This window comes from Ruegeria halocynthiae, from assembly GCF_900106805.1.
GTDB classification, from domain to species: Bacteria; Pseudomonadota; Alphaproteobacteria; order Rhodobacterales; family Rhodobacteraceae; genus Ruegeria; species Ruegeria halocynthiae.
In genome coordinates this window covers 1,757,754-1,812,840 of the sequence record NZ_FNNP01000001.1, presented here as the reverse complement: position 1 = coordinate 1,812,840, position 55,087 = coordinate 1,757,754, and the positions used below count along the sequence as shown (strand labels likewise).

Here is a 55,087-nt window from a genome sequence, read left to right as displayed (position 1 = left end):
TGAAACTGGCGAAGCTGCCGCGCAACAGCTCGGCAACCCGTCTTCATAACCGCTGTCAGCTGACCGGTCGTCCTCACGCTTACTATCGTAAGCTGAAGGTCAGCCGTATCGCGCTGCGCGAGCTGGGTTCTGCTGGTCAGATCCCCGGCATGGTGAAATCGAGCTGGTAAGGGAGAGAATGATATGAACGATCCTATCGGCGATATGCTCACCCGCATCCGCAACGCGCAAATGCGCGGCAAGTCCACCGTTTCCACCCCGGCTTCTAAGCTGCGCGGTTGGGTTCTGGACGTGCTGGCGGACGAAGGTTACATCCGTGGCTACGAGGCGACGACTGGTGAAAATGGTCATCCGGCCATCGAAATCAGCCTGAAATACTACGAAGGCACCCCTGTTATTCGCGAACTGAAGCGGGTCTCGAAGCCCGGTCGCCGCGTATACATGGGCGTCAGTGACATCCCGCAGGTCCGTCAGGGCCTGGGCGTGTCGATTGTCAGCACTCCGAAAGGTGTGATGTCGGACCAGAACGCACGCTCCAACAATGTTGGCGGCGAAGTGCTCTGCACCGTCTTCTAAGGAGGTCTGTCAATGTCTCGTATTGGTAAACGTCCGGTCGAACTGCCCAGCGGTGTTACCGCCTCGGTTTCCGGCCAGACCATCGAAGTTAAAGGCCCGAAAGGCGCCCGCAGCTTTACCGCGACCGACGACGTTACGCTGTCGGTCGAAGACAACGTGGTTCAAATCAACCCTCGTGGTATGTCCAAGCGCGCGCGCCAGCAGTGGGGCATGAGCCGCACTATGGTCGCAAATTTGGTGACCGGTGTGACCGAAGGCTTTAAGAAAGAGCTGGAGATCCAGGGTGTTGGTTACCGGGCTCAGATGCAGGGCAATACCCTGAAGCTGAACCTGGGCTACAGCCACGACGTTGATTTCGTTGCTCCGGAAGGTGTCACCATAACCGCACCGAAGCAGACCGTGATCATTGTGGAAGGTAACGACCAGCAGCAGGTGGGCGAAGTCGCGGCGAAAATCCGTGAATGGCGCCGTCCCGAGCCCTATAAGGGCAAAGGCATCCGCTACAAGGGCGAGTTCATCTTCCGCAAAGAAGGCAAGAAGAAGTAAGGACGCAAACAATGGCAAACAGCAAAAGAACCCTGTTTCTGAAGCGCCGCCTGCGCGTTCGGAACAAACTTCGCAAGGTCAACGCGGGTCGTCCGCGTCTATCCGTACACCGTTCGAACAAGAACATCTCTGTTCAGTTGATCGACGACGTACGTGGCGTGACTCTGGCCTCGGCCTCGAGCCTGGAAAAAGATCTGGGTATCGTTGGCAAGAACAACGTCGAAGTGGCGTCCAAAGTGGGCGCGGCCATCGCCGAGCGTGCCAAGAAGGCAGGCGTCGAAGAGGCCTATTTCGATCGTGGCGGCTTCCTGTTCCACGGCAAGGTGAAGGCTCTGGCCGACGCTGCGCGTGAAGGTGGTCTGAAGATCTAAGGCTTGCGGGCGGGTTTCGATCCGCCCCGATGATCCGGGGGCCTTGGTACTGCCAGGGCCCACCTGGGTTGAACAAACGACGCCGAGAAGCGTCACCAAAGAAAAGGGATGCCAAAATGGCAGAACGTGATAACCGCCGGGGCCGTGGTCGTGACCGCGACGAAACTCCGGAATTCGCAGATCGTCTGGTTGCGATCAACCGTGTGTCGAAAACCGTAAAAGGTGGTAAGCGCTTTGGCTTCGCCGCTCTGGTGGTCGTAGGCGATCAGAAAGGCCGCGTGGGCTTTGGCAAGGGTAAAGCGAAAGAAGTACCCGAGGCCATCCGTAAGGCGACCGAACAAGCCAAGCGTCAGATGATCCGCGTGCAACTGCGCGAAGGTCGGACCCTGCACCACGATATCGAAGGCCGTCACGGCGCCGGTAAAGTGGTCATGCGCTCGGCACCTGAAGGTACCGGTATCATCGCCGGTGGTCCGATGCGTGCCGTGTTCGAAATGCTGGGCGTAAAGGACGTTGTGTCCAAATCGCTGGGCTCGCAGAACCCGTACAACATGATCCGCGCAACCATCAACGGCCTGACCAAAGAGCAGAGCCCGCGTTCGGTTGCACAGCGTCGTGGCAAAAAGGTTGCTGACATCCTGCCCAAGCGGGACGAAGCACCAGCTGCTGCCCAAGCAGAAGCATAAGGAGAGCGACCCATGGCAAAAACCATCGTCGTCAAGCAGATCGGTTCCCCGATCCGCCGCCCCGCCGAACAGCGCGCGACCCTGATTGGTCTGGGCCTGAACAAGATGCACAGAACTCGCGAGCTGGAAGACACTCCTTCAGTCCGTGGCATGGTCAACAAGATCCCGCATCTGGTTGAGATCATCGAAGAACGCGGTTAAGCGCGCCTTCGACAGAAAATTGGAAACGCCTCCGATTAACTCGGGGGCGTTTTTTTATTTGAGGCTCTTCTTGGTCTTTGCCTGTAGGCAAAGCAGTGTGTGCTCAATCCGCACGCATTCCATCTATTATTTTGCGCATAAAGCCCATGAATTTCGTGCGTTCGGGTTCGCTCAAAACCTGCAGCGCATCGGCATTCACGTTCTGAGCCGCTTCATAGGCGCTGTTTCGAAGCGCGGTTGCCTTCTCGGTTAACCAGATCAATTGAGCTCTGGCATCAGTGAGACTCTTTGTCCTTCTTATCAAGCCATCGCGCTCCATACGATTAAGCGTATTGGCCAGAGTCGCTTGCTCGACATCGATTTTGTCCAGCAGATCCTTTTGCGTCACTCCGTCTTTGAGCCAAAGCTCCAGCAGGATGGGGAATTGTCCAACTACGATACCCAGGGGTGCAATTTGATGCTGCAACTCTTTTGCGAACAATCGCGCCATATGATTGACCAGAAACCCGGCCGAGTTTTCTTTTTCGAAGTTCATGTGTGAGATTTACACTTGCATAGCAAGCTATGCAATATTAAATAGCATGCTATATAAAGAATCGAAGGAAATCGAAATGGCTCACATCGAAGAATTGGACAAAATCGTCACCCTAGCTGATCAGATGCAGGCCGAAGGAGGCCCGGTGGTGTTGATCAATCTGTTCACCGTAGACGCGAAAGATGAACAGGCGCTGCTGAAGGCATGGGCGCATGATGCTGACTTCATGAAATCCCAGCCGGGATATATCTCGACTCAGCTCCATCAGGGCATCGCAGGCAGTTCGACCTTTGTGAACTACGCGATCTGGCAGAACGTATACAGCTTCCGCAACGCATTTACCCATCCCGAGTTCCAGCGTCGGATTGCCGACTATCCGGCAAGTGCAGTGGCACGGCCTCATCTTGTTCGAAAGCTATCAGTTGAAAACCACTGCGTCGCCTGATGCCAAAACCGGAGTAGTGCCATGTTAAGAGCAATCCATCCCATCGCCGGAATAGTCGGATTTCTTACTATCCTCGTGTTCTGGACATCCACTTTGTTCAGCGAGCTGTTTACGCCGCATGCTACTGTCGCCGTGGTCAAATCCATGATCGTCAGTGGGCTCTTTATTCTCGTACCTGCGATGGCAATTGTCGGTGCATCCGGCATGTCACTTGGCCGTCGCCGCAAAGACGCGCCGGCGCTTGCCAAGAAAAAGCGAATGCCGATCATTGCGATCAACGGCCTGTTCATCCTTGTTCCTGCTGCTATCTACCTCAGCGCTAAGGCGAATGCGGGGTCATTTGACACCAGCTTTTATGTTGTGCAGGTCGTTGAGTTGATCGCCGGGGCTACCAACCTGACGCTGATGGGGCTGAGTATTCGTGATGGTCGGGCGATGACGGCCCGCAGAAGAGCTGCGCGAAAGTCGGACCCTGCAGCACGATAAGCGCCTTTATCTTTTGTGACGCGCCACAAGTAATCAATTCTGATGGCCTTCACTCATGCAAAGATGACGCGATCGATGCAGGCCCAACCAAAACCTCGTTTGGGCCTGTACTTCCCTGCGCCAAGGGGATAGGTGCCCCCCCTTGTTGTCTGAGGCCAAGAATTCGGCCTCGGAGACTGTGGCGAACCCAATATGGTCGAGGAACGGTAATGAAGAAAACTCTGGCGGACGCGCTGGAAGGGCGTGGTTATACATCCCTTACGGCGGTGCAGGAGGCAGTGACCGATCCTGAAACCATTGGCAAAGACCTTTTGGTTTCGGCGCAAACCGGTTCTGGCAAAACCCTTGGTTTCGGATTGGCGATTGCACCGGGGCTTTTGGGGGACAACGATCACTTTGATCAGGCTGGGGCACCCCTGGCGCTTGTCATCGCGCCAACGCGGGAACTGGCATTGCAGGTCAAACGTGAATTGGCCTGGCTATTTGAAAAAGCGGGCGCCGTTGTTGCATCGACCGTTGGTGGTATGGACATGCGTGACGAAAGGCGGGCGCTGGCGCGCGGCGCGCATATCGTTGTTGCCACCCCCGGACGCCTGCGCGATCACATCATGCGCGGCTCGATTGACCTGACGGCGCTTAGGGCTGTTGTCCTGGATGAAGCGGACGAGATGTTGGATCTGGGTTTCCGCGAGGATCTTGAATTTATCCTTGATGCCGCCCCGAAAGATCGCCAGACGCTGCTGTTTTCGGCCACGGTACCGTCGGCCATCGCCAAGTTGGCAAAAAGCTATCAACGTGACGCGGTTCGTATCGCAACGACCAGTGGAGCGACCCAACACGCCGATATCGACTATCGGGCATTCCGGGTGGCCCCACGGGACGGTGAAAACGCCATCATCAATGTTCTGCGTTTCTACGAGGCCCCGAACGCCATCGTATTTTGCAACACCCGCGCCATGGTTAACCGTCTGACGACCCGCCTGTCCAACCGCGGATTCTCGGTCGTGGCGCTATCCGGCGAACTGTCACAGACCGAACGAACCCATGCTCTGCAGGCGATGCGGGATGGGCGTGCACGTGTGTGCGTCGCCACCGATGTTGCTGCCCGTGGAATCGATCTGCCAAATCTTGATCTGGTCATCCACGCCGAACTGCCAAGCAATCAGGAAACATTGCTGCACCGATCCGGCCGAACGGGTCGTGCCGGACGCAAGGGTGTTAGCGCCATGATCGTGCCCGGCAATGTTCGCAAAAAGGCTGAGCGGTTGCTGGGTTGGGCCAAACTGACCGCAGATTGGTCAGATGCCCCGAGCGCCGATGCAGTATCTGCGAAAGACGAAGAACGGATGTTGGCCAGCCCCGATTGGTCCGAGCCGGCTTCCGATGCGGATCGTGCACTGATCGACAGGATGATCGACACTTTCACACCTGATCAGATTGCCGCCGCCTATCTGCGGAAGTATCGCGAACAGCACTCAGCCCCTGAGGAGCTGTCAGACATCAATGAGGCCGCCAAACCGCGTGAGGCGTTTGGCCCGAGTGTGTGGTTTTCGCTGGCGGGTGGACGTGCCGTTGGGGCTGAACCCAGGCGCCTGTTGCCGATGGTGTGTAAACTGGGGAAACTTTCCCGCGAGGACATCGGTGCCATCCGTATTCAACCAAACGAATCCCTCATAGAAATACGGGAAGGTTCGGTTTCAGGGTTCTTGGCGGCGATTGGGCCAGCGATGGTAATGGAAGACGGCGCAGCCCTGACACGATTGTCGGGCGCGCCCAAGTTTGACAAGTCGCCGCGTCGTCCTGCTCCGTCTAAGCGCAAAGATAAATCACAGCGTCACTCCGGTACGGATGAACGGGCAGCAGCGTCAAAAGGTGAACGACCCGGAACGACACAGCCTGTTGATTGGAACGATGATCCGGTTCCACGAGTTAAAAAGCCCAAATCTACAAAGCCGAAACACCCAAAACCTACCGCGCCCAACTCCAAGGGCGTGGTTGCAAAAAAGCCCCGTAAATCCCGTCAGGCCGATGATGCAGAGGGAAAGAAGCTGGAAGGCAAAGGTAAGCGTACTCGCGGACCCAAGCCCCCGGTTGGAAAACCCTCCAGCAAAAAGAACCGTGCACGCAAGTTGAAGGCAGGCAAATCAGGCAACTCTGAGTAAATTTCGGGCCAAGACCTATGTCTGAGTGGGTGTATGGGCAGGCACCCTTACTGCAGGTGCCATGGTATGGGGTCTACACTTTCAGGGCGCTGCCGCGTGCGTTCTTCCCCGGGATCCCCAGGTTTTCTGGGTTTCGCCTAACGCTTTCGGTTACGCTCCTGGTCAAATTCGGGCTTTGAACTGCTATTCCCCAAATGCATATCGGCTAGACCATAATTAGCGTTGTTAGCGGTACCGACTGCGCCTATCTCAACCTTGTCCAAGACAGGAACAAACAAGTGACATCGGGGAATACGCCCCGACATTCGAAAGGAATTAAGATATGGCACATACAGCAACACTGACACATGGCGGCTTCAACCTGACCGCACATATTGCGAATTTTATCGAGCGCGTAAAAGAAAACCGCGCCCGGGCGAACGAGTATAACCGCACCTTCACCGAGCTCCAGCGTCTGAGCAATCGCGAGCTGGATGATATCGGTCTGCGCCGCTGCGACATCGCTGATATCGCGCGTGAGCACGCGTACTGTTCGTAACACCCTACCACTCACCAAAAGAGAGGCGCCATTCGGGCGCCTCTTTTCGTTATGGGTTGGGTGCGACAACAAACCTTGCAACTGAATGCGCAACGCTGTACAGCGCTCCGGTGGCAATGCGCCCACGAGAATCAAAACCAAGAAATGCCGTGTCTGACCCATCACGCTTCGGGGTCACTTCCGGCGAAGGAGAAGCGATATGAAACTGAACGAATTGCGCGATAACCCAGGCGCCACACCGAAACGAACCCGCGTTGGCCGTGGTCCCGGTTCCGGCAAAGGTAAAATGGGTGGCCGTGGTATCAAAGGCCAGAAATCCCGTTCGGGTGTGGCGATCAATGGCTACGAAGGTGGCCAGATGCCACTGTACCAGCGCCTGCCCAAGCGTGGCTTCAACAAGCCGAACCGCAAAGCATTTGCCGTTATCAACCTGGGCCTGATCCAGAAATTCGTCGACGCCGGCAAGCTGGACGCCAAAGCAGCGATCACCGAGGATGCACTAGTTGCCTCCGGTCTGGTTCGTCGCAAGCTGGATGGTGTCCGCGTGCTAGCCAAAGGCGAGATTAGCGCCAAAGTGAATCTGGAAGTTACCGGTGCTTCGAAAGCTGCTGTTGAGGCGGTTGAGAAAGCGGGCGGCTCACTTACGGTCACAAAAGCTGCTGCGGCAGAGTAAGCGCTTGTGAGCGGGCCAAGACCCGCTTACATAGACCTCAGAGTTTTCCAAGACGCCGCCCGAGCCGGAAAACGGTTCCGGGCGGTGTTTTCATAAGAGAGACCGATTTATGGTATCAGCAGCAGAACAAATGGCAGCCAACACAAGCTGGGCTGCCCTTGGTAAAGCCACCGATCTGCGCAACCGCATCCTGTTCACGCTTGCATTGCTGATCGTCTATCGCCTGGGCACCTTCATTCCGGTGCCAGGGATTGACGGACAAGCGCTGCGCGAGTTCATGGAGCAGGCGGGGCAGGGCATCGGCGGCATGATTTCGATGTTCACCGGCGGGGCGCTGGGGCGGATGGGTATCTTTGCCCTCGGCATCATGCCCTATATCTCGGCCTCGATCATCGTACAGCTGCTGACATCGATGGTTCCCGCGCTTGAACAGCTCAAGAAAGAGGGCGAGCAGGGGCGCAAGAAGATCAACCAGTACACCCGTTTCGGCACCGTGGCTCTGGCGACTGTTCAGGCCTATGCTCTGGCCGTGTCGTTGGAATCGGGTGATCTGGCGACTGATCCTGGCTTGTACTTCCGCATGTCGACCATGATCACGCTGGTTGGCGGCACCATGTTCCTGATGTGGCTGGGTGAGCAGATCACCGCACGCGGCATTGGCAACGGCATCTCGCTGATCATTTTCGTTGGTATCATTGCCGAGGTTCCGGCCGCTATGGCTCAGTTTTTTGCCAGCGGACGCAGCGGCGCGATCAGCCCTGCCGTGATCGTTGGTGTGATTGCCATGGTCATCGCCGTGATCACCTTCGTGGTGTTCATGGAACGTGCCCTGCGCAAGATCCATATTCAGTATCCGCGCCGTCAGGCCGGTATGAAAGTCTACGAAGGCGGCTCTAGTCATCTTCCGGTTAAGGTGAACCCGGCGGGCGTGATCCCGGCGATCTTTGCCAGCTCATTGCTGTTGCTGCCGGTGACGATCTCGACCTTCTCGTCGGGCGCGACCAACGGGCCGGTTATGTCTTGGCTGCTGGCCAACTTCGGCCCCGGACAGCCGCTCTATCTGCTGTTCTTCGCCTCGATGATCGTGTTCTTTGCCTATTTCTACACGTTCAACGTATCGTTCAAGCCGGACGATGTGGCGGACAACCTGAAAAAGCAAAACGGCTTTGTGCCTGGCATCCGTCCCGGCAAGAAAACCGCCGAGTATCTGGAATACGTGGTCAACCGTGTGCTGGTTCTGGGTTCGGCCTATCTGGCGGCTGTCTGCCTGTTGCCGGAGATCCTGCGCGGTCAGTTTGCCATTCCGTTCTATTTCGGCGGTACCTCGGTTCTGATTATTGTCTCGGTGACCATGGACACGATCCAACAGGTCCAGAGCCATTTGCTGGCGCATCAATACGAAGGGCTGATTGAAAAGTCCCAGCTGCGCGGCAAAAGCAAGAAACGCGGCAGAAAGGGAGCTGCTCGTCGATGAACATCATTCTTCTGGGCCCCCCGGGGGCAGGCAAAGGCACGCAGGCGCGTCACTTGGTTGAAACCCGCGGTATGATCCAGCTGAGCACAGGTGACATGCTGCGCGAAGCGCGGACCAGTGGCACAGAGATGGGCAAGAAGGTTGCGGCCATCATGGACGCGGGCAAGCTTGTCACCGACGAGATCGTAATCGGCCTGATCGAAGAGAAGCTGACCACCGAAAAAGGCGCAGGTTTCATCTTTGACGGCTTCCCCCGCACATTGGCGCAAGCCGATGCTCTGGCGGCCCTGCTGACCAAGCTGGGCCAGTCGCTGCACACCGTGATCGAGATGCGCGTAGACGACGACGCTCTGGTGGATCGGATCACCGCACGCTCGACCTGTTCGGGCTGTGGTGAGGTCTATAACGACAAGACAAAGCCGATCCCCGCCGATGGTGTCTGCACCAATTGCGGCGAGCAGAAAGAATTCACCCGCCGCGCCGACGACAACGAAGACAGCCTGCGCACGCGTCTAATGGAATATTACAAAAAGACCTCCCCGCTAATCGGCTATTACTACGCCAAAGGCGATCTGCGCCCCGTAAACGGGCTGTCAGATATCGGCGAAGTAACAGCGTCGATTGAGGCTGTTCTTGGCTGAGCCTAAAATGGGCTTGACGGCACTGCCAAAAGCCCATATCGACCCCCATCCCTGAAGGGAATCAAGATCGCATGCGGGATTCGTCCCAAATGCCCCGACCACCTCGAATAATACTGGGCCCTCTGGCGTCACTGCCACGGTCAAGTGTTGTGAAAAAAGGTTCCGGAGCTACGGAACCGCAACAAAAAGGAAAGTGACACGTGGCACGTATTGCCGGCGTAAACATCCCGACTGCAAAGCGGGTACCAATCGCCCTCACATATATCACCGGTATAGGAAACACCTCGGCGCAGGCGATCTGCGAAGCCGTAGGCATTGAAGCGCACCGTCGCGTTAATGAGCTGTCCGACGCCGAAGTTCTGGCCATCCGCGAGCACATTGATGCAAACTTCACCGTTGAAGGTGACCTGCGTCGTGAAGTTCAGATGAACGTCAAGCGCCTGATGGATCTGGGCTGCTATCGCGGTCTGCGCCATCGTCGTAACCTGCCCGTTCGCGGTCAACGTACTCACACCAACGCTCGTACTCGCAAAGGCCCCGCAAAGGCCATTGCTGGTAAGAAGAAATAAGGGGGGTCTGACTGATGGCACGCGAAAAGACTCGTACCAAGAAAAAAGAGCGCAAGAATATCGCATCGGGCGTCGCCCATGTGAATTCGACCTTCAACAACACCAAGATCCTGATCTCGGACGTGCAGGGCAACGCCATTGCATGGTCGTCGGCTGGGACCATGGGTTTCAAAGGGTCGCGTAAATCGACACCCTACGCCGCTCAGATGGCTGCAGAAGACGCAGGCAAGAAGGCGCAGGATCACGGCGTCAAGACGCTCGAAGTCGAAGTTCAGGGCCCCGGTTCGGGTCGTGAATCGGCTCTGCGCGCGCTGGCTGCAGTGGGCTTCAACATCACGTCGATCCGCGACGTGACGCCGATCGCTCACAACGGTTGCCGCCCGCCGAAGCGTCGTCGCGTCTAAGCGATATTGAATTGAGCTGGGGCCCGCGTTTTCGCACGGCCCCAGCACGTCATTTTGAACCTCGGGCGTCTGCACCTTGTTGGTCATGGGGCGCGGACAGGAATGGAGGGATTACATGATCCATAAGAATTGGGCAGAATTGATCAAGCCGACCCAACTTGACGGCAAGCCGGGCAACGATCCCGCGCGTCAGGCCACTCTGGTCGCCGAGCCGCTGGAACGTGGCTTTGGTCTGACTCTGGGCAACGCGCTGCGCCGCGTTCTGATGAGCTCGCTGCAAGGCGCGGCCATCACCAGCGTTCAGATCGACAACGTATTGCACGAGTTCAGCTCGGTTGCGGGCGTTCGTGAGGACGTCACCGACATCATCCTGAACCTCAAAGGTGTGTCGCTGCGCATGGAAGTCGAAGGGCCCAAGCGCCTGTCGATCAATGCCAAAGGCCCCGCAGTTGTCACCGCAGGCGACATCAGCGAAAGCGCCGGTATCGAGGTTCTGAACCGCGATCACGTTATCTGTCACCTCGACGATGGCGCCGACCTGTTCATGGAACTGACCGTCAACACCGGCAAGGGTTACGTCTCGGCTGAAAAGAACAAGCCCGAAGATGCGCCCATCGGCCTGATCCCGATCGATGCGATCTATTCGCCGGTCAAAAAGGTTGCCTATGACGTTCAGCCGACCCGTGAAGGTCAGGTTCTGGACTATGACAAACTGACCCTGAAGATCGACACCGACGGTTCGATCACGCCGGAAGACGCGCTGGCCTTCGCCGCACGTATCCTGCAGGATCAGCTGTCGATCTTCGTCAACTTCGACGAGCCGGAATCGGCTGGCCGTCAGGACGAAGACGATGGTCTGGAATTCAACCCGCTGCTGCTGAAGAAAGTGGACGAGCTGGAACTGTCGGTCCGTTCGGCAAATTGCCTGAAGAACGACAACATCGTTTACATCGGCGATCTGATCCAGAAGACCGAAGCCGAGATGCTGCGCACCCCGAACTTCGGCCGCAAGTCGCTGAACGAGATCAAAGAAGTGCTGTCCGGAATGGGTCTGCACCTCGGCATGGATGTCGAGGACTGGCCGCCCGACAATATCGAAGATCTGGCGAAGAAATTCGAAGACGCGTTTTAAGCGCGTCTTCCCCAATGCCCGGGCTGCCGGGGAATGTAAGGGCGATCATGCCCCAAGGAGAGCCGGTGACACGCATCGCTGGCCAGACAAAGCAAAACGCTGAAGAAGGAACTAGAAAATGCGTCACGCACGTGGTTACCGCCGCCTGAACCGTACTCATGAGCACCGTAAAGCTCTGTTTGCGAACATGGCAGGCTCGCTCATCGAACATGAGCAGATCAAAACAACTTTGCCCAAGGCAAAAGAACTGCGCCCGATCATCGAAAAGCTGGTCACTCTGGGCAAGCGCGGCGACCTGCACGCCCGTCGTCAGGCCGCTTCGCAGCTGAAAGAAGACAAAGACGTCGCAAAGCTGTTCGAAATCCTGGGCCCCCGTTATGCCGAGCGTCAGGGCGGTTATGTCCGCATCCTGAAAGCGGGTTTCCGCTATGGCGACATGGCCCCGATGGCGATCATCGAATTCGTTGACCGCGATCTGGACGCCAAAGGCGCGGCTGATAAAGCCCGCGTCGTCGCCGAAGAGGCTGCAGACGAGGAATAAGAAAGCGCCGCTTTCTGATTTTGGCCCCCGCGTCCCGGACGCGGGGGTTTTCTTTTGCGCTCTGTGAAAGACTGGAATGAGTCGGAACCTAGTTGCTTTCGGCTTTCAGAATGCTATCCGTTGACGCACCTGCCGAAAGATTGGCGTCAGAGAAATCCTGTGTCTCCGGCAGCTCCAGATACAGAGATGAAGTGTGATCAATTTTGATCTGCCCGTGGGACAGGACGTAGTCCAGAACATGGCCACCCTTGGTGCGATCCTCTGAGATGAAATGCAGGTGATATCCCGGAACGCCTATGCCTACCGCGTAGTCAGGGCAGCGGAAGCCTAGAATTGTGCCTGTGACATAACCCAGCTCAAACTCGGCCTGCGTCTTTACAACTTCTAACAAGGGTTTGTAGGGCCGATCTTGCCGCAGGACGTTTCGATACTTGATGTACTTGATCAAGCCTGTAAAGCGCACCGCATAGAACAGGTTTTTCGCCTCGGCCATGGCATCCAGTTCATCCTCAAAGGCTTCTTTGTCTACTGGCGCACCCAAGGGCAGGGAAACAGTCGGTTCGAAATTGATGACAGCAGCATAAGGTGTCAGCGCGCTGTCACTTGAAACCGAGGCCTTACCTTCCCCGTCGAGGCGATAAGCAACGCCGTCCAGAACCACCATTTCTCCGTCCAGCGCATTGAATGTACCCAGACCGAAATCTCCGTGTTTCAGTAATTGCCCGATGGAAACGGTCCCATCATAGACACCCTGCATGATCGCGCTCAGTAAGGAGGTCTGGTAATACTCGTGCGCGTGCTCGTCTGGGCTGAAATGCTGCTTCCGATGATGAGAAGCAAGGGCCGTCGCAAAGGTCAGTTCCCGATCCGGATGCATGTTCGTTCTCCTTCGGTGTTTAATACCCTGCATTCAGTATATCCTCATGTGCCTTCAGTAAGTGAATTGGCCAAGGCCCCAAGCCACTTGCATTCCCGCTATCTGCCCCGCATATCCGATGGGCAGTGTTTCCGGAGGGTCGACTATGCTGAGAATTATGTGTTCCATTGTCTTGCTGATGGGCACGGTGCCAGCCGCCGCGGAAACGCATGTTCCGAAAAACCAGGCCGAAATCAGCCTTGGGTTCGCCCCGGTCGTCAAGCAGGCTGCTCCGGCGGTGGTGAACATCTATGCCAAGATCGTTCGGCAAGGGCGGGCCAACCCATTTTTTTCCGACCCATTCTTTCAGGATTTCTTTGGCCGCGGATTTAGTGATCCTCGTCCCCGGGTTCAGAATTCTCTGGGATCCGGCGTCATCCTGTCTGCGGATGGCTATGTGGTCTCAAACTACCATGTTGTTGGATCGGCAACCGAGATCCAGGTGGTGACAACCGACCGGCGGGAGTATTCGGCCACCGTGGTCTTGGGAGACAAGGAAAGCGATATTGCGATCCTGAGGCTCAACGAGGCAAGCGAATTGCCTTTTCTGCGGTTGCGCGATTCTGATCAGGTCGAGGTGGGGGAACTGACCCTTGCCATCGGCAATCCGTTTGGTGTGGGGCAGACGGTATCGTCGGGCATCATCTCGGGGCTTGCGCGGACTGGAACAGCCACGGGCAATGCGCGGGGGTATTTCATTCAGACGGATGCGGCAATCAATCCCGGCAATTCGGGCGGCGCGCTGATTGACGTCAATGGTGATCTGATCGGCATCAACACCTCGATCCTGACACGTTCCGGTGGGTCGAACGGGATCGGCTTCGCTATCCCGGCCAATCTTGTAGCCGAGTTCCTGCGGCAAGCGCAGGCAGGCAATGACAGCTTTATCAGCCCCTGGGCAGGCATGGCCGGACAGCACATGAGCGCGGATATCGCTGAATCTCTGGGTTTGGTTGTCCCACTGGGTGTTGTAATATCCGACCTGCATGTGCTGAGCCCGCTGGCCGAGGCGGGCCTGCGGGTTGGTGATGTGGTCACCCATGTTGATGGGGACGAGGTGAATTCCCCGGCCGAGATGAAGTTTCGCATGGCGATTGCCGGAGTGGGCGGCAAGTCGGTCCTGACCCGGATGCGGGGCGAGGGTCGCGCGGACATCGAGATTGCGCTGATCAAAGCGCCCGAAATACCTGCTGCCGATGAAACCACATTGGGTGAGGATACGGCGCTGCCCGGCATGGTGGTGTCCGGGGTCAATCCAGCGGTCATCGTGCGGCATCGTTTGCCACTGTCCCAGACCGGCGTTGTTGTGATAGATCCCGGCCCATACGGCGCTCGGGCAGGATTGCGCGCAGGTGATGTTTTAGACGGAATCAACGGCGGTACAATCGCCGCTCCCGCTGATGTCGTCCAGGCCCTGACCGACCCTGGGCGCCGGGTCCGAGTCGAGATTGAGCGTGGAGGTCGTTCAATCTCATTGCGATTCAGGCTGTGACCCGTGAGTGATCTGTTCGATACCGGGTCCACCGAGCCAGCGACCGCACCGCACAGGCCGCTGGCGGACCGGCTGCGTCCGCAATCCTTGCCCGAGGTAATCGGGCAAGAGCAGGTGTTGGGGCCGGATGCGCCCTTGGGTGTGATGCTGGCTTCGGGCAGCCTGTCCAGCCTGATCTTTTGGGGTCCGCCCGGCGTTGGAAAAACAACGATTGCCCGATTGCTGGCGCAGGAAACCGATCTGCATTTCGTACAGATCAGCGCGATTTTCACCGGCGTCCCGGATTTAAAGAAGGTGTTTGAGGCTGCCAAAATCCGTCGTCAGAACGGGCAGGGCACCTTGCTGTTCGTTGACGAAATCCATCGTTTCAACAAAGCACAACAGGACGGGTTTCTGCCGCATATGGAAGACGGCACAATCCTGCTGGTTGGTGCAACCACCGAAAACCCGTCATTCGAGCTTAACGCGGCGCTGCTCAGTCGGTCTCAGGTACTGGTTCTTGAACGTCTCAGCCTTGCCGATCTTGAGCGCCTGACTCAGCGCGCCGAGAAAGAGATGGGCCGAGCTTTGCCCCTGATCCCTGCGGCCCGCGAAGCGTTGCAAGAGATGGCAGATGGGGATGGGCGGGCGTTGTTGAATCTGATCGAGCAGGTTGCCGCCTGGAAGGTGGATGCACCTCTGGATTCCGATGCATTGTCGACGCGCCTGATGCGGCGGGCAGCGAAGTACGATAAGTCAGGGGATGAGCACTACAACCTAATTTCGGCACTGCACAAATCCGTGCGTGGGTCAGACCCGGACGCGGCGCTCTATTGGTTTGCGCGAATGCTGACCGGCGGCGAAGACCCGCGTTATCTGGCGCGCAGGATCACACGGATGGCGGTTGAAGATATCGGCTTGGCTGATCCGCAGGCGCAGTCGATCTGTCTGCATAGCTGGGAAACCTACGAAAGGCTGGGCTCGCCCGAGGGTGAATTGGCGCTGGCACAGGCGCTGGTCTATCTGGCGCTCGCTCCGAAATCGAACGGGGCCTATGTGGGGTATAGAGCCGCTATGCGGCTGGCCAAGCAATCGGGCAGCGAACCACCGCCCAAGCATATCCTTAACGCACCGACATCGCTGATGAAAGATCAGGGTTATGGGGCAGGTTACGCCTATGACCACGATGCCGAGGATGGGTTTTCGGGCCAGAACTATTTCCCCGATGATATGGAACGACCGGTTCTCTATCAGCCGGTCGAGCGCGGGTTTGAACGCGAGCTGAAAAAGCGGTTGGAGTATTTTGCCAAACTGCGGTCTCAGCGCAATCCGGGGTAGGCTTGACTCTGCACGCGATGCGCGCGACAGACGCGCATGATTTCTAAGGCAATGAAACAAGCACAATCCGGGCGGATCAGCCGTGCGGAACAAGGGGCAATGGCATGAGCGGCGTACAGGTGATTACCGTAGCAGAGGGCGATGGCGACCAGCGGCTGGATCGTTGGCTGCGCCGTCTGTTTCCCCATGTCAGCCAAGGCCGGATTGAGAAGATGTGCCGCAAAGGAGAGTTGCGCGTCGATGGCGGGCGCGTCAAAGCCTCGGCCCGGCTCGAGGTTGGGCAATCTGTACGGGTACCTCCATTGCCGGATGCCGATCATAAGCCGGCTGTTGTGACACATCGTATCTCGGATGCGGATACAAAGATGATCCAGTCCTGTGTGATTTATAAAGATGACGATGTTCTGGCGCTGAACAAACCGCATGGGCTGCCGGTTCAGGGCGGAAGCGGTCAGTCCCGCCATGTGGACAGCCTGTCCGAGGCATTACGATTTGGGTACGATGAGAACCCGCGCCTTGTGCATCGATTGGATAAGGACACATCCGGCGTTCTGTTGATGGCCCGCACGCGTGAGGCCGCCAAGGGGCTGACTGCAGCCTTCCGGCATCGCAACACCCAAAAAATCTATTGGGGACTCGTTGCTGGGGTTCCGACCCCTTATTTGGGCGAGATCAAGACTGGTCTGGTTAAGGCTCCGGGGCACGGCAAACAGGGTGAAGGCGAGAAGATGATCGCTGTGCATCCGAGCGAAGTGAACGATACGCCCGGCGCAAAACGCGCGCATACGCTCTATGCCACTTTGTACCGGGTCGCGGGACGAGCGGCTTGGGTCGCGATGGAGCCGGTCACCGGGCGCACCCATCAGTTGCGTGCGCATATGGCGGCGATCGGCCACCCGATCATCGGAGATGGAAAATACGGCGGGTCGGGGCAGGAAAATCTCGGCGATGGCTGGGGCGCGCAGTTGGGTGGCGTCATCAGCAAAAAACTGCATCTGCACGCCCGAAGTTTGTCATTTAAACACCCGGCAACTCGAAAACCCATTTCGATCACGGCCACTTTGCCGGAGCATATGAAGCATAGCTGGGAAACTCTGGGCTGGACCGAGGATCTGGCAACTGACGATCCGTTCGAGGAACTGCGATGAGCGCCCCGTTGCGGCTGGTCCTGTTCGATGTGGATGGCACGTTGGTTGATAGTCAGGGCGCCATTATTTCGGCGATGACAGCTTGTTTTCAGGCGCAATCGCTGTCGGTGCCAAGTCGCGACGCAATCCTGTCCATTGTAGGCTTGTCACTGCCCCATGCGATGGCCCGTCTGGCTGCGGATCAGACGGATCGGGTGCAAGATGCGTTGGTTGACGGGTACAAACAGGCCTATCACGCGCAGCGATTGGAGCTCGGCGCCGCAAGTTCACCACTTTATCCCGACGCGCGTCAGGTGATCGAGGTGCTTCATGCCATGCCAGAAGTGCTGTTGGGGGTGGCAACGGGTAAATCTCAGCGCGGTCTGGACGCGCTGCTGGAAGCGCATGAGCTTGAGCAGTATTTCGTGACCCGTCAGGTGGCCGATCATCACCCGTCGAAGCCGCATCCGTCGATGATCGAAACCGCTCTGGCCGAGACAGGCGTTGATGCCGCGCAAGCGGCCATGGTGGGCGATACCAGCTTTGACATGGATATGGCCAAAGCCGCGCAGGTGGCCGGGATCGGGGTCAGCTGGGGATATCATGATCGCTCGGCCTTGAAAGCGGCGCGGCATGTGATCGAGACTTTCGAACAACTGCCAGGCGCACTGGCGAAGATCTGGGGCTGATGAGATGAGCGATTGGAAACCGAAACGTTTCTGGACCTCTGGCGCTGTTGTTGAGGCTGACGGGGGATACACGGTCGAACTGGACGGTCGCCGGGTCAAAACGCCCGCCAAGGCAGCACTGGTCTTGCCCACACGCACCATGGCCGAGGCGATTGCACAGGAATGGGACGCGCAGGACAAAGAAATCGACCCGACCATGATGCCCTTCACCCGATCGGCCAACGCAGCAATCGACAAAGTGCAGCACCAGCATGGTGAGGTTGCCGATATGCTGGCGGATTACGGCGACTCGGATCTGCTGTGTTATCGGGCGACCCATCCCGAAGCTTTGCAAAAGCGGCAATCCGATGCCTGGGACCCGGCGTTGGATTGGGCTGCCGAAATGCTGGGTGCCCGGCTGGTTCCATTTGTGGGCGTGGTGCATCAGTCGCAGGCAACCGAGGTGCTGCAGCAACTGCGCAATCGGGTGCATGGCCTGAACGCCTTCCAACTGGCGGCGTTTCATGACCTCGTGAGCTTGTCCGGGTCGTTGATCCTTGGATTTGCCGCCGCACAGGAGTGGCGCAATCCGGACGAGATTTGGCGCATTTCCCGTTTGGACGAACTGTGGCAGATCGAACAATGGGGCCATGATGATGAAGCGCACGCAGCCGCCGAAATCAAAAAGGTGGCATTCCTGCACGCCAAGCGGTTCTTTGATCTCTCGATCTGAGACCAAATGGTCTCAATTCGTGTTTCTGAGCCCTATTTTGCCCAAATTGACCAATCGTTTTCCCTGATCCGGCCCTTGACGTTTGTTGATGAATACGCCCAAACTCGGGCCACTAAAGGGGAGACACCTTTTGGGTAACCTTTCTGGCGCGCATGTGCTGGATCGAACCATCTCTAAAAGAGGTGGAAAATCAGGAAGAGGTAAAAATGAAAAAATCCGTAATCTTGGGCATGGCAACGATTGCCGGCCTGGCTGCTGGTGCAGCTGCGGCGGGGACTGTTGACGATGTCAAAGCACGCGGCAAGCTGAACTGCGGTGTGACCACCGGTCTGGTCGGCTTTGCTGCACCTGACGCAAATGGCGAGTGGAAAGGCTTTGACGTTTCGCTGTGCCGCGCTGTAGCAGCTGCAGTTCTGGGCGACGCAAGCGCAGTTGAGTTCGTACCCACAACTGGCAAGACGCGCTTTACAGCGCTGGCTTCCGGTGAGATCGACATGCTGGCCCGTAACACCACTTGGACCTTCAGCCGTGATGTCGACCTGAAGTTCGAATTTACCGGCGTGAACTACTACGACGGTCAGGGCTTCATGGTTCCCAAGGCGTTGGGCGTGACTTCGGCCAAGGAACTGGACGGCGCGACTGTTTGCATCCAAACCGGCACCACCACCGAGCTGAACCTGGCGGATTTCTTCCGCTCGAACAACATCAGCTACGAGCCGGTTCCGATCGAAACCAACGCTGAAGCGCAGCAGCAGTATCTGGCTGGCGCATGTGACGTTTACACCACCGACGCATCGGGCCTGGCTGCAACACGCGCCACGTTCGAAGATCCATCGGCGCACGTCCTGCTACCGGAAATCATCTCGAAAGAGCCGCTGGGCCCGCTGGTCCGTCATGGCGATCACGAGTGGGGCGACGTTGTCCGCTGGACTCTGAATGCTCTGGTTTCGGCTGAAGAACTGGGCGTGACCTCGGCCAATATCGACGAGATGTCAGCTGGCACCGACAACCCCGAGGTGAACCGTCTGTTAGGTACCGAAGGTACTCTGGGCGAAATGCTGGGTCTGAACGCTGACTGGGCTGCCAAGGCGATCAAAGCTGGTGGTAACTACGGTGAAATCTTCGCCACCAACATTGGTGAAGAAACCCCGATCGGTCTGGCGCGCGGCCTGAACGCACAGTGGACCGACGGTGGCCTGCTGTACTCACCGCCGTTCCGCTAAGACATCCAAGGGTAAGGGCGCGGGGAAACCTGCGCCCTTTCTCAATAAATAAGAAACACGCCCGGATAGTTTGAGCAGAGATCAACTCTGCCGACATAACGACGGGATGCACGGGGATATACATAGGTCATGACGACTCTCACTGACCCGCCGAAGGAGCACTTCCGGCTGTCCATGCTCCTTTACGATACGCGGTATCGATCTGCGACCATTCAGGTTATCGCTCTGATCGGTTTCATGCTTCTGGCAGCCTGGATCATTTCAAATACAATTCAGAACCTTGAGGCGCTGGGAAAACCCGTTGAGTTCGGTTTTTTCGGAGAGCCCGCAAGCTATGACATCAACCAGCGACTGTTAGAGTATACATCACGCGACAGCCACCTGCGCGCGGCCTTTATCGGGCTGCTGAATACGCTGGTTGTAGCAGTCTTAGGCTGCATCACGGCAACGATTGTTGGTGTTTTTGTCGGCGTCCTGCGTCTGTCGAATAATTGGCTGATTGCACGCATCATGACTGTCTATGTCGAGATGTTCCGCAATGTCCCTGTTCTGCTCTGGATAGTTCTGGCAATGGCCATCCTGATTGAAGGCCTTCCAGCACCGAATGCATTCAGAGGCGACAACCCGACGGCCACGATGGACTTGTTCAATTCTGTCGCCGTCACCAATCGCGGTGTCTACATCCCGGAATTTCTGTTTTCACGCAGTCTTGGCGACATTCACCTGTTCGGAGCATCAAGCATTCGCTTCAATGTCTCGTTGGATCTGATTGCGGTACTCGTTGTTCTTGCAGGTAGCATCTTTTTCATGCGGAAAGTATCGGCCCGGGCTTCTGCCAAGCAGGAAGCGACCGGCGATCGCCCAACCATCTGGCACATCCAGTTGGGTATTCTGTTCGTCCCGATGATCATCCTGCTCAGCCTTCTGGGCTTTCATCTGGGTTACCCAGAACTCAAAGGGTTCAACTTCAAAGGTGGCACCCATATGCGCAACTCGCTGATTGCGCTTTGGTTGGCCTTGTCGCTTTATACGGCGGCATTCATCGCCGAGATCGTGCGCGCTGGTATTCTGGCCGTCTCGCATGGTCAGACCGAGGCCGCATCTGCGCTGGGCCTGCGCCCGGGTCGCACTATGCGGCTGGTTATCCTGCCTCAGGCACTGCGGGTAATCATCCCGCCGATGATCTCGAACTATCTGAACCTGACCAAGAACTCGTCACTGGCGATCGCGGTCGGATATATGGACATCACGGGAACATTGGGTGGCATCACCATGAACCAGACCGGGCGTGAGCTTGAATGTGTTCTGTTGCTGATGTTGGTCTATCTGTGCATCTCGCTGAGCATCTCAGCAGTGATGAACTGGTACAACAATAGTGTCAAATTGGTGGAGCGGTAATATGAGTGATGTTTCATTTGTCCGCACGGAAATGCTGCCGGAACAAGCGCCACCAGCATCCGAAGTAGGCCCTATTGGCTGGATCAGGCACAACCTGTTTTCAGGTTGGTTCAACTCGATACTGACGCTGGTTTCGCTGTATGCGATCTACTATGTGCTTTCCGGCGTTTTGCCATGGACTTTCCAATCCGTCTGGAACGCCGACTCGCTAAACCAGTGCCGCGAGATCATGATGGCCAAGTGGGGTTCGACCCACGGCCATGCTTGTTGGGCGGTGATCAATGATCGATGGCTGCAATTGCTGTTCGGGTTCTACCCGAGCCACTTGTACTGGCGCCCAATACTGGCATTGGTTCTGTTGTTGATTGCTCTGGCTCCAGTTCTGTATTCAGAGCGCGTGCCAACCAAGCTGTTGATCCTTACAGCCGCGTACCCATTCCTGTTGCCCTTCCTGATGTGGGGTGGAACAATTTGGGGACCAATTTCAGCCGCGTTGGGTTTTGTTATTGGCTGGGGTGTCTATACCGTTGCCAGTAAACAAATAAGCGGCCTGATTGGTATCATTCTGGGCGTCGTTGCGTCGATCATCTGGTGGTTGGTTCTATCCAGCTATTTCGTCGGTGCAATGGACTCGATCCTGCCAATCGGTATCGAGGCCGTGCAAAGCCGTCAGTTCGGTGGCTTTATGCTGGCGATCCTGCTGGGTGTTGTGGCCATTGGCGTGTCATTGCCGATCGGTATCGTTTTGGCGCTTGGCCGTCAGTCGGACTTGCTGATCGTCAAATACCTGTGCGTGGGCTTTATCGAGTTCATTCGCGGCGTTCCACTGATCACCTTGTTGTTTGTGGCCTCGCTGTTGCTGAACCTGTTCCTGCCACCGGGCACCAACTTTGACATCATCCTGCGGGTGATGATCATGATGACCCTGTTCTCGGCCGCCTACATGGCTGAGGTTATCCGAGGAGGTCTGGCGGCATTGCCACGGGGTCAGTACGAAGGCGCTGACAGTCTGGGCCTGAACTACTGGCAGGCACAGCGACTGATCATCATGCCGCAAGCCTTGAAAATCTCAATTCCTGGCATTGTGAGCACATTCATCGGGATCTTCAAAGATACGGTTTTGGTGTCGATTATCGGGCTGTTCGACGTAATCGGACTGGCATCCGCCATCCGCGCTGACACCGCCTGGAACGGCATCTACTGGGAACTGTTCGCCTTTATTGGCGCGCTATTCTTCGTCGTCTGCTTCTCTATGTCCCGTTATTCCATGTATCTGGAGCGCAAGCTTCAGACTGGCCACCATTAAGGAGTTCAACATATGTCTGAACTTGCAATTGACCGTCAAATTGACCGCTCGAAGATGCAGGTGAGCGACGAGGTCGCCATCGAAATCAACAACATGAATAAGTGGTACGGGGCCTTTCACGTGCTGCGCGATATTAATCTGACCGTCAATCAAGGCGAGCGGATCGTGATCGCAGGGCCGTCGGGATCGGGCAAATCCACCTTGATCCGCTGTCTGAACGCGCTGGAGGAGCACCAGCAGGGCACGATCATGGTGGATGGGACTGAGCTGTCGAATGACCTCAAGAACATCGACAAGATCCGGTCCGAGGTTGGCATGGTGTTCCAGCACTTCAACCTGTTCCCGCATCTGACCATTCTGGAAAACTGCACGCTGGCCCCGATCTGGGTGCGCAAGACGCCCAGGAAAGAGGCAGAAGAGCGTGCGATGCACTTCCTGGAAAAGGTGAAAATCCCCGAACAGGCGGATAAGTATCCCGGCCAGCTTTCGGGTGGTCAGCAGCAGCGTGTGGCGATTGCGCGAAGCTTGTGCATGATGCCGCGGATCATGTTGTTCGATGAACCGACCTCGGCACTTGACCCCGAGATGATCAAAGAGGTGCTCGACACCATGATCGAACTTGCCGAAGAAGGCATGACCATGCTTTGCGTCACGCACGAGATGGGCTTTGCACGTCAGGTCGCCAACCGTGTGATCTTTATGGATGCCGGCCAGATCGTGGAACAGAATGAACCGGAAGAGTTCTTCAACAATCCGCAGAGTGAACGGACCAAATTGTTCCTGAGTCAGATTCTGGGACACTAAGTCTCAGTCGTAAAACCGGAAACCGGAAAGGCGGGGGCATTCCCCGCCTTTTTCCATTCCAGCAAAGTGCGTGGAGTGGTGAAGCCAAGAACCTCGCCACTGCCCCAACTGAGAGAGGCCCAATCCGCAATTTCAAAGCGGATGACGGTCGTTGCACAGGTCGGATAATCAGAGAACCGAGGATGCACTGGTTGATGGCGCACCAACCTGTTGGCGAACGCCGCAATACCAGGATTATGCCCCAGCATCAGCACGCTGTTACCTGAGGACGCCATCAATTCGGCAAGCATCTCATCAGGGGCAGCCAGATAAAGAGCTGGGCGGAAATCGACTTTGGGGGCACTCAATCCCAGCCGATCCCACGTTTCTCGCGTGCGCAGGGCGTCTGAACTTAGAACCTCATCTGGTTGCCAACCATTGCTTTGCAACCACCCACCGATTGCCGGGGCCGACTTGCGCCCGCGTTTGCTCAGGGGGCGGTCGTGATCCAAGGCAGAGGGATCATCCCAGTTGGACTTGGCATGGCGGATCAGGATCAGAGTACGGGTCATGGCCGGAGAAACGCATCCATGTGATGTGCCGACTGTTCTGGCTGGCGTTCCGCACCCGAGCTGAACGGGCAGGCGCGACGGGCGATGCAGCCTTCGGTCAGGCAGCTTTGCCCCGCCTGGGTTACGAGATAATCCTTACAGGCAGCAACGTCATAGAAGTTGTGGGCATTCAATGCCTCCACCGGACAGGCTGTGGTGCAAGGGGCATGGCAGTCTGTGCAGGGAGAGCCATGCGATGCGAGTGGAATCTCGAACTCATCCGCGAAATGCAAAGCTCCGCGAAAGGAAATCATCATCCCGACAGTATCATGCACCAAAGCCCCGACCGGGCTGCTGAATGTACGTTCGGATTTAAGTGCCCAGTCGATGAAGGGGGCGTAAGGCGGGCCGCCAAACGGATAGTAGGGCGTGGCCTTCATTTCCAGCGCCAGTTGGCCGATCACCCGCTCGGACCAGCGGTCAACGGGATCAGGCTGACCCTCTCGCCATTCACGCGAGTCTTTCAAAACCGGCCAGAACGCCCCGGCTGCCCCCAGCAGGATCAATGTGCCCTCATGTAGTTGCTTGGCGTTACTCAGCCTCGGATGAAGCGCGCCCATCACGATCAGACCAGCACCCCGAGCAGCGTGTTCTACAACAGCGTAGGGTCCGGCGGCTGACGTCTGCGTTTTTGCACTGTGTCCGATCTGCGGTGCCATTACGCCTCCGGCTGGGTTGATTCAGTCGGGTCGGATCAGTGACCCGGCGCCGTGTTCAGTGAATAACTCTAAAAGAACAGCGTTTGGTGCGCGCCCGTCAAGGATGACAACCGCCCGGACGCCGCTATGCAGCGCGCCCAGCGCAGTTTCTGTTTTGGGGATCATACCGCCTGCGATGGTGCCTTCACGTGTCATCTCGCGAATCTGGCCCGCCTTCAGTTCAGTCACGACATCGCCCGCAGCGTTCTTGACGCCCGATACATCCGTCAGCAGCAGCAGGCGGTCCGCCTTGAGGGCCGAGGCAATCGCTCCGGCCGCCGTGTCACCGTTTACGTTGAAGGTTTCACCGCTTTGCCCCGCACCAAGCGGTGCTATCACTGGGATCACATCATGAGAAAACAAATCATGCAGCACCTTGGGATTCATCTCGGACGGCGTGCCGACAAACCCAAGCGAGGCATCTGTCTGCTCGCACATCATAAGATGCGCATCCTTGCCGGACAGGCCCACGGCCATACCGCCCTGCGCATTAATCGCCTGCACAATGCGTTTATTCACGAGGCCGGACAGAACCATTTCAACGACTTCGACAGTAGGTTTATCCGTGACGCGTTTACCGTTCACGAATTCGGACTGGATATCCAGCTTGTCCAACATCGCGTTGATCATCGGACCACCGCCATGCACGACCACCGGGTTCACGCCGACCTGACGCATCAGAACGACGTCTCGTGCGAAACTCTCCATCGCCTCGTCGCTGCCCATGGCGTGCCCGCCCAGTTTTATGACGACAATGGCCCCATCATAGCGCTGCAGGTAAGGCAGGGCGCTATTCAAAGTGGCGGCGGTGGCGATCCAATCCCGGTTCATTTCACGTGTCTTCATGGCTGAGGTCTCTTTGGCATTCCGTGTTAGGACCTTTGGACGACGCTGCCAAGGGCGAAGCTATTCCAGATGCGCGATGATCGTACGCAGTGTCGGAATTCCGTCGCCTTTTTCGGACGAAGTTAGGACAATCTCGGGGAAGGCCGCCGGGTGTTTCGAAAGCGCGCCGCGTACCTGATCCAGCACTTTTTCCCGATCCTTCACTTTGACCTTGTCGGCTTTGGTCAGAACGCATTGAAAGGTGACGGCGCTGGTATCCAGCAGCTTCATGATCTCGGCATCCACGGGCTTCACCCCATGGCGCGAGTCAATCAGGACAAAGGCCCGTCGCAGGGTCTGTCGACCACTCAGATATTGCTTCAGCAGCCGCTGCCACTTTTCGACCACCTTGATCGGTGCATTTGCATAGCCATAGCCGGGAAGGTCGACCAGATAGAGCTCGGGGCCTTGTGTGAAAAAGTTGATCTCTTGCGTTCGGCCGGGCGTGTTTGACGCGCGCGCTAACCCTTTGGTTCCGGTCAGGCCGTTGATCAGGCTTGATTTTCCGACATTTGAACGGCCCGCAAAGCAAACCTCTAACCGATCCGGCGCAGGCAGGCCGTCCATCGCGACCACGCCTTTCACAAACTCGGACGGTCCAGCAAACAGCTTACGCCCGGCCTCTTTCGAGAAATCGTCTGGTTCTTCAGCCAGCGGAAATGGGAGCGTTGTCATAACAGTTTCACCCCGTCACCGACCCGCAGGGCACCGCCCCGGATCACTTCGGCATAGACCCCAAAATCCTGATGATCCCAACTGTTCAATGCGCCCAGCGTGTCGGCGTCACGCTCACCCGTTTCCGGGTTGGCAGTAGTTGCCAGACAGCGTGTGATCCGTTCCCGAATGCCGAACACGGCTTCACCGATCTGGATTTCTCGTCCTAGCCAATCGAATTCACCCCACGCGGGGAGGCCATCAAACCAGACGTTGTTGCGCCACCGGCCGATCGACAGGGATTGTGTCAGTTTCTCTTCGACCGCGCGATGCGAAGCCATGTTGCTCAAGCTGATCGATGGGAAATCACTGTCGGTCATCCCCCGGCCCGGTACGCGGATGATCCGTGCTGAGGCGGCCCGGTCAGCGGGCATCAGCGGTTTGACCCACTCCAGAAACACGCCCTGTTGCGTTTCGGGATCAAAGCTGAGCTGCGGTCGTTCAGGATGGTTGAGCGTCAGTGTATCCCGATCAAGGCGGGCCGAGATTGCGGCGAGTTTTGGCGCCTTGGAGCCGCGACTGAAATTCGCGCAGGGGACCCACTTTGATCCGTCGGCTTTGGAAGCCTCATGGGCAACTGCCCAAACGCGATCCCCGGGCATGGTCTGCCCGGGGATTACTGTTACCTCTTCAAGGGATTCGCGCCCGTGACTTTTGATTGGGTGCCGCCAAAGGCTGGTGACTGATCCGCTCATTTGTCATCCGTCTTGGGTGTGCGTTTGAAACCCGATTTTATGTTTCCGAACACGTCGGGTTTATAACCCTGACTGCGCATGATCAGGTACTGCTGCGTAAAGGTGATCGTGTTGTTCGCAATCCAGTAAACCACCAGACCGCTCGCGAAACTACCCAGCATGAACATGAACACCCAAGGCATCCAGGCAAAGATCATCGCCTGTGTCGCATCGGTTGGTGCCGGGTTCAGCTTTTGCTGCAGCCACATCGAAATTCCCAGCAGCAGCGGCAAAATACCAAGGAAGATGGTCGCCATCAATGTACCGGGCTCGGGACCTGCCCAGGGCATCCAGCCAAAGAAGTTCATGATCGACGTCGGATCAGGTGCGCTGAGGTCGCGGAACGGTCCGAACCAGGGGGCCTGGCGCAGTTCGATTGTGACAAAGATAACTTTGTACAGAGAGAAGAAGATCGGGATCTGCATCAGGATCGGCAGGCAGCCTGCAGCGGGGTTTACCTTTTCCTTCTTGTACAGCTCCATCATGCCCTGCTGCATTTTCTGGCGGTCATCGCCCGCAGCTTCTTTCAGGGCTTCCATCTGCGGCTGCAGTTCCTTCATCTTCGCCATCGAGACATAGGATTTGTAGGCCAGCGGGAACAGGATAGCCTTGATGATCAGAGTCAGGCCGATGATCGACCAGCCCATGTTACCGATCAGGGCATTGATGTTGTGCAGCAGCCAGAAGATTGGCTTGGTCAGGAAGAAGAACCAGCCCCAGTCGATGCTGTCGATGAATTTCTGAACACCTTCGGACTGATATTCACGAATGGCTTCCCATTCCTTGGCCCCCGCAAACAGGCGGGTCGTCACTTCGGCGGTTTCGCCGGGGGCGACAGTCACTGTCGGCAGCACCGTTTCGGTTTGATAGATTTTGCGGCGTGAATCGTATTTTGCGGCGGCTTTGAATGTTGAGCCCGGTTCCGGGATCAACGTGGTCATCCAGTAATGGTCGGTAAAGCCAATCCAGCCGTCTTCCTTGACCTGATAAGTCTCGGCTTGCGCGCGTTCGTTCGGGTCAATGTCAAAGTCGCGCACATCGCCATAGTCGACCTCGGACAATGTGCCATCCGCCATTCCAATCACGCCTTCATGCAGGATGAAGAAGTTTTTCAGACCCGGCAGATCGCCGTCCTCACCAATCCCGTGCCGGGCGAGAATGCCGTACGGTGCCATGCCGACTTCGGATTGCGTCGCATTTTCAACCGATTGGGTTACGGTGAACATATAGTCCTGATCAACCGAAATGATGCGGCGGAACGTCAGGCCATTGCCATTGCTCCAGCTCAAAGTGATGGGGCTGTCCACGCCCAAGGCCTCACCCTCTTCCAATGACCAGAGGGTGTTGGGGCCGGGAACATCCGTACCCGCCAGCCCGGTGCCCGGGGCCCAACCATATAGGGCATAGTATGCCGATTCTGAGCCTACCGGCGAGAGCAGCTCAACAATGGGCGCGCCTTCTTCGATAGAGACCTTGTAGTCTTTCAGAAACAGCTCATCGATCCGTCCGCCTGACAGAGACAGGCTGCCTTTCAGACGGGGTGTATCGATTTCAACGCGCGGCGCCTGTTTTTCGGGCAGAGTTTCCTCGGCGGTGGCGGTTGCCTCACCCACGGTGCTGGAGGCACTGGGGGTTTGCACTTCCTCGCCTTCCAGAGCTGCGATTTCGGCTTGTTCCTGTGTGGTGGTCTGTTCCGGCGGCGGGAACAGTACGAACCAAACTAGGATCACCAGAAAGCTGAGCACGGTTGCGAGGATGAGATTTTTGTTCTGATCGTCCATCGGGGACAGCCACCTTGAGCAGTGAAACACACCCGGTGGGTTCAACAGAGTGCAGCCCCAAAGGTCAAGCGGAATCGCCCCTCAATTCATCACCGGATAGGATTCTACGCAAGGAATCTGATTATTTCAGCCCATTTTGCGACCGATCTTTGGTGTGCCCCTTAGCTTGGCCCGGTGCGCTGTGATCCAATCAAGGGTCTGCTCGAACGGCATTGGCTTGGCGATCCCGAACCCCTGCACATGATCGCTGCCCAATTGCGCCATCAGTGCATGTTCACCTGGGGTTTCAACCCCCTCTGCAAGTGTTTCGAGATTCAGACGTTCAGCCATTGTCAGGATGGCGCTGACAAGCTGCTGCTGACTGGGATCTTTATCGGCCTTAGCCACAAAAGTCCGGTCGATCTTGATACGCGAGACATCAAAGCGCTTGATCGAGGCGATCGAGGCATGGCCAGTACCAAAGTCATCCAGATCAATGCAGCATCCCAACGCAGCCATGCCAGTTACATTTCGGGTGATCACATCGTCGGGTCGGCGCGAGAACACGGTTTCCAGAATCTCTGCCGCCAGTCTGTCCGGGGTGAGTTCGAATTGATCCAGTTCCCATTTCAGACGGTCGATCAGCCCCGGGTTGCGCAACTCTTCTGATGAGAAATTGATGCCGATTCGGGGAATGACGAGATCTGCACGATCCCAGGCCCGCATCGCCTCGAAGGCGTGATGACGCATGACCTGGCCCAGCCTTTCCATCAGTTCGGCCTGCTCGGCGAATGGCAAGAACACCTGAGGATTTAGCACACCCTTGATCGGATGCTCCCACCGCGCCAGAGCCTCGAACCCGGTGATGTTGCCGGTGTCCGTTGATTCCTGAGGCTGAAACCAGGGGCGGATTTCGCCACTGTCCAGCGCCGCCTCGAACTCTTTCCGCAGATTTGCCCGGACTAGTGATCGCCGGCGGGTCGCTGTTGAATAGGCGCGAATTGTCGACGGTCCGCTTCTTTGCGCCTCGGCCAACGCAGCGATCGCGGCACCAACCCAGTCTTCAACCTCGGCCTGAGGCTGGTTCGAGTGCAGACAAAACCCGATGGAGCAGGATTGATAGACGCTCGCTCCATTAAGCAGAAGAGGCTCTTCGACAGCACTCTGGATGCGGCCTGACATTTGTATGCAGGCTTCAAGATCCAACTGCGACGAAGGGTGAAGGCCGATTATGAACCGGTTCTGATCGATTTGGGAAAACAGGTCGCGGCTTCGGATGATGGATAAGATGCGATCGCTGAACTGCTGCTTTATATGATTGGCTGCGGCCTGCCCGTGCAGGTCCTGAAGATCGGCAAAATCATCCAGGGCAATTGCAATGCAGGCGGCATTTTCGCCATTGGCTTTGGCCGCATCGTTCAGAACCTGCATTTCAGATTGGAAAACGTCATGGGTGACCGAACCGCTGGGGCGCATTCCTGAGCTTCTTGCGGTATACGACCGACTGCCCCAAATGCCGGTTGCGGCAAAAACGAGTGGCAAACCCAGTGCTGTGGTGACAAGCGCGCGCTCGCCGCCCAGCCAGAAGGCGGCCAGACAGACGGCCGGGACAAAGGCCAGAATCTGGGGCCCGGTAAGAAGAACCCGCATAGTATCGAGACATCGGTCAACAGAGAGAAATTTCCGCATCGGTGTTACGGCCTTTGGCTTGGGCAATGATCGCGCAGGCCAACCGTAGAAAACCAATCTGAGTCAGTCGTTAACGCAACAGCGGAATTTCTCCTGAATTTTCGTCTTTTTGATTCTGACTGATCGAAAGACCTGCGAAATCAAACAGTTTTGGGTCCAGAAGATGCGATGGTCGCGCATTGGTAAGGGCCCGGAACATTACCTGTCGTCGACCAGGTGCGTTCTTTTCCCACTGATCCAGAATCTGTTTTACTTGCTGGCGTTGCAGTCCGTCCTGGCTTCCGCACAGGTCGCAGGGAATGATGGGGTAGTTCATCGCGTTCGCGAATTTCGCACAATCCGTCTCGGCGACATGGGCGAGGGGGCGAAAGACGAACAGATCGCCCTCTTCGTTCACCAGTTTGGGCGGCATGGTCGCCAGACGGCCACCGTGGAAGAGATTCATAAAGAAGGTTTCGAGGATGTCATCGCGGTGATGTCCAAGAACTACGGCGGAACATCCTTCTGCGCGCGCAATTCGATACAGATTGCCCCGGCGCAGACGTGAACACAGTGCGCAAAAGGTGCGGCCTTGCGGAATCTTGTCCACCACAATGGAGTAGGTGTCCTGATATTCGATGCGATGGGGCACGCCCATACGTTCAAGGAACTCGGGCAGCACCGTGGCGGGGAACCCCGGCTGGCCCTGATCCAGATTGCAGGCCAGCAGATCGACGGGCAGCAACCCGCGCCACTTCAGTTCATAAAGCACCGCCAGAAGCGTATAACTGTCCTTGCCGCCAGACAGGCACACCAGCCAGCGCGGCGGCTTGGCGTCTTTGTCATGGGCGTTTGCGTCGAACATCCCGTATTGCTCGATGGCCTCACGGGTCTGCCGGACGATGCGCTTGCGTAACTTCTTGAACTCGGTAGTCGAGGGCGCACCGGCAAAGAGCGGGTGGATATCGTCAGCTTCGTCGAACATGGGGTGGGCCTATCGCAGTTGTGTGAACCGGGCAAGAGTGGCGGTCATTCGTCATCTGGTACCGGGTCATAGCCATCGCCACCCAACGGATGACACCGCCCGATGCGGCGAGCGGCCAGCCATGTACCCTTGATCGGTCCGTGTTTCTCGAGCGCCTCCAGTGCATAGGCCGAGCAGGTCGGCTGGTAGCGGCAATTGAATCCAACCCAGGGACTGAAGATCAGCCGATAGGCCCGGATTGGCAGTGCGAGGATATGGGCAAGCAGCGTCATTTACCGCCATGCACTTTGCGCAATGCATAGCGCAGATCGTCTTTTAAAGCCTCAAAGGGACGGGCGGCTGTAACCTCGGCGCGGCCGATCAGGACGTAATCCCATCCGTCGCGTCCCTGATTGGGAAGAACAGCGCGCGCAGCCTCGCGCAGGCGGCGTTTGGCGCGATTGCGGGCAACGGCATTGCCAACCTTTTTCGAGCAGGTGAAACCAACGCGAATACCGGTCGCTTCGCCCGCACCACGCTTGCGGGCCTGCACCATCATAGATGAAGTGCCCTGCCGCTTTGCCCGCGCGGCCTTCAGAAAGTCCGAGCGGTTCTGCAGCACGGTCAGAGAATCAGGCACGCAAACGGACGCCGCCGGGGGCTTTACCCTCGGTTGGTTTCTACCATCCTCAGGGGCCTCCGGCGGCGTCATGTTCATAACCTGATCGGTGAGCGGTTTACGCGCTCAGCGATTTGCGGCCACGGGCGCGGCGCGCGTTCAGGATTTTGCGGCCGGCTTTTGTAGCCATGCGCGCGCGGAAACCGTGGCGGCGTTTGCGAACCAGGTTCGAAGGCTGATAGGTGCGTTTCATCGCTCCGTCTCCAATCTATAGCGGTCGGGTGCGGCGCGGATTCGCCTGGCCCTAGTGTTCGAAGCCCGTCCTCTACTGGGTCGCGGGTGCTAAGTCAAACCCCAAGGTGGGGGTTTTGGGGCCTTTTGCAACAATTCTGTAACCGGCACCCGCAAAAGGTTTCAAATACCGGGTTTTTGCACCCAAAACCCTCACATTCATAGCCTTAAACATCAACGCCGCGTGAGGCCTCTGTTGCACGACCCGCAGGCAGCGCATGTTGTAACCAGAATGAAACGCATCAAACCGGACACCACAATGAGTGATACGACTCAGACCGCGCGCAGCGGAGCAGCGCGCCACATTCCTTTGCTGGTGATTCTCGCTGTCGCTGCGGTGGGGTTCTTCACCCTAGGCGATTACCTGACCTTTGAGACCCTGCGCGACAATCGCGAGGCACTTTTGGCGTGGCGGGATGCCAACTACTGGGCCATGGCCGCTGCGTTTATCGCACTTTATATCGTCATCGTAGCCTTCTCACTGCCTGGTGCAGCAGTGGCTTCGATGACCGGAGGGTTCCTGTTCGGTCTGTTCGCCGGGACGGTGTTCAACGTGTTTGCCGCAACGATCGGGGCCTCGGCCATCTTTCTTGCGGCACGTTGGGGGCTGGGCGGGTCGTTGTCGGCGCGGCTGGAATCCTCGGAAGGGACAGTCAAGAAACTAAAGGACGGGCTGCGCGAGAATGAAATCTCGGTCCTGTTCCTTTTGCGTCTGGTTCCCGTGGTGCCGTTCTTTGTGGCCAATCTGGTGCCCGCATTGGTGGGCGTGAAGTTCCGCAACTTTTTGATCACCACAGCGCTGGGCATCATTCCGGGCGGCATCGTCTATACTTGGATCGGCGTCGGTCTGGGCGGTGTCTTCGACCGCGGTGAGACCCCGGATGTGTCTCTGCTGTGGGAACCGTTTGTCATTGGTCCCATCATTGGCTTGAGTGTGCTTGCGGCGTTGCCGATAGTCATCAAATCCCTCCGTGGCCGAAAGGACACCTGATCCATGCAAGAGTTAAAGACTGATATCCTGGTTATTGGCGCCGGGTCGGGTGGGCTGTCCGTGGCCGCCGGGGCCAGTCAGATGGGTGCAGATGTTGTCTTGCTGGAAGGGCATAAGATGGGAGGCGATTGCCTGAACTTTGGCTGCGTTCCGTCCAAGGCTCTGTTGGCCAGCGGTAAGGCCGCTTACGGGCAGGCGCATGTGTCTGCTTATGGCGTGGCGGATGTGGTGCCGCAGATCGACTATGCTGCGGCTAAGGACCACGTTCATGACGTGATTGCTCAGATCGAGCCAATGGACAGTCAGGAGCGGTTCGAGGGCTTTGGCGTCAAGGTGATCCGCGAATACGGCAGCTTTGTCTCGCCTACACAGGTTCAGGCTGGCGATCACCTGATCACCGCCCGCCGTGTTGTTGTCGCGACCGGATCTTCGCCGCTGGTGCCGCCGCTGCCCGGGCTTGATCAGGTGCCGTATTATACCAACGAGACTATATTCGACCTGCGCGACAAGCCCGAGCACCTTCTGATCATCGGAGGAGGCCCCATCGGCATGGAGATGGCACAGGCGCATATCCGTCTGGGCTGTAAGGTGACGGTAATCGAGGGGATGAAGGCGCTGGGCAAGGACGACCCCGAGGCCGCGTCGGTCGTACTGGGCAGCCTGCAGGCCGAAGGCGTTGCGATCCATGAAGATGCCATGGTGGCCCAGATTCGGGGCAACACGGGGGGTGTTGAAGTCGTGACCGAGAACGGAGAGATCTACGCGGGCTCTCACCTGTTGCTGGCGGTTGGGCGCAAGGCAAATATCGACCGGCTGAACCTTGAAGCTGCTGGGATCGACCACACGCGCACCGGCATCAAAGTTAATGAATCACTGCGAACTACAAACCGCAAGGTTTATGCCATCGGAGACGTCGCAGGCGGCCTGCAATTCACCCATGTGGCGGGGTATCAGGCGGGGATCATCATTCGCTCGGCCCTGTTTGGGCTGCTGACCAAGGCAAAAACGGCGCATATCCCTTGGGCGACATATACCGACCCAGAACTGGCGCAGGTGGGCCTGACCGAGACGCAAGCGCGTGCGCGGCACGGGAACGCTCTGGAAATCGCCCGCTTTGATTATCACCACAATGACCGCGCAGTTGCTGACCGGAAAACGAAGGGGTTCATTAAGGTGATGGTCGTAAAAGGCCGCCCCGTCGGTGCGACGATCGTGGGGCATCAGGCGGGCGAATTGATCAACTTGTGGTCGTTGGCGCTGGCGAATAACCTCAAAATGGGCCAGATCGCGGCGATGGTTTCACCTTACCCAACGATCGGAGAGCTTAACAAACGTGTGGCGGGTGCCTATTTCACGCCAAGGCTGTTTGAGAATCAAACGGTTAAACGTGTGGTCAGGTTCGTCCAGCGCTGGATTCCCTGACTCAAGGAGGAGCACAAAGTGAACTCGCTGTCGGGCCGATTCCTGATCCTGACGACGGTCTTCGTCATGTTGGCCGAGGTTCTGATCTTTGTGCCTTCAATTGCGCGCTTTCGTGAGGATTTCCTGCTCAATCGATTGGAGCGTGCCCAGATCGCTTCGCTGGCCCTGCTGGCCGATGACATGCTGGCAGAAGAGCTTGAGGCTGAACTGCTGGCCAATGCTGGCGTCTACAACGTCGTGCTGCGCCGAGATGAAGTGCGCCAGCTGATGCTCTCTTCGCCCATTCCGGATCAGATCACCAAGACCTACGACCTGCGCGACGCCAGCGCCTGGATATTGATCCGCGACGCTACTTCACGTCTATTTACGCCTGAAAACGAAGTCATTCGCGTGATTGGAGCACCGGTAAAAGATGCGGGTCTACTGATCGAGGTTACGATGGACAGTGATCCGTTGCGCATGGCGATGACGGATTACGGGCTTCGTATTCTGGGCTTGTCATTTGTGATTTCCATCATCACCGCCTCATTCCTGTTTCTCGCCGTGCGCGTGGTTCTGGTGCGCCCGATCAAAAGCGTGGTTGGCTACATGCAACGCTATGCCAGCGCGCCTGAAGATGCGCGCGGTATCATCTCACCCAACTCGAAGGTGACTGAACTGCGCGAAGCAGAAGAGGCCTTGCAGATGCTCCAGACCGATCTGACACAAGCCTTGAAGCAACGCGAACGCCTTGCGCAGTTGGGCGGGGCGGTGGCCAAGGTTAGCCACGATTTGCGTAACATTCTGACTTCGGCTCAGCTGTTCACCGACCGGATCGAGGCCAGCAATGATCCGTTGGTGGCTCGCATGGCGCCAAAACTTGTCAACTCGATCACACGCGCCGTCTCACTGTGCGAAAGCACCCTGGCCTTTGGTCGCGCGGAAGAACCCGCCCCGACATTAACCAAGTTGCGCTTGCGGGACATTGCCGAGGATGTTGTCAGCAGCGAAAGGCTTGCGCTTGCGGATGCCTGTGTCGAGATCGTAAATGATGTGCCCGAGGATCTTGTGGTCCGCGCCGACCCCGAGCAGATTTTCAGGGTCATCATGAACCTTGTACGCAATGCACGACAGGCGCTGTCGACGTCCCGAAAACCCGGCCGCATTTCCGTATATGCCTCCGAGCAGGAATCAGACTGGTGTATCGAAATCAGCGATACAGGCCCGGGTCTTCCACCCAAAGCGCAAGAGAATCTGTTTACCCCGTTTCAGGGGGGCGTGCGCAAAGGTGGCTCGGGTCTCGGACTGGCAATCTCACAAGAGCTGGTGCGTGGGCACGGTGGGGAATTGTTCCTGAAAGACACCGGACCCGAGGGAACAACCTTTGAAATAAGGCTCCCACGCGGGGAAATGACTTTTTGAGGTTTTTTTGAAGAATCGACTTGCACGCACTGATCCCCAGGTCTAAATACCGCCTCACCAACGCGGACCGATAGCTCAGCTGGATAGAGTACTTGACTACGAATCAAGGGGTCGGGGGTTCGAATCCTCCTCGGTCCGCCACTTATCTCTTTTGTGAGGCGACACATAGTTCTGCCACCAGCGACAGAACCTTGCCATTTTCGCCTCACTTCCTTCATCCAGCACCTAGACCGATTTCATTGATCCTGACTTCCTTTTGGTAAAATCAGGGCTGATTTGCAGATCAGACGCCGAAGGCGCCTGTTCCTGCTGATCTGCCACGTGGCGAACGCGGATGGGGGCGAGGCAATGCTATTCGACAATAGTGGTGCGGCCCGCAGGCGCAGCCGAGGACACGGTGTTGTCTAATAGGGTTGCCCGAGGGGGAAGGCAGCGTCTTACCCCTGATGGCCAGGGGCATTTGGCTTGTCCAAATCCCGCTGGCCCCAAGGAAAACAGGAGCGGTGGGGCATGCTTTGCCGTCACTATTCTTGAACAAGACGCCTTCATCATGTGAATCTGCGTGAGCGGAAACTGAGCTTAGCCGCGGTAACTTCCTTTTTCAGTGCAGTGGGACAACAGACGTTAAACAAATAGTTGCACCGTTCGGGCACTTTGCTTTGGGTCTGGTTCGCCACAGGTTATTGCGCTACCGTCGGTTGTGCGAGATTATCTCCACCATTACTGAGAAGTGATATTTTGGGTATTGAAGAATTTGTTCCAAAAGCAGGAACTAGTATAGATAATTTGGGTTTCCTTTTTGGAGCAGGGACATCTTTTGAATCAGGCTACCCGCTAGTGTCTGGATTGACGAAAGATGTTGTAGGAGCCTTGTCGACAGACGACAGGGCCGCATTGGAAGAAGCTCTGGCGACCAAAGGCTTCACCTATGATGACGGCAAGGGATTGCCAAACATCGAAGAAATCTCAGACATAGTAATCGAGCATCATACAAACAGTCAGCTTCCGAAGTTCCAGTCCCTAAGAGAAAAGATCCGCGAGCTGGTTCGAGATGCGATACTGGGAGTTTCTCATCCAGATATATCAAATCAAGTTGAATTGTTGGAAAGGCTCAAGAGAAGGGCTTTTGACCGACCTACCAATGTTTGGTTTCTCACGACAAACTATGATCTGTTGCTTGAAGAGGCTTGCGCCGAAGTTGGCTTGAAACTGATAAATGGGTTTTGTGGCGCGACAAAGAGGTTCTTTTCAGAACAGGAGTTTTCGATCGTATCTGGGACAACCTCTGGATCCAGGTTCACCCCCGAGAGTGGTTTGACCATAAGACTAGTCAAGCTTCATGGATCGGTGTCTTGGTATCGCAAAGGTGATCGCGTTTTTGAGGCTGCTCCGAGTGCAATTGTAGAGCAAGATGCAAGATGTATGGTACTCCCGCGGCGAAGCAAGGTATTTGAAACTCTGTCAGGACCATACGACGGCCTCTTTCGCATTTCTAACTCAGTTTTAGGGAGACGCTGTAAACACTTGATAGCTTCCGGTTTCAGCTTCGGTGACAGCCACATTAACGACAGCTTAGTGAAGCCCCACATTTCGTCCGGGGGCATCTCGCTCTGCAACTTCTGTGAAGTCGAGCCTGCAGATCTGAGTGACCTACGTGCACGCCCCAATGTTCTTCATGTTTGCCGAGACAAAAAAGTGATTGGCGGGCGTGAGACTGAAGAGGAAAGCGAAGCCTGGATGTTCAGCAAGTTTGTCGAGCTATTTTAGGAGATACGCGGTGAAGCACCAAATCGGAAAAGTAATTGAGGTTAAAGGCGATACAATTGCCGTATCACTAATTGAATTTGACGAAGAGAAAACTGTTGGTGTGCCTGAAGAGATGGCGGTGGACGTCTCCACTCCAGATGGTCCGGTGAACATTCTAATAGGCCAGCCCGGATCGTTTGTTGAGCTGTCTTTGCCAAACGGCACTTTGCTATGTCTTGTCACAGAAACACGGATGCGAGAAGCAAATGTTGGCGTGACAGAAGCCAAGGAAGCCGTTACTACGGGCGACTTTGTTATCGACCAAGTCTCGCGGCAGCTTGTGACGATTCCGATTGGAACAATAGATTCAGACGGAGACTTCGAACGGGGAACCAATGTCTTACCAACAGTAAACGCCCCCGTTTTCGCCGTCCTCCCTTCAACAATAAATGACATCTACACAAGCTTTGCCGAAGGGAACTTTTCTTTGGGGAAGTTATCCCTTCTGCCTGAGCAAGAAGCAAAACTGAACCTTGATGCATTCCTTGGCCGTCATGCTGCGATACTAGGGCAAACGGGTGGGGGAAAGTCTTGGACGGTTGCCTCTGTCCTCCAGAAGATTGCACAATTCCCACAATCGACCGTCCTCCTGCTTGATCTGCATGGAGAGTATGCTTCGGCATTTGGGGATGAAGCCGAGGTAATCTCTGCCGCCGACATCGAGATGCCCTATTGGTTGATGAACGCAGAGGAAATTCTTTCGCTCATGATTGATCGAGCAGAGTCTAGCGCCCCGAACCAAAACGCCAAGTTTAAAGAGCTGTTGCAATCTGCGAAGGAGAATCACCCCGAGAATGCTGCTCTCGGTCTAGAAAAAATTACTATCGATACGCCGGTCTATTTCGACCTTATGGAGATCGTTGATGAATTTCGGCGTTTGGATGTCGAAATGGTTCAGGGTAGTACGAAAAAAGTTAAGGGGCCACTCCATGGGCAGTTTACCCGCCTTCTAATGAGGCTGGAATCTCGGCTAAACGACCGGCGCTATGACCTGATCTTCAAACCCCAGACATATAACTCCAGTGCCTCAATGGATGACCTGTTTCGCAAGCTCTTGGGAGAGGAGATTTCAAATAGGAAAAAGATAGTCGTTCTTGACCTGAGCCCTGTACCCTTTGACGTCAGAGGTTCGTTGATATCCTTAACTCTCAGGTGTCTGTTTGACTTCTCCTATTGGCATAGCCGCCTCAAGGGGTCGCGCTTTCCCATATCCATTTTCGCCGATGAAGCTCACATCTATCTGAGCGACTCAGGATCTAACCAAGCCCCACGAGAGTCGGCCGAAAGGATCGCAAAAGAAGGTCGAAAGTACGGAATAAGTCTAGCAGTCATTAGTCAGCGACCGAGGGAAATGTCGTCCACGATTTTATCGCAGTGCGGGAGTTTTCTGTGCTTGAGAATTTCAAACCCGGACGACCAGTCGTACGTTCGCAACCTGCTTCCTGATTCCGTTCGAGGGATAACGTCAATGTTCGCTTCGCTAAGGCGTGGTGAAGCCATCTTGATTGGTGATTCAATGATGATGCCTACGCGCATCAAAGTGGATGCACCTGACCCTGCTCCAGATAGCGCCGATGCTTCCTTTACAGCGCTATGGAGCGAAGAACCGGTCGACTTAAATGTCGCTGAAATTTTGGATACTTGGCGCAACCAAAAAGTTCGTAACTAATTTCGGTCCGGAGGAGCAAAGGCACGCTTCGATAGGACAGATGTAGAATTTCATCTAGGGGTTCAGCATGTTGGGTTTCTTTAAAAAGCTATTCAGTTCGGAGAAAACTCTTAAGAGCGGCACCATCCAAGTCGCCACGAAACGGCAAGGGGGGGGCGGTGTTGGAGAGCGGTCTACCCCATTCGCTGAAGAACTGGAGGAATGGGAGCAGCAAAATATAGAGACATTGGAGAGAATGTCTGCTGAGATGCCAGGCGGCGACTACTTTCCCCTGCTCGAAAGCTTGCAAAAATCGATCTCGAAGAAAAGCTACGCAGAGGCTGCTGAAGCGGCCCACAAGAGCATTGCGCCGCTTCGGGATTGGTTGAAAGACCCGAGAGGGGATGGTGCAAGGTTGCAGCTCCGCGTCCCTGCATTGCAGCAAGGTGGAACGATTATGGCCTTAACAGGGGATTTGGAAGGGCTTGAGAAAATTCGCGATCTTGTAACCGAATTCGACCACCTTGAATCTTACAGGCTCGATGCGATGAGACACTTTAAGTCTTATGAGCTTTTTGTGGCCATTCGAAAGCTTGTCTCGTCCAAGCCAGGAGTATTGCAAAACAAGGTAAAGGCCGAGCTCGGGGAAGATGATGGCCGTCATGTGAGCAACTTGATTTCTTGGTTGGAAAAAGCAGGCGAGATCACAAGGGAAAAGAAGGGAAAGACATATGCGCTATACATATCAGAGCCGAGCAATTCCTCGAGTCAAACGCAGCCCGCTGAAACTAGAATGTACATACCGGCCCCAAGAACTTCGAAAGCGGACATCTCACCTGATTTAGAGACTTTTACTGACCGCACATTCCGGTTTGTGGCGGTAGATGTCGAAACAGCTAATCGACAACACAGCAGTATATGCCAAGTAGGGTTGGCTATGGTGTCCCCCAGCGGAGATGTCGAGACGGTTGGGATACTGATCGACCCCGAACAAGATTTCGAACGTTCGAATGCCAACCTACACGGGATTGACGAAACGTCTGTAGCCGGGGCTCCCAATTTCAAGGCAGTTATTCAGTCTTTGCGCCCGTTCCTTGAGCGGCATCTTCTGGTGCAACACAGCAATTTTGACAAACAGGCATTTAAAGCGGCTAGCAAATTTCACGGTGTTCCAGAATTGAGGGCCAACTGGGTCGATAGCGTCAAAATCGCCAGAAGAGCTTGGCCAGAACTGAAAGGTAATGGTGGCCATGGGTTGGCCAATTTAAAGACTTACCTTGGCCTAATATTTGAACACCATGATGCAGAAGAAGATGCACGTGCGGCGGCTGAAGTCGTTCTGGCGGCAGAAGTTGCAACTGGTTCGGATTTCTCCGAACTCGTGAAGTCTAAAAATCAAAACTACCCAACTTCGGTGGCGATATCTGGCAATCAAAGTGGCGCTCTCTACGGGCATGTTGCTTGCTTTACTGGTCAGTTGAGTATGTCTCGCGTGGAAGCGGCGACAATAGCTGCTGGAGCAGGGATAACCGTAAAGACGAGTATTTCGAAGAAAGTAACGCTTTTGGTTGTTGGAGACCAAGATCTGTCAACTTTGGCGGGTCACGAAAAAAGCAGCAAGCACCGCCGCGCGGAAGATCTGCAGAGTGAAGGGCACGAAATCAAGATCCTCGGAGAGTCGGAGTTTCTTTCGTTGATCAAAGCCGAATGATGCCTCGCGTGAGCGATTTACCCAAAGGCGATACAATAACGAAGAATGGAAATTATAAAGTTGACTGGTGAGTCCACCAAGAGAGTGTTTGCTGGGTTGTCAACCGGGGTGAAGCTCGAGCAGTATGCGCGTTCAATTCTGAAACAGGTTTTGTCGATTGAGAACAGCTCTCAGAAGAGTGATGTTCTTGGAGAGCGTTCTCATGTCGGCATTGAGCCTATGCTATTGGCGCTAGCAATGGAGTTCGCACTAAAAGCTTGGTTTGTTTGGGACCATGATCGTCACGACCCAATCAGGATACACAATCTCGCAAAACTCTTCGACGCGTTATCAATATCAAGTAAGGATAGGCTGAACGACGCATTCAAAGAAAAAGTTGCTCCGATTCATCCTTGGAGCGGGTGGATGGAATACACCATCGAAGATGTCCTTGCGCACCACGCAAATGCATTTGTTGAGTGGCGCTATCTGCACGAAAAAAGAGACATGGGCTTGAACTTCGACTTCACAACCTTCGTAGCAACACTCGAATTGGTCCTGGACGAATTCGGAAAGCGCTACGAAACCCGCGAAATCCGGCCACAACGGCCTCTCTCATAGAACTTTTGGGTGTCGCGCGTGATTTCGCCATCAATCTAAGCTTGTTACTAAGACTAATGTCCATTTTTACGATTGCGCTGCGACACAATTCGGGCACAACTGAGGTCCGCTTCCAACCGTTTGACCGTCATTGCTAAGCCTCCAAGCGTTCAACAATGATGGATCCGGTGCTGAGGGGCGCATGAACAAACGGGTCGATCTCACTTCTCAGGGCAACCCTTGCCAGTCTTCAGCCGAACGAGAGTGCAATTGCGCCAAATCTGCTGTCTGGAGTCCTTCCAAATACCCGGTTTCAAAGACGACGCTTTGGCAGTCCAGAAACTGATCCTTGTGAATCTTGTCCCTTGCTTCGGCGATAAAAGGATGCTGAGACGCTAGACAGTTCTTGACCTGACCGATCGTGATGTGTCCCCCCACATCAATTTCAACGGCTTCGAAACGCAGCTTTTGAGATTTCTTATCATCAACTTCAAATACCCTGGGAACAACCAAACCTAATTGGATCAAACGGTTTGCGCCGTACGGGGTCGCACAGCCATGAATGTCCAGATTTACGATTTCGAGCAAATCCTGTGGTTCAACATTCTTGGCGAACGGACCTCTCCTCAGCGCACAACGGGTTTCCGAGAAGATTGTAGCATGGCGATCTAAATCGAAAAACACTCTTCTAATTGCCTTTGCGTCGATCATGCACGCCTGTTGAAGCTGTGTACCATGTACGTCAGGTTTAAGGTGGTTCCGGAGTTTTTGGGAACTTTCTTGTACGGCGTTTATAATTGACGATTAGCTTATCATCTTTGAGCAAAATTAACGCCGTTTCCCACCGAATACCGAACGCTAGAGCCACCCTATTGACCACCTGAGTCTCGACCCAAATACGGCGAAGTTTTTGTTTTGGCACCTTGGGTCTGCGAGGCCCGCGATGCACCACAAAACCACGTTCCCGAAAGAGCCTTGACAGGGTTGCAGGCTTCATCTGGTTTGCTTTGGCGATCTCCGAACACTTCGTTCCCCGTTGATGTTGTCTGTAAAGGCGTTTGACATAGCCGCATGGGGGCTGTGGGTGTTGGCGGCTTTTTGCTGGCAGTGACGATGTTCTTTTTCACTGAACCTTCAACTTTCAGCATGAACACTTGGTTAATCATGGGGGCAATGGGTCTTGTCACCGCCCCGTTTGGCCGGGTTCTATCGATGGTTGCGACCCGCTATGCAACTGCGACAGAAGTGTCGATGACTCTGATGCTGGAAACAGTCTTGGCTCCAATCTGGGCATACATTTTCTTCACCGAAGTTCCAGGTGCCAACAGTCTTGCCGGTGGTGCCATCATCCTCGTCACCATCATCGCCTATACGCTGCATCTCACGAGAGAGGCGGGTTGAAATGGGTATTCAACGAATCTCATCCAAGCTCAGCGTATGTCCACAGATTCTTGTGAAGGATCTGGCGGAAGTTAAGGCCGCCGGATTCATGGGGATCATCTGCAATCGGCCCGACGGTGAGGGCGCAGATCAGCCCAGGTTTGCAGAAATAGAAAAAGCAGCGAACGAAATAGGATTGGCCGCACTCTATGTGCCAGTACAGTCCGGCGCGGCTTCAATGAGAGATGTGGCGGCATTCGGCAAAGCGCTCGAAGATCTCGAAAACCCGGTCTTGGCATACTGCGGATCGGGTATGCGCTCTGCATCGCTGTGGTCGCTGCAGCACACTCGGTAAGCGCTGACGGATCCTCCAACCATCTTCAGAGCCAAGAGGCCCCCATGACAAAATTCGAATTCGTTGGCTACGACTTTTGCCCGTTCTGCCAACCCTCAATTATTACCCTCAAGGAAAAGGGTGCCGAATTCAGTGTGACCTACATAGAACCCGACAACAAACAGGATTGGGTGTACCAGGTATCGCCGCAGGGCATGACGCCATTTCTGTTGGTGAATGGCAAACCGCTGTTTGAGTCTGCTGCCATGAACGAGTTCGTCAATGATGCAACCATCGGCGATCTGCATCCCGAGGATGCGTTCCTGAAAGCACAAAATCGTATGTGGATTAGCCGAAGCTATGATCTATTGGGTCACATCTACGAGTTGAAAACCACCAACGATCAGGATGTGTTTGAGGCTGAAAAAGAAAAGCTGAGAGCCAAACTTCGCTCGATTGATGAAGTGATAGGCCAGAATCCGTTTTTCAACGGGAGCAATTTCTGTCTGGTCGACACGGCTTTTGCACCCGTACTCCGGGCCATCGCGCTGCTGGACGGTCATTTCTCGACAGGCATTCTAGAGGCATTACCCAATGTCGCGCGGTGGTCGAGTAACATATTGAACAGGCCATCTGTTCGAGCGTCTGTTGTCGAGAATTTTGACGCCGTTTCTGTGGCGAAAATCGCGGCCAGCAACGCGTTCGTAGTCCGCCAGCGCGATACTGCAGCAGCGTAAGTACCGGGTGCTCAGGATTTCTTTAAGTCGGTGAATAGCACACGTGTTGCGCTTTCCGCGAGCCGGGCGATCTGTTGGTCGTCCGGCTTGCCTCTTCCAAAGAGAGCATCATCCCGGTAGGCCGAAAGCATCGATGTAAAAAGGAGCATTCCCTCGTCAGGATCGGGAACGGATAGCCTTTCCTTGAAAAAACGCGATAGTGCGGCATTTGTTTCATCAGGGGCGGCTGCAAAGAAGGTCTCAATGATCTCGGGCGAATTGACACTTTCAGCGACCAACAACTTAAAGACTCGCAGTGGTTCCTCTTCGATGTGCCAGCGGATAAATCCCTCTGCAAAGCCAATCAGTGCTTGTTGCGTGTCAGGATGTTCAAGTTGGCGAGTAAAGTCCGCATTGCTTGATTGTCCAAGGAACTTGATAGTTGCTTCAAACAACTCGATCTTGGATGGGAAGTAGCGATAGACGGTCTGCTTTGTAACGTCAGCGAGCGACGCAATCCTGTCCATATTGGCAGCTTCGTAGCCGGTCGAAAGAAATTCTTCCCGTGCTGCGTTCAGGATTGAGAGGCGCTTCGCTTCTCTCTTTTCTTCCATCTTGCCCATATATCTAGAACTCGTCTCCAAATTATCATCCTCAAGAGTATGAATGCATTGACTCTGGTGCAAGCGTAAATTTATCATACTAACAGGTATGACTTTGGAAAGAAGACTATATGCTTGAACTCAACCAAATCGGGCGGATCAAAACGCCCTATGAACATCTTGAAGATTGCCCGAACAACGTCGAGGCTGAAGGTCCTGAATGTGAGGTCGTCTTGGATGTAGAGTTTGCCTCCGGTTTGAAGGGTCTTCGAGAGGGCCAGTCGGTACAGTTACTATACTGGTTTGAAGGTGTTGATCGGTCACTTGTCACGCAAACTCGTGGGCCAAAAGTCAATGGTAGGGAAGTAGGCACCTTTGCAATTCGATCACCGCACAGGCCGAACCCAATAGCCGCCGCGACAGTGCCCATTCAATGGATTGCAGATGGCAAGTTCGGGGTTCGAGGATTGGACTGCCTTTGCGGCACCAAGCTCCTGGATATTACACCAGCAACAAGATGAGCCGGTGGAATTCCGACATGCAGACATTCGTGCAATGGCAGCGAAAGCTAACTTTGTCGGCACAGCAGGCTTTGGGGCCGTTAAAACCGGGTCAATGTCCACTTACTATGTCCGATGGCAGCATAGAGCCCATAGTTAAAGATGCTGCGGCCCAAAACAAATTCTGGCTTTGTAGATTAAAGCGGACGCTGGGGGACGTGGCCGTCAATCAGCGGCAGCGTGGTTTCTCTTCCACCAATCGCGCATTGCATAAAAAACATCCTCCATGTCTTTTGCGAGGGGCGTTGCGCTGTATTCTACGCGTGGCGGAACTTCGGGATAGATCTTGCGCGTAATAAGCTGATCGCTTTCGAGCGCTCTAAGTTGATTGGTTAGCATCGTTTGACTCACACCGTCCAAGCGCCTTTTGAGTTCACCAAACCTTTGGGTTCCGTCGAAAACCAGTATTTGCAGGATGATCAGTTTCCATTTGCCGCCAACGAGTGAAACGATGTCTGGCATCGGACAAGGAAGCTGGCACAGACCCGCTGCAGTCGGCGGTATTGGTTGAAGGCCGTCGGTCATATTTGTTTCCCTAGTCCATTAGTACAGAAAAACGTACTACCCCAAAAAATTGTGCCTACTTGCAGAAAAGTACTTTTCCAATAGCTATTGCGCAACCGTCAAAATCGACGGTCTTCCACATGGAGAGAACAGGTATGACGATGACAACACTCGACTTGAGTGACCGAATTGAACGCATTCTTGCGATATGGGGCACCGACGGCAGCGGCCTGCCCGGTGAAGACGCTTGGAAAGCATTGGCCAAATGCTCGGATATCCAACCCGTCACATTGGTGAATTTCTTCAAGATGCGGGACTTTGCGTCTTATCCGGTGGGCCTTGCTGTGGGTGAGGATGGTATATCAGGCGACGATGCATTCCAGCGCTACGCAGCCGTCAGCATGCCAAGCCTTGAGAAGGTAGGAGGCCGTTTTCTTCTGGTCGCACCTTTCAGCACTACGTTCATCGGGGCCGCTGAAGATTGGGATCTGGTCGCAATCGGGTCATATCCAAACCCCGATGCGCTTCTGTCACTTTTTGAATTGAAGGACTACCGCGAAGCCTACCATCACCGGACTGCGGCTTGCCGAGATCAAAAAGTGTCACTCTGTATTGGTTAGGCCATGAAGAACTAAAATACGGTCGATCCACGCAAGATCAGCCACTTATAAAAACAATGCTTGGACATGATCGACGACAAAAGCTTGCATGAACGGTAGCTAAGATTGGCGAAGCCGGCATTCTGGCAATTGCGTGAAAGTCGGCTCTGTCCGCGATCTGTGAATTAGCATGGCAAACGATCTTGCGAGCGCAGCGAAAGGCCGGTTTGGTGAAGCCGCATTGCGGCGGCGGCCCTTGCGATGAATGTCTCCTTCGGGCCGTTTCTGACACGGCTGCTCAGAGCCAGATTCATAAATGGTCACAAGGATTTGGCCGTGCACACGAAAAGGCAGTCTACTCAACGATTTCTATCAATGTGCCGTCAGGTGAGCGAACGACGGCTTCGTAGTAGCCATCTCCCGTTCGCCGTGGTTCGGACACAAGCAACCCGTCAAGGCGAAATCGATCTGCAATTGCGTCGACCCGTTCATTTGTGCCGACCGAAAACGCGATATGCGCCCACCCGCAAGCTTCGCCGGGATGTGGAGTGACCCAAGGGCCTTCCATGATCTCAATACACGTATCGTTGCCTGGGATCTGTACGAAACGCGAGGCGAAGCCTGACCTGTTGTCGCTGTCGTAGCGCTCAGCGACCTCCGCATCGAAATAGTCTCGCCAGAATGCAGCCGCCTCTTCCAGATCCCTGGTCCAAACGGCCAAATGCGTCAGTTTCATTTCCGATTACCTTATCCAGCTAGCATGTTGACTAAATTAGAGGATCACACTATGCAGTTTTATGCAATCTTTTGCGGGAAATTGCATGGAACTGAATATACCAGACACAAGACAGGCGGAGCTTGCCGCGCGTTTGAGCGATGGTCACCAAATCGTGGCCGCCGACGCAGCGCATGAATACAGGGTATCGGTTGATACGATCCGTCGCGACATTCTCGCGCTAGAGGCAAACGGCAAGGCGCAGCGCGTGCGCGGCGGAGCCATCCCGGTCGCGCCACCCGCAGCGCCCTTGCACACTCGGCTTGCGGAAGGTGCCCCGGTAAATCCGGGCATGATCAAAGCAGCTGTGCGGGAAATTGGTAATGCGCAAACGCTCCTTTTGGACGGGGGGAGCACGGTGTTGGGCGTCGTGGAAAACCTGCCTGCACAGGACCGACGAATGGTGATCACGCCATCGCCGTGGGTCGCTATTGCCTGCCAAAACAATGGGATCGCCGTCTTCTTGCTTGGTGGCACTCTGCGCCCGCAGGGCGGGATCGCAACCGGCGAAAACGCATTGGATCGCGTTGCAGGCGTCTCGGCGGACATCGCCGTTCTGGGAGCCTGCGGACTCGATCGGGAATTTGGCCTGAGTTCCGACGACCATGACGAAGCGCAGATGAAACGCGCGATGCACGATGCCGCCGCCCGTACAATCGTCGTCACAGAAAATACGAAAATCGGGCGACGAGCTCGCCATCACACGCTTGCTCTGGCAGAGATCGACGCGATTGTCTCTGATGCAGCTCCTGATGCTGCCAGCACCTTGCGGCTCACCACTACGAGACTGGTCCTGAATACATGACATCTACAACAGACAGCGGAAATCCGGCAACCCTTCCCGCCACACCGGATTTCTCAGGGACAGCTCCAGCGCGTCTGGCGACACGCCTCGCATTTTTTGCTGCAGGCTTCGCAATGGCCTGCTGTGCACCTTTGTTTCCCTTCTTCAAGGCGAATGTCGGGGCCGACAAGGCGGAGTTTGGGATATTGCTGCTCTGCCTCGGGCTCGGCTCGATTATCGCGATGCCTGCGACCGGCGTGATGGCAGCTTGTCGAGGGGCGCGGCCTTTGATCCTTCTGGGTGGTTTTGGGTTGACCGCTATGCTGCCTCTTTTGGCACTGGCGGGGACACCCTGGGTGCTGGGGGCCGGGCTCTTTGTTTTTGGCGCGTTCCTTGGGACGATCGATGTGGCCATGAATGTCCATGGAGCAGAAGTTGAAGGTCAGGAGAAACGGCCGCTGATGTCGAACTTCCACGCACACTGGAGCATCGGCGGCTTCTTTGGGGCCGGATTGATTACGGTGCTTTTGTCCTTTTCCGTGCCGGCGACCGTCTGCGCGGCATTTGGCGCCGCAACTGCGCTCGTCGCAATTTTGGCTGCCCGACCCAGGTTTCTGAGTGTAGCGGGGAAAGAGCCCGAACCATCTGCCTTTCCTCGGGGCATCGTTCTTCTTTTGGCGGTTCTCGCAGGCATCATTTTTCTGGTCGAAGGCGCGGTACTGGATTGGGGAGCGCTGCTGATCATCGACAGAGACCTCGCCTCCGCAGAAAACGCCGGTGTCGGCTACATCCTTTTTTCAGCTGCGATGCTCGCTGCCCGTCTCACCGGGGATCGTCTGGTCAGCAGGATCGGTGGGTTCGCAACTCTCGTTCTGGGTGGATTGATCACAATGGCGGGGATCACGACCATTTTGGTCGCATCGTTTGTACCAGCCGCTTTTTTTGGATTTGTTCTGATCGGGCTGGGTGCAGCGAACCTTGTGCCAGTACTGTTCAGCGCCGCAGGTCGCCAGAGGGTAATGCCGCCTGGCATCGCCATTGCTGCGGTGACAACAACCGGTTACGCGGGAATTCTCCTGGGGCCTGCCATGATTGGCTTTATTTCGGATGCCTCCTCACTCTCAACCGCATTCTTGTTGCTGGCACTCCTCATTCTGGCAGTACCCATATCAGCATGGTGGGTCGCCCGGGTTCCGTAGTCAATGCGGCTTTCCTGCGTCTGCTTCGAAGAAGCTGCTTTTCGACATTGTCAGAGTGACAAATGGCATCTATGGGCCGTTACTTAATGAGCGAGAGTTGCCGTTAACTGTAAACGCTACACTTTTTGGTCGTTTGGCTATCTGACTGCCGCATTGAGCTTACCATATTGATGCGAAGATTTACACTTTCTTACAAAACATAAGTTATGTTATGGAGGTTCGAAATTGAATTTCAGAGGCATTTGCCATGGCATATCCCATTCTTGCAGCCGGCAGCCTGTCCGCCATCATTACCCTCATCCACGTTTTCATGGGCGGGCCTGAGGTGGCGCGCCCGTTGCTGGCTGCAGGAGATCTGGAAAAGCAGCCCAAATACGTGACGTATTACTGCTGGCATCTTGTCTCGATCAGCCTTGGTTTGATGAGCCTCCTGTTCCTGTGGCCCGCTCTTTGGGACGGAAGCAATGATCTTGCCATTATGGGCAGTATTATGGCCACACTCTTTGCCCTTTGGGGCATAGGTCTGCTGCAGTTTTCGAAGGCTGATCTAACATTCACCGAACTGCCGCAAGGGTGGCTTTTTGTCCCCATTGCGATCTTTGGGTTTTGGGGAAGCCTTTTCTAATGACTGTGCGGTTTTCAAAAGAAGGCTGGCTGAAAGCCGGGCTGGAGCAGCTTGCCCAACTTGGCCCGGATGGAGTGAAACTCGCAAACCTGTGCAAGACACAGGGTCGCACTACAGGGGCGTTCTACTTTCACTTCAAGGATCACGCGGCATTTGTAGCCGATCTGATCGCCTATTGGGAAAAGACACACACAGACGACGTAATGGCCGCGTCCGGGGCGCAGGCCGAGCATCTGAATATACTGGTCATGGATCTGGATCATCGGATCGAAATCGCCATGCGTCTGTTTGGCTACCAGAACCGGATGGTCGGAACCAAGCTTGCAGCGATAGATGAGAAGCGCATTGGCTTTCTAGCCAGCCTTCATGCGCAATCCGCTGCGATGGAGGCAGCAAGCGCGCGGGATCTGGCTGAACTGGAGTATGCAGCGTTTGTCGGGACACAGATGCTCTGGCAGAATGATCTGCCGGCGCAAGGTAAAAAGCTGGGTGTCGCGTTCGACAGTCTCGTGGCAGCATATCTAAAAAGGACGCGGGTCGAGTGAGACAGGTTGAAGAACACAGCATTCCAGAAGGCAGTCTATTGCATCAGTTTGCAAAAAGGCCGGGTTGTCACGCAGATGCATTTGTGGCGCACGTGGGTTTCATTCCATCGCTAAGCGAATACATCGTAGCGATGTTTGACTCACCCGTCTTCCGGATCGAGCGCGCATTGCTGGCACTCGCTGCTTTCAAGCCATCGTTCGCAAAAGACGTCGCCGCCCTGGCGTTGGCGGAAAATGACCAGCTAGCCTGCTGGAAAACCGTGCAGCGTACACAGCAAGAGTTGCTGATGAAGGTGGAAAAGGGACGGGTAAGAACCTGGCTGATGGTTGAGCCGGCTCAGGGCGGGGCATCAAAGCTGTGGTTCGGATCTGCGATTGTCCCGAAGCCCGCGCAAACCGGAAAGGCAGGCGGAATAGGGTTTGTATTTCGCACCCTGATGGGTTTTCACAAACTCTACTCACGTGTTTTGCTGCGCGCCGCGATACGCGGGCTCAAACAGGATTAGCGAATTCCACTGCGTCGCCATTCCATTCTTGCTGCGAGCATGAGCAAAGCTTGAACTATCCGCACTTTCTTCCTCTGTACAGGCCCAGGCCGGGATTGTCCTGTTCCGCCTTTAGTTGGCGGAGCATTCAATGGTTGCTTGGTGCAGTTCTGACAAGCAGTATGATCGTAGTGCTGCGAGATGGTCGATAACTGCATAGGGCTGCATGCCCACTTTGCCTCTGGAAACGCGAGCAGCTTGTTTGTCCCGCTTTGTGTGAATTCGCTCACTCTCAGATTTTTTGCTGCGGTGAACTCTGGACTGGCGAAACTGCGCCGCAGCGCACGTCGAAGTGGCGAAGGCCTGGTCAGGGTCGTGCCGAACTACGAGTTCTTTCAGCAAGATGCCCCATTTCTCCCAATTCGGGTTTGAGCTTTCAAAAACAAAAGAGCGTGCAGTCTGGGGCCATTCTGCCTCAGTTCTGATCCACGAAACACAGTTTTGATTTCCATTGGTAAAACAGCGTTCAATTATAATGTCGGACATTATAGTATATTTTGTCCGACATTATGTGTAGTGTTGGAAGAACATTGATTCGGAGCGGCTACACGTGACAGAAAATTTGCCACCCCAAGAACAGAGCGAAGAGGCAGGCAACTCGCTTAAAGCGTTACCTCCCGGCAGCAACAGCCGAGATGTTCTGGATGCGCTGTCCGCTATGATTGATGCGGAAGGTTTGAGAGTCGGCGACCGTCTGCCGCCGGAAGTGGAAATCGCGCGTCAACTCGGGATCGGACGGGCAAAGGTCCGCGAGGCCCTGACGAGTTGGCAGAACATGGGCATTGTCGTTCGCAACAAGAAGGCCGGGACACGTTTGGCGGCGGAGGTGTCGGCCAATGCGATTCACCTTCCACTGACACTGAAGCTTGAAGCAGAGAGCCTGTTGCGAACCCACTCAGTACGCAGGCCTTTGGAAATCGAAGCGGCGAGGATGGCGGCATTGAATTGCACCGAGGCGCAAGGACGGTTGATTACTGCCCGCGTTGCAGAACTCATAGCCACACATGCCGCTGGTGAAGACTGGCGTCAGGCCGACTATCGGTTCCACTCATCACTGCATGACACCTGCGGAAATCCTCTGTTCGGGCAATTGATCCGTCAGATTCAGCAAGGCTTCAATGAGGTTTACGAAGCGCCGTTCGGTCAGCCGCATCTGGGTCAGGCGACGATCCCAATTCACATCCATCTTGCCGAGGCGGTAGTCTCGGGTAATGCCGACGAAGCCGGGCGGATAGTCGGTGAAATCATGGACATGGTCGAAGCAGAAATTCTCCAGATCATGGAGAACCAGAATGTCTGATCGTAGAGACATCGCGACCCTGCTAGCAGCGGTACTGCCCGACTCTGATGGGGCAGTGACACCTCCGATCGTCCAAACCTCACTGTTTACCTTCGATAGCTATAAAAGTTTCGAAGACAGGATGGCAGGCCGGTCGGATTCTGCAATCTACACCCGCGTGGAAAACCCAACTGTCGCTGCGTTTGAAAAGCTCATGGCTGAAGCCGAGCAAGGCGAAGCCGCAGTCGGTTTTGCTTCTGGGATGGCAGCCATTTCCTCAACGCTATTGGCATTTGTCAAACCCGGAGACCGGATCGCCTGCGTCGAGCATGTCTATCCGGATACATTCCGGTTTCTGGAACGTATGCTGCGCCCGTTTGGCGTGCATATTGAATACCATGCGCCGGAACGTTTTGTAGATGACCCGGAGTTGCTGGCTGATGTGACACTGGCCTATCTGGAAAGCCCTGGATCGTTAGTCTTTGAAGCAATAGACCTGCGTCGTGCCGCCGAACACGCCAAACGTCACAATGTGTTGACGATGGTCGACAATTCCTGGGCCAGTCCGGTGTTCCAACGCCCCCTCACACTGGGCATAGACATCGTCATCCACTCAGCCTCGAAATACATCTCGGGGCACTCGGACACGGTTGCGGGCGTGGTGGTCGCCTCCCTGGACCATATTGCTCGCATCCGTGATCTGACCCTTCCTTTGCTCGGCGCTAAACTGGCGCCCTTTGAGGCGTTCCTGCTGACGCGAGGCCTGCGTACTTTGCATGCGCGCATGATGCAGCATCAGGCGGCGGCCAACATGTTCGTTGATCGCCTGGCCGCAATTCCACAGGTTCGGCAAGTCAATTCACCCGGTGCAAACGACGCTCCCGGATTGACGGGGCGGTCTGGACTTATGTCGATCGAGTTCGATGACAGTGTCGACATCGCAAAGTTCTCCGATGCGTTGAACCTTTTCCGCCTTGGCGTGAGTTGGGGTGGCTTCGAAAGCCTGATCCTGCCGGCGCGTGTCGGACTTGCTCAGGCCGGTGAACAAAACTCGATGCAGAAGTTTGGCGTCTCGCCCAATCTTGTGCGCCTGAATCTTGGACTCGAGTCAGCCGACGATCTCTGGGCCGATTTCACATCAGCACTCGCAAAAAGCACCGCTTAAGAATGCGCCGCCGCGCAGAAATCAAAACCAACTGGAGGAAAACATGAAAAAACTATTAGCAGGAATGACAGCCGCTGCCGTTCTGATGGGCTCGGCCTCGTATGCCGAAACCACACTGAAACTGGTTGAGGTGATCACCAGCCCCGAGCGTACCGAGGTGCTTCAGGGGATTGTCAATGAGTTTGAGGCCAATAATCCTGACGTCGCGGTCGAGATCGTCTCGCTTCCATGGGGTAGCGCATTTGAAAAACTGGCTACAATGGTGGCGGGTGGAGACATCCCGGATGTGGTTGAAATGCCCGACACGTGGCAGGCTCTCTACGCCGGATCCGATCAGTTGGTCAGTCTCAAAGACCATGTAGCCGGATGGGACCATGGAGCAACTCTGACCGACAAGACCGTCGCGATGGGTAGCCAGGCGGGCGATCTTTATATGATCCCGTACGGCTTCTACCTGCGGGCAATGTTCTACAACAAGAAACTGCTGGCCGAAGCGGGTATCGACACCCCACCGACAACGATGGAAGAGTTTAAAGCAGCCTCGGCTGCAGTATCCGAACTTGATGGTAAATACGGGTATTGTTTGCGCGGTGGTCCCGGCGGCACCAATGGCTGGATCATGTTCGCCGCAGCTATGAACGGCACCAACGAGTTCTTCACCGAAGACGGCGTCAGCCGCATCAACGAGCCCGGCTCGGTCGAGGGCATCCAATTCATGATCGACATGTATCAGAACGGATATGCACCTAAAGACAGCGTCAGCTGGGGCTTCAACGAAATCGTGGCCGGTTTCTATTCCGGCACCTGCGCGTTCCTTGACCAGGATCCCGATGCGCTGATCGCGATCGCCGAACGGATGCCGGCAGAGGACTTTGCCGTAATTCCTATGCCGGTTGGACCTTCGGGGAAAGCCTTCCCGACCATTGGTTTTGCAGGCTGGTCAATCTTCAACGCGACCGAGCACGAAGAAGAAGCCTTTGATCTGGTCGCAGCCCTGTCCTCGCCAGAGGCCAATGCTACATGGGCCAAAAGGGTAGGCGTTATTCCAATCCACAAAGGTGCCGATCAGGATCCGCACTTCCAGACCGACCAGTTCAAAGGTTGGTTCGAGGAACTGAATGGTGAACAATACGTGCCGACCACAATGCCAACCAACCTTGAGCAGTGGGGTTATTTTGGCAGCACGCTTCTGCTGGAAACCAGCCAGGAAGCTTTGCTGGGTCAGCGCAGCGCGCAGGATGTAGCGGATGAGTGGGCTGAGTTCCTCACCGACGAGCACGCTAAATGGAAGGCAAACCAGTGATTGATCGCGCTCAAAAAACTGTCAGGCCCGGGGAAACCCGGGCACGACGCTCGCTTTACCTGCAATACATGGTCGAGCCGTTCTTCTATCTGTCACCCGCGATCCTTCTGATCGGTGCGGTGATCATGATCCCGCTGATCATTGGGATCTCCTACTCGTTCCAATCTATCGAGTTGTTGAAGCCTTTTGCCTCCGGCTGGATCGGGTTCGAAAACTATGTCGATCTTTGGAGCGACCGTAAGTTTTGGATTGCGATGGAGAACACGCTGTTTTGGACTTTCTGGTCGATTACGTTCCAATTCCTGCTTGGCCTTGGCCTTGCGATGCTTCTGAACACACAGTTCTTTGGCAAAAAGCTGTTTCAGGCCCTCGTTTTCCTACCATGGGCCGTCCCGACATTTCTGTCGGCCCTGACTTGGGCGTGGCTGTTCAACCCTGTCATCGGTCCGTTGCCGCATTGGCTGGCCGCGCTTGGCATTCTGTCGGAGCCCTACAATATTCTCGGCGATCCCGAGCTTGCCATGTGGGGCCCGATCACTGCTAATATCTGGTTCGGCGTGCCGTTTTTTGCCATCACGCTGCTGGCAGCTTTGCAATCGATACCCGGTGAACTCTACGAAGCAGCAGAAGTGGATGGCGCGACACCGTGGCAGACCTTCACCAAGATTACATTGCCGTTCCTTGCGCCGATGATCGCGATCACGGTTATGCTGCGGACGATCTGGAT

At 55.5% G+C, this 55,087-nt stretch carries 64 protein-coding genes and 1 tRNA gene (2 of these 65 only partly in view); 48 read left to right on the top strand and 17 right to left on the bottom strand.

Translation table 11 applies throughout. The features are described from left to right. From rpsN to rpmD, 6 genes are all read left to right on the top strand, one after another. A protein-coding gene (gene rpsN / locus BLU89_RS09070) for a 30S ribosomal protein S14 (protein ID WP_010437098.1) crosses the window boundary here: on the top strand, window positions 1–170 show its 3' portion. The gene continues 136 nt to the left of window position 1, outside the view; the window shows 170 of its 306 coding nt (coding positions 137–306); its start codon lies beyond the left edge, outside the window; its stop codon occupies window positions 168–170. Window positions 171–183: 13 nt separating this feature from the next. Then, window positions 184–576 (top strand): 30S ribosomal protein S8, encoded by a 393-nt coding sequence (gene rpsH / locus BLU89_RS09065; protein ID WP_074736201.1) that lies wholly within the window; start codon window positions 184–186, stop codon window positions 574–576. A 12-nt stretch (window positions 577–588) separates the two neighbouring features. Beyond that, window positions 589–1,122: a 50S ribosomal protein L6 gene (gene rplF / locus BLU89_RS09060; RefSeq protein ID WP_058272374.1), complete on the top strand. Its 534-nt coding sequence runs from the start codon at window positions 589–591 to the stop codon at window positions 1,120–1,122. A gap of 11 nt (window positions 1,123–1,133) precedes the next feature. Next, on the top strand, window positions 1,134–1,493 hold the full coding sequence (gene rplR, locus BLU89_RS09055) for a 50S ribosomal protein L18 (protein WP_074736199.1): 360 nt from the start codon (window positions 1,134–1,136) through the stop codon (window positions 1,491–1,493). Window positions 1,494–1,609: 116 nt separating this feature from the next. Further along, window positions 1,610–2,179, top strand: a complete 570-nt coding sequence (gene rpsE / locus BLU89_RS09050) for a 30S ribosomal protein S5 (RefSeq protein WP_074736197.1) — start codon at window positions 1,610–1,612, stop codon at window positions 2,177–2,179. A 12-nt stretch (window positions 2,180–2,191) separates the two neighbouring features. After that, window positions 2,192–2,380, top strand: a complete 189-nt coding sequence (gene rpmD, locus BLU89_RS09045; protein WP_074736195.1) for a 50S ribosomal protein L30 — start codon at window positions 2,192–2,194, stop codon at window positions 2,378–2,380. Between the two features lie 103 nt (window positions 2,381–2,483). Here rpmD and BLU89_RS09040 read toward each other — a convergent pair whose 3' ends face one another. Continuing rightward, complete coding sequence (locus tag BLU89_RS09040) at window positions 2,484–2,915, bottom strand: MarR family winged helix-turn-helix transcriptional regulator (RefSeq protein ID WP_074736193.1); 432 nt, start codon at window positions 2,913–2,915, stop codon at window positions 2,484–2,486. A 76-nt stretch (window positions 2,916–2,991) separates the two neighbouring features. Between BLU89_RS09040 and BLU89_RS09035 the strand changes: the two genes are divergently transcribed. From BLU89_RS09035 to rplQ, 11 genes are all read left to right on the top strand, one after another. Then, a complete protein-coding gene (locus BLU89_RS09035; protein WP_074736527.1) occupies window positions 2,992–3,360 on the top strand; it encodes an antibiotic biosynthesis monooxygenase family protein in 369 nt (122 codons plus the stop codon). A gap of 21 nt (window positions 3,361–3,381) precedes the next feature. Further along, entirely contained in the window at window positions 3,382–3,846 is a 465-nt protein-coding gene (locus BLU89_RS09030) for a hypothetical protein (RefSeq protein WP_074736191.1), read from the top strand. A 209-nt stretch (window positions 3,847–4,055) separates the two neighbouring features. After that, window positions 4,056–6,008 (top strand): DEAD/DEAH box helicase, encoded by a 1,953-nt coding sequence (locus tag BLU89_RS09025; protein WP_074736190.1) that lies wholly within the window; start codon window positions 4,056–4,058, stop codon window positions 6,006–6,008. Window positions 6,009–6,330: 322 nt separating this feature from the next. Then, window positions 6,331–6,546, top strand: coding sequence for a DUF1127 domain-containing protein (locus BLU89_RS09020; protein WP_074736188.1), 216 nt, complete (start codon window positions 6,331–6,333; stop codon window positions 6,544–6,546). A gap of 199 nt (window positions 6,547–6,745) precedes the next feature. Then, complete coding sequence (rplO, locus tag BLU89_RS09015; protein WP_074736187.1) at window positions 6,746–7,219, top strand: 50S ribosomal protein L15; 474 nt, start codon at window positions 6,746–6,748, stop codon at window positions 7,217–7,219. A gap of 109 nt (window positions 7,220–7,328) precedes the next feature. Further along, the gene (gene secY / locus BLU89_RS09010) at window positions 7,329–8,693 is read left to right on the top strand and encodes a preprotein translocase subunit SecY (protein WP_074736185.1); all 1,365 of its coding nucleotides are present in this window, start codon (window positions 7,329–7,331) and stop codon (window positions 8,691–8,693) included. Further along, window positions 8,690–9,334, top strand: coding sequence for an adenylate kinase (locus BLU89_RS09005; RefSeq protein WP_074736183.1), 645 nt, complete (start codon window positions 8,690–8,692; stop codon window positions 9,332–9,334). Before secY ends, BLU89_RS09005 begins: the two co-directional genes overlap by 4 nt. A 200-nt stretch (window positions 9,335–9,534) precedes the next feature. Continuing rightward, the gene (gene rpsM / locus BLU89_RS09000) at window positions 9,535–9,903 is read left to right on the top strand and encodes a 30S ribosomal protein S13 (RefSeq protein ID WP_074736181.1); all 369 of its coding nucleotides are present in this window, start codon (window positions 9,535–9,537) and stop codon (window positions 9,901–9,903) included. A gap of 14 nt (window positions 9,904–9,917) precedes the next feature. Further along, entirely contained in the window at window positions 9,918–10,307 is a 390-nt protein-coding gene (rpsK, locus tag BLU89_RS08995) for a 30S ribosomal protein S11 (protein ID WP_037311698.1), read from the top strand. Between the two features lie 115 nt (window positions 10,308–10,422). Further along, window positions 10,423–11,439 carry a DNA-directed RNA polymerase subunit alpha gene (locus BLU89_RS08990; RefSeq protein WP_010437127.1) on the top strand — a complete coding sequence of 339 codons (1,017 nt, stop codon included), beginning with the start codon at window positions 10,423–10,425 and terminating at the stop codon, window positions 11,437–11,439. A gap of 118 nt (window positions 11,440–11,557) precedes the next feature. Beyond that, complete coding sequence (gene rplQ / locus BLU89_RS08985) at window positions 11,558–11,980, top strand: 50S ribosomal protein L17 (RefSeq protein WP_074736179.1); 423 nt, start codon at window positions 11,558–11,560, stop codon at window positions 11,978–11,980. Window positions 11,981–12,068: 88 nt separating this feature from the next. On the opposite strand, the gene budA is transcribed toward rplQ, so the two are convergent. Next, the gene (budA, locus tag BLU89_RS08980; RefSeq protein WP_074736177.1) at window positions 12,069–12,857 is read right to left on the bottom strand and encodes an acetolactate decarboxylase; all 789 of its coding nucleotides are present in this window, start codon (window positions 12,855–12,857) and stop codon (window positions 12,069–12,071) included. A gap of 145 nt (window positions 12,858–13,002) precedes the next feature. On the opposite strand from budA, the gene BLU89_RS08975 reads away from it, so the two are divergent. The 9 genes from BLU89_RS08975 to BLU89_RS08935 all read left to right on the top strand — a co-directional run bounded on the left by BLU89_RS08975 (window position 13,003) and on the right by BLU89_RS08935 (window position 22,964). Further along, window positions 13,003–14,388 (top strand): trypsin-like peptidase domain-containing protein, encoded by a 1,386-nt coding sequence (locus BLU89_RS08975; RefSeq protein ID WP_074736175.1) that lies wholly within the window; start codon window positions 13,003–13,005, stop codon window positions 14,386–14,388. A 3-nt stretch (window positions 14,389–14,391) separates the two neighbouring features. Next, complete coding sequence (locus BLU89_RS08970) at window positions 14,392–15,705, top strand: replication-associated recombination protein A (RefSeq protein WP_074736173.1); 1,314 nt, start codon at window positions 14,392–14,394, stop codon at window positions 15,703–15,705. A 104-nt stretch (window positions 15,706–15,809) separates the two neighbouring features. After that, window positions 15,810–16,853: an RluA family pseudouridine synthase gene (locus BLU89_RS08965; protein WP_074736171.1), complete on the top strand. Its 1,044-nt coding sequence runs from the start codon at window positions 15,810–15,812 to the stop codon at window positions 16,851–16,853. After that, window positions 16,850–17,521 (top strand): HAD-IA family hydrolase, encoded by a 672-nt coding sequence (locus BLU89_RS08960; protein WP_074736169.1) that lies wholly within the window; start codon window positions 16,850–16,852, stop codon window positions 17,519–17,521. Before BLU89_RS08965 ends, BLU89_RS08960 begins: the two co-directional genes overlap by 4 nt. A 4-nt stretch (window positions 17,522–17,525) precedes the next feature. Continuing rightward, complete coding sequence (locus BLU89_RS08955) at window positions 17,526–18,233, top strand: ATP12 family chaperone protein (protein WP_074736167.1); 708 nt, start codon at window positions 17,526–17,528, stop codon at window positions 18,231–18,233. 206 nt (window positions 18,234–18,439) lie between these two features. Next, on the top strand, window positions 18,440–19,456 hold the full coding sequence (locus tag BLU89_RS08950; RefSeq protein ID WP_074736526.1) for an amino acid ABC transporter substrate-binding protein: 1,017 nt from the start codon (window positions 18,440–18,442) through the stop codon (window positions 19,454–19,456). Window positions 19,457–19,585: 129 nt separating this feature from the next. After that, window positions 19,586–20,854 carry an amino acid ABC transporter permease gene (locus BLU89_RS08945; protein ID WP_074736165.1) on the top strand — a complete coding sequence of 423 codons (1,269 nt, stop codon included), beginning with the start codon at window positions 19,586–19,588 and terminating at the stop codon, window positions 20,852–20,854. A gap of 1 nt (window position 20,855) precedes the next feature. Further along, window positions 20,856–22,160, top strand: coding sequence for an amino acid ABC transporter permease (locus tag BLU89_RS08940; RefSeq protein ID WP_074736164.1), 1,305 nt, complete (start codon window positions 20,856–20,858; stop codon window positions 22,158–22,160). Between the two features lie 12 nt (window positions 22,161–22,172). Beyond that, on the top strand, window positions 22,173–22,964 hold the full coding sequence (locus BLU89_RS08935; protein ID WP_074736162.1) for an amino acid ABC transporter ATP-binding protein: 792 nt from the start codon (window positions 22,173–22,175) through the stop codon (window positions 22,962–22,964). On the opposite strand, the gene BLU89_RS08930 is transcribed toward BLU89_RS08935, so the two are convergent. From BLU89_RS08930 to rpmH, 11 genes are all read right to left on the bottom strand, one after another. Continuing rightward, window positions 22,961–23,515, bottom strand: a complete 555-nt coding sequence (locus tag BLU89_RS08930) for a SixA phosphatase family protein (RefSeq protein WP_074736160.1) — start codon at window positions 23,513–23,515, stop codon at window positions 22,961–22,963. The genes BLU89_RS08935 and BLU89_RS08930 overlap by 4 nt on opposite strands. Further along, entirely contained in the window at window positions 23,512–24,213 is a 702-nt protein-coding gene (locus BLU89_RS08925) for a ferredoxin (protein WP_143030533.1), read from the bottom strand. The genes BLU89_RS08930 and BLU89_RS08925 overlap by 4 nt, the downstream gene beginning before the upstream one ends. Window positions 24,214–24,234: 21 nt before the next feature. Continuing rightward, window positions 24,235–25,098 (bottom strand): acetylglutamate kinase, encoded by an 864-nt coding sequence (gene argB / locus BLU89_RS08920; RefSeq protein WP_074736158.1) that lies wholly within the window; start codon window positions 25,096–25,098, stop codon window positions 24,235–24,237. A 60-nt stretch (window positions 25,099–25,158) separates the two neighbouring features. Next, complete coding sequence (yihA, locus tag BLU89_RS08915) at window positions 25,159–25,812, bottom strand: ribosome biogenesis GTP-binding protein YihA/YsxC (RefSeq protein ID WP_074736156.1); 654 nt, start codon at window positions 25,810–25,812, stop codon at window positions 25,159–25,161. After that, a complete protein-coding gene (locus BLU89_RS08910) occupies window positions 25,809–26,546 on the bottom strand; it encodes an MOSC domain-containing protein (protein WP_074736154.1) in 738 nt (245 codons plus the stop codon). The genes yihA and BLU89_RS08910 overlap by 4 nt, the downstream gene beginning before the upstream one ends. Further along, window positions 26,543–28,366 carry a membrane protein insertase YidC gene (gene yidC / locus BLU89_RS08905; protein ID WP_074736152.1) on the bottom strand — a complete coding sequence of 608 codons (1,824 nt, stop codon included), beginning with the start codon at window positions 28,364–28,366 and terminating at the stop codon, window positions 26,543–26,545. The genes BLU89_RS08910 and yidC overlap by 4 nt, the downstream gene beginning before the upstream one ends. 126 nt (window positions 28,367–28,492) lie before the next feature. Then, on the bottom strand, window positions 28,493–30,034 hold the full coding sequence (locus tag BLU89_RS08900; RefSeq protein WP_074736150.1) for a bifunctional diguanylate cyclase/phosphodiesterase: 1,542 nt from the start codon (window positions 30,032–30,034) through the stop codon (window positions 28,493–28,495). A gap of 70 nt (window positions 30,035–30,104) precedes the next feature. Continuing rightward, a complete protein-coding gene (gene ttcA, locus BLU89_RS08895; protein ID WP_074736149.1) occupies window positions 30,105–30,998 on the bottom strand; it encodes a tRNA 2-thiocytidine(32) synthetase TtcA in 894 nt (297 codons plus the stop codon). 44 nt (window positions 30,999–31,042) lie between these two features. Beyond that, window positions 31,043–31,270, bottom strand: a complete 228-nt coding sequence (yidD, locus tag BLU89_RS08890) for a membrane protein insertion efficiency factor YidD (protein ID WP_074736147.1) — start codon at window positions 31,268–31,270, stop codon at window positions 31,043–31,045. Then, window positions 31,267–31,689 (bottom strand): ribonuclease P protein component, encoded by a 423-nt coding sequence (gene rnpA, locus BLU89_RS08885; protein WP_074736522.1) that lies wholly within the window; start codon window positions 31,687–31,689, stop codon window positions 31,267–31,269. Before rnpA ends, yidD begins: the two co-directional genes overlap by 4 nt. 25 nt (window positions 31,690–31,714) lie before the next feature. Then, a complete protein-coding gene (rpmH, locus tag BLU89_RS08880) occupies window positions 31,715–31,849 on the bottom strand; it encodes a 50S ribosomal protein L34 (RefSeq protein WP_005980833.1) in 135 nt (44 codons plus the stop codon). A 297-nt stretch (window positions 31,850–32,146) separates the two neighbouring features. On the opposite strand from rpmH, the gene BLU89_RS08875 reads away from it, so the two are divergent. The 8 genes from BLU89_RS08875 (at window position 32,147) to BLU89_RS08835 (ending at window position 41,466) form a co-directional block, all read left to right on the top strand. Next, window positions 32,147–32,878 (top strand): TVP38/TMEM64 family protein, encoded by a 732-nt coding sequence (locus BLU89_RS08875; protein WP_074736520.1) that lies wholly within the window; start codon window positions 32,147–32,149, stop codon window positions 32,876–32,878. Between the two features lie 3 nt (window positions 32,879–32,881). After that, window positions 32,882–34,300 (top strand): dihydrolipoyl dehydrogenase family protein, encoded by a 1,419-nt coding sequence (locus BLU89_RS08870; RefSeq protein WP_074736145.1) that lies wholly within the window; start codon window positions 32,882–32,884, stop codon window positions 34,298–34,300. A gap of 18 nt (window positions 34,301–34,318) precedes the next feature. Next, window positions 34,319–35,701 carry a sensor histidine kinase gene (locus tag BLU89_RS08865; protein ID WP_083347697.1) on the top strand — a complete coding sequence of 461 codons (1,383 nt, stop codon included), beginning with the start codon at window positions 34,319–34,321 and terminating at the stop codon, window positions 35,699–35,701. A 64-nt stretch (window positions 35,702–35,765) separates the two neighbouring features. Further along, window positions 35,766–35,842, top strand: a tRNA-Arg gene (locus tag BLU89_RS08860). A 597-nt stretch (window positions 35,843–36,439) separates the two neighbouring features. Next, window positions 36,440–37,468 carry an SIR2 family protein gene (locus BLU89_RS08850; protein WP_074736141.1) on the top strand — a complete coding sequence of 343 codons (1,029 nt, stop codon included), beginning with the start codon at window positions 36,440–36,442 and terminating at the stop codon, window positions 37,466–37,468. 10 nt (window positions 37,469–37,478) lie between these two features. Then, window positions 37,479–39,176 (top strand): ATP-binding protein, encoded by a 1,698-nt coding sequence (locus BLU89_RS08845; RefSeq protein WP_074736139.1) that lies wholly within the window; start codon window positions 37,479–37,481, stop codon window positions 39,174–39,176. Between the two features lie 67 nt (window positions 39,177–39,243). Next, on the top strand, window positions 39,244–40,866 hold the full coding sequence (locus tag BLU89_RS21685) for an exonuclease domain-containing protein (RefSeq protein WP_245709687.1): 1,623 nt from the start codon (window positions 39,244–39,246) through the stop codon (window positions 40,864–40,866). Between the two features lie 45 nt (window positions 40,867–40,911). Next, window positions 40,912–41,466, top strand: a complete 555-nt coding sequence (locus tag BLU89_RS08835) for a hypothetical protein (protein ID WP_083347695.1) — start codon at window positions 40,912–40,914, stop codon at window positions 41,464–41,466. Window positions 41,467–41,673: 207 nt separating this feature from the next. On the opposite strand, the gene BLU89_RS08830 is transcribed toward BLU89_RS08835, so the two are convergent. Next, window positions 41,674–42,156, bottom strand: coding sequence for a hypothetical protein (locus tag BLU89_RS08830; RefSeq protein ID WP_074736137.1), 483 nt, complete (start codon window positions 42,154–42,156; stop codon window positions 41,674–41,676). Window positions 42,157–42,516: 360 nt separating this feature from the next. Here BLU89_RS08830 and BLU89_RS08825 point away from each other — a divergent pair, with 360 nt between their 5' ends. From BLU89_RS08825 to BLU89_RS08815, 3 genes are read left to right on the top strand one after another with little or no spacing between them, the layout of a single operon-like run. Continuing rightward, on the top strand, window positions 42,517–42,846 hold the full coding sequence (locus BLU89_RS08825) for a DMT family transporter (RefSeq protein ID WP_281241184.1): 330 nt from the start codon (window positions 42,517–42,519) through the stop codon (window positions 42,844–42,846). A gap of 1 nt (window position 42,847) precedes the next feature. Further along, complete coding sequence (locus BLU89_RS08820) at window positions 42,848–43,180, top strand: protein tyrosine phosphatase family protein (protein WP_074736135.1); 333 nt, start codon at window positions 42,848–42,850, stop codon at window positions 43,178–43,180. 44 nt (window positions 43,181–43,224) lie between these two features. Next, on the top strand, window positions 43,225–43,896 hold the full coding sequence (locus tag BLU89_RS08815; protein ID WP_074736133.1) for a glutathione S-transferase family protein: 672 nt from the start codon (window positions 43,225–43,227) through the stop codon (window positions 43,894–43,896). 11 nt (window positions 43,897–43,907) lie between these two features. Here BLU89_RS08815 and BLU89_RS08810 read toward each other — a convergent pair whose 3' ends face one another. Further along, the gene (locus tag BLU89_RS08810) at window positions 43,908–44,498 is read right to left on the bottom strand and encodes a TetR/AcrR family transcriptional regulator (protein WP_074736132.1); all 591 of its coding nucleotides are present in this window, start codon (window positions 44,496–44,498) and stop codon (window positions 43,908–43,910) included. 110 nt (window positions 44,499–44,608) lie between these two features. Here BLU89_RS08810 and BLU89_RS08805 point away from each other — a divergent pair, with 110 nt between their 5' ends. After that, a complete protein-coding gene (locus BLU89_RS08805; protein WP_074736130.1) occupies window positions 44,609–44,998 on the top strand; it encodes a TrmO family methyltransferase domain-containing protein in 390 nt (129 codons plus the stop codon). 204 nt (window positions 44,999–45,202) lie between these two features. Here BLU89_RS08805 and BLU89_RS08800 read toward each other — a convergent pair whose 3' ends face one another. Next, entirely contained in the window at window positions 45,203–45,562 is a 360-nt protein-coding gene (locus BLU89_RS08800) for a winged helix-turn-helix transcriptional regulator (RefSeq protein ID WP_074736128.1), read from the bottom strand. A gap of 134 nt (window positions 45,563–45,696) precedes the next feature. On the opposite strand from BLU89_RS08800, the gene BLU89_RS08795 reads away from it, so the two are divergent. Further along, window positions 45,697–46,161, top strand: coding sequence for a DUF1330 domain-containing protein (locus BLU89_RS08795; protein ID WP_074736127.1), 465 nt, complete (start codon window positions 45,697–45,699; stop codon window positions 46,159–46,161). A 334-nt stretch (window positions 46,162–46,495) separates the two neighbouring features. On the opposite strand, the gene BLU89_RS08790 is transcribed toward BLU89_RS08795, so the two are convergent. After that, the gene (locus BLU89_RS08790; RefSeq protein ID WP_074736125.1) at window positions 46,496–46,876 is read right to left on the bottom strand and encodes a VOC family protein; all 381 of its coding nucleotides are present in this window, start codon (window positions 46,874–46,876) and stop codon (window positions 46,496–46,498) included. Window positions 46,877–46,961: 85 nt separating this feature from the next. On the opposite strand from BLU89_RS08790, the gene BLU89_RS08785 reads away from it, so the two are divergent. The 9 genes from BLU89_RS08785 to BLU89_RS08745 all read left to right on the top strand — a co-directional run. Then, window positions 46,962–47,720, top strand: coding sequence for a DeoR/GlpR family DNA-binding transcription regulator (locus BLU89_RS08785; RefSeq protein WP_074736123.1), 759 nt, complete (start codon window positions 46,962–46,964; stop codon window positions 47,718–47,720). Further along, on the top strand, window positions 47,717–48,898 hold the full coding sequence (locus BLU89_RS08780; protein WP_074736121.1) for an MFS transporter: 1,182 nt from the start codon (window positions 47,717–47,719) through the stop codon (window positions 48,896–48,898). The genes BLU89_RS08785 and BLU89_RS08780 overlap by 4 nt, the downstream gene beginning before the upstream one ends. A gap of 247 nt (window positions 48,899–49,145) precedes the next feature. Beyond that, complete coding sequence (locus BLU89_RS08775) at window positions 49,146–49,523, top strand: hypothetical protein (RefSeq protein WP_074736120.1); 378 nt, start codon at window positions 49,146–49,148, stop codon at window positions 49,521–49,523. Next, a complete protein-coding gene (locus BLU89_RS08770; protein ID WP_074736118.1) occupies window positions 49,523–50,068 on the top strand; it encodes a hypothetical protein in 546 nt (181 codons plus the stop codon). The genes BLU89_RS08775 and BLU89_RS08770 overlap by 1 nt, the downstream gene beginning before the upstream one ends. 83 nt (window positions 50,069–50,151) lie before the next feature. Beyond that, window positions 50,152–50,574 carry a hypothetical protein gene (locus BLU89_RS08765; protein WP_176797674.1) on the top strand — a complete coding sequence of 141 codons (423 nt, stop codon included), beginning with the start codon at window positions 50,152–50,154 and terminating at the stop codon, window positions 50,572–50,574. Between the two features lie 589 nt (window positions 50,575–51,163). Continuing rightward, window positions 51,164–51,913: a FadR/GntR family transcriptional regulator gene (locus BLU89_RS08760; RefSeq protein ID WP_245709685.1), complete on the top strand. Its 750-nt coding sequence runs from the start codon at window positions 51,164–51,166 to the stop codon at window positions 51,911–51,913. Next, on the top strand, window positions 51,906–53,057 hold the full coding sequence (locus BLU89_RS08755; protein WP_074736114.1) for a PLP-dependent transferase: 1,152 nt from the start codon (window positions 51,906–51,908) through the stop codon (window positions 53,055–53,057). Before BLU89_RS08760 ends, BLU89_RS08755 begins: the two co-directional genes overlap by 8 nt. Before the next feature lie 43 nt (window positions 53,058–53,100). Next, window positions 53,101–54,360 carry an ABC transporter substrate-binding protein gene (locus BLU89_RS08750; protein WP_074736112.1) on the top strand — a complete coding sequence of 420 codons (1,260 nt, stop codon included), beginning with the start codon at window positions 53,101–53,103 and terminating at the stop codon, window positions 54,358–54,360. Next, window positions 54,342–55,087 carry the 5' portion of a carbohydrate ABC transporter permease gene (locus BLU89_RS08745; RefSeq protein WP_074736110.1) on the top strand. The gene runs 205 nt beyond the window's last position, so 746 of the gene's 951 nt are visible here — the first part of the coding sequence; its start codon is at window positions 54,342–54,344; its stop codon lies beyond the right edge, outside the window. Before BLU89_RS08750 ends, BLU89_RS08745 begins: the two co-directional genes overlap by 19 nt.

Coding starts and splice junctions, on each gene's coding strand:
- rpsH (WP_074736201.1), top strand. CDS start 184: ATGAACGATCCTATCGGCGATATGCTCACCCGCATCCGCAACGCGCAA.
- rplF (WP_058272374.1), top strand. CDS start 589: ATGTCTCGTATTGGTAAACGTCCGGTCGAACTGCCCAGCGGTGTTACC.
- rplR (WP_074736199.1), top strand. CDS start 1,134: ATGGCAAACAGCAAAAGAACCCTGTTTCTGAAGCGCCGCCTGCGCGTT.
- rpsE (WP_074736197.1), top strand. CDS start 1,610: ATGGCAGAACGTGATAACCGCCGGGGCCGTGGTCGTGACCGCGACGAA.
- rpmD (WP_074736195.1), top strand. CDS start 2,192: ATGGCAAAAACCATCGTCGTCAAGCAGATCGGTTCCCCGATCCGCCGC.
- BLU89_RS09040 (WP_074736193.1), bottom strand. CDS start 2,915: ATGAACTTCGAAAAAGAAAACTCGGCCGGGTTTCTGGTCAATCATATG.
- BLU89_RS09035 (WP_074736527.1), top strand. CDS start 2,992: ATGGCTCACATCGAAGAATTGGACAAAATCGTCACCCTAGCTGATCAG.
- BLU89_RS09030 (WP_074736191.1), top strand. CDS start 3,382: ATGTTAAGAGCAATCCATCCCATCGCCGGAATAGTCGGATTTCTTACT.
- BLU89_RS09025 (WP_074736190.1), top strand. CDS start 4,056: ATGAAGAAAACTCTGGCGGACGCGCTGGAAGGGCGTGGTTATACATCC.
- BLU89_RS09020 (WP_074736188.1), top strand. CDS start 6,331: ATGGCACATACAGCAACACTGACACATGGCGGCTTCAACCTGACCGCA.
- rplO (WP_074736187.1), top strand. CDS start 6,746: ATGAAACTGAACGAATTGCGCGATAACCCAGGCGCCACACCGAAACGA.
- secY (WP_074736185.1), top strand. CDS start 7,329: ATGGTATCAGCAGCAGAACAAATGGCAGCCAACACAAGCTGGGCTGCC.
- BLU89_RS09005 (WP_074736183.1), top strand. CDS start 8,690: ATGAACATCATTCTTCTGGGCCCCCCGGGGGCAGGCAAAGGCACGCAG.
- rpsK (WP_037311698.1), top strand. CDS start 9,918: ATGGCACGCGAAAAGACTCGTACCAAGAAAAAAGAGCGCAAGAATATC.
- BLU89_RS08990 (WP_010437127.1), top strand. CDS start 10,423: ATGATCCATAAGAATTGGGCAGAATTGATCAAGCCGACCCAACTTGAC.
- rplQ (WP_074736179.1), top strand. CDS start 11,558: ATGCGTCACGCACGTGGTTACCGCCGCCTGAACCGTACTCATGAGCAC.
- budA (WP_074736177.1), bottom strand. CDS start 12,857: ATGCATCCGGATCGGGAACTGACCTTTGCGACGGCCCTTGCTTCTCAT.
- BLU89_RS08975 (WP_074736175.1), top strand. CDS start 13,003: ATGCTGAGAATTATGTGTTCCATTGTCTTGCTGATGGGCACGGTGCCA.
- BLU89_RS08965 (WP_074736171.1), top strand. CDS start 15,810: ATGAGCGGCGTACAGGTGATTACCGTAGCAGAGGGCGATGGCGACCAG.
- BLU89_RS08960 (WP_074736169.1), top strand. CDS start 16,850: ATGAGCGCCCCGTTGCGGCTGGTCCTGTTCGATGTGGATGGCACGTTG.
- BLU89_RS08955 (WP_074736167.1), top strand. CDS start 17,526: ATGAGCGATTGGAAACCGAAACGTTTCTGGACCTCTGGCGCTGTTGTT.
- BLU89_RS08950 (WP_074736526.1), top strand. CDS start 18,440: ATGAAAAAATCCGTAATCTTGGGCATGGCAACGATTGCCGGCCTGGCT.
- BLU89_RS08945 (WP_074736165.1), top strand. CDS start 19,586: ATGACGACTCTCACTGACCCGCCGAAGGAGCACTTCCGGCTGTCCATG.
- BLU89_RS08940 (WP_074736164.1), top strand. CDS start 20,856: ATGAGTGATGTTTCATTTGTCCGCACGGAAATGCTGCCGGAACAAGCG.
- BLU89_RS08935 (WP_074736162.1), top strand. CDS start 22,173: ATGTCTGAACTTGCAATTGACCGTCAAATTGACCGCTCGAAGATGCAG.
- BLU89_RS08930 (WP_074736160.1), bottom strand. CDS start 23,515: ATGACCCGTACTCTGATCCTGATCCGCCATGCCAAGTCCAACTGGGAT.
- BLU89_RS08925 (WP_143030533.1), bottom strand. CDS start 24,213: ATGGCACCGCAGATCGGACACAGTGCAAAAACGCAGACGTCAGCCGCC.
- argB (WP_074736158.1), bottom strand. CDS start 25,098: ATGAAGACACGTGAAATGAACCGGGATTGGATCGCCACCGCCGCCACT.
- yihA (WP_074736156.1), bottom strand. CDS start 25,812: ATGACAACGCTCCCATTTCCGCTGGCTGAAGAACCAGACGATTTCTCG.
- BLU89_RS08910 (WP_074736154.1), bottom strand. CDS start 26,546: ATGAGCGGATCAGTCACCAGCCTTTGGCGGCACCCAATCAAAAGTCAC.
- yidC (WP_074736152.1), bottom strand. CDS start 28,366: ATGGACGATCAGAACAAAAATCTCATCCTCGCAACCGTGCTCAGCTTT.
- BLU89_RS08900 (WP_074736150.1), bottom strand. CDS start 30,034: ATGCGGAAATTTCTCTCTGTTGACCGATGTCTCGATACTATGCGGGTT.
- ttcA (WP_074736149.1), bottom strand. CDS start 30,998: ATGTTCGACGAAGCTGACGATATCCACCCGCTCTTTGCCGGTGCGCCC.
- yidD (WP_074736147.1), bottom strand. CDS start 31,270: ATGACGCTGCTTGCCCATATCCTCGCACTGCCAATCCGGGCCTATCGG.
- rnpA (WP_074736522.1), bottom strand. CDS start 31,689: ATGACGCCGCCGGAGGCCCCTGAGGATGGTAGAAACCAACCGAGGGTA.
- rpmH (WP_005980833.1), bottom strand. CDS start 31,849: ATGAAACGCACCTATCAGCCTTCGAACCTGGTTCGCAAACGCCGCCAC.
- BLU89_RS08875 (WP_074736520.1), top strand. CDS start 32,147: ATGAGTGATACGACTCAGACCGCGCGCAGCGGAGCAGCGCGCCACATT.
- BLU89_RS08870 (WP_074736145.1), top strand. CDS start 32,882: ATGCAAGAGTTAAAGACTGATATCCTGGTTATTGGCGCCGGGTCGGGT.
- BLU89_RS21685 (WP_245709687.1), top strand. CDS start 39,244: ATGTTGGGTTTCTTTAAAAAGCTATTCAGTTCGGAGAAAACTCTTAAG.
- BLU89_RS08835 (WP_083347695.1), top strand. CDS start 40,912: ATGGAAATTATAAAGTTGACTGGTGAGTCCACCAAGAGAGTGTTTGCT.
- BLU89_RS08830 (WP_074736137.1), bottom strand. CDS start 42,156: ATGATCGACGCAAAGGCAATTAGAAGAGTGTTTTTCGATTTAGATCGC.
- BLU89_RS08825 (WP_281241184.1), top strand. CDS start 42,517: ATGGGGGCTGTGGGTGTTGGCGGCTTTTTGCTGGCAGTGACGATGTTC.
- BLU89_RS08820 (WP_074736135.1), top strand. CDS start 42,848: ATGGGTATTCAACGAATCTCATCCAAGCTCAGCGTATGTCCACAGATT.
- BLU89_RS08815 (WP_074736133.1), top strand. CDS start 43,225: ATGACAAAATTCGAATTCGTTGGCTACGACTTTTGCCCGTTCTGCCAA.
- BLU89_RS08810 (WP_074736132.1), bottom strand. CDS start 44,498: ATGGGCAAGATGGAAGAAAAGAGAGAAGCGAAGCGCCTCTCAATCCTG.
- BLU89_RS08805 (WP_074736130.1), top strand. CDS start 44,609: ATGCTTGAACTCAACCAAATCGGGCGGATCAAAACGCCCTATGAACAT.
- BLU89_RS08800 (WP_074736128.1), bottom strand. CDS start 45,562: ATGACCGACGGCCTTCAACCAATACCGCCGACTGCAGCGGGTCTGTGC.
- BLU89_RS08795 (WP_074736127.1), top strand. CDS start 45,697: ATGACGATGACAACACTCGACTTGAGTGACCGAATTGAACGCATTCTT.
- BLU89_RS08790 (WP_074736125.1), bottom strand. CDS start 46,876: ATGAAACTGACGCATTTGGCCGTTTGGACCAGGGATCTGGAAGAGGCG.
- BLU89_RS08785 (WP_074736123.1), top strand. CDS start 46,962: ATGGAACTGAATATACCAGACACAAGACAGGCGGAGCTTGCCGCGCGT.
- BLU89_RS08780 (WP_074736121.1), top strand. CDS start 47,717: ATGACATCTACAACAGACAGCGGAAATCCGGCAACCCTTCCCGCCACA.
- BLU89_RS08775 (WP_074736120.1), top strand. CDS start 49,146: ATGGCATATCCCATTCTTGCAGCCGGCAGCCTGTCCGCCATCATTACC.
- BLU89_RS08770 (WP_074736118.1), top strand. CDS start 49,523: ATGACTGTGCGGTTTTCAAAAGAAGGCTGGCTGAAAGCCGGGCTGGAG.
- BLU89_RS08755 (WP_074736114.1), top strand. CDS start 51,906: ATGTCTGATCGTAGAGACATCGCGACCCTGCTAGCAGCGGTACTGCCC.
- BLU89_RS08750 (WP_074736112.1), top strand. CDS start 53,101: ATGAAAAAACTATTAGCAGGAATGACAGCCGCTGCCGTTCTGATGGGC.